The sequence below is a fragment of the Acinetobacter calcoaceticus DSM 30006 = CIP 81.8 genome (assembly GCF_000368965.1).
Taxonomy (GTDB): Bacteria; Pseudomonadota; Gammaproteobacteria; order Pseudomonadales; family Moraxellaceae; genus Acinetobacter; species Acinetobacter calcoaceticus.
In genome coordinates this window covers 288,358-346,028 of record NZ_KB849778.1, presented here as the reverse complement: position 1 = coordinate 346,028, position 57,671 = coordinate 288,358, and the positions used below count along the sequence as shown (strand labels likewise).

At 39.8% G+C, this 57,671-nt stretch carries 47 protein-coding genes and 1 riboswitch (2 of these 48 only partly in view); of the genes, 33 read left to right on the top strand and 14 right to left on the bottom strand.

From position 1 onward, the window contains the following. Together F936_RS01730 and F936_RS01725 are read left to right on the top strand one after the other, a co-directional pair. Positions 1–355, top strand: the end of a protein-coding gene (locus F936_RS01730) for an RHS repeat-associated core domain-containing protein (RefSeq protein WP_005044281.1). Its footprint begins 4,058 nt before the window's first position; the window shows 355 of its 4,413 coding nt (coding positions 4,059–4,413); the start codon falls outside the window, past its left edge; its stop codon occupies positions 353–355. Next, on the top strand, positions 352–801 hold the full coding sequence (locus F936_RS01725) for a hypothetical protein (protein ID WP_005044279.1): 450 nt from the start codon (positions 352–354) through the stop codon (positions 799–801). The genes F936_RS01730 and F936_RS01725 overlap by 4 nt, the downstream gene beginning before the upstream one ends. A gap of 346 nt (positions 802–1,147) precedes the next feature. Here the strand turns inward: F936_RS01725 and F936_RS01720 are convergent, their stop codons facing one another. Both F936_RS01720 and F936_RS01715 read right to left on the bottom strand, forming a co-directional pair. Continuing rightward, on the bottom strand, positions 1,148–3,340 hold the full coding sequence (locus tag F936_RS01720; RefSeq protein WP_005044278.1) for a TonB-dependent receptor: 2,193 nt from the start codon (positions 3,338–3,340) through the stop codon (positions 1,148–1,150). Between the two features lie 227 nt (positions 3,341–3,567). Beyond that, a complete protein-coding gene (locus F936_RS01715) occupies positions 3,568–3,780 on the bottom strand; it encodes a DUF1737 domain-containing protein (protein ID WP_004639994.1) in 213 nt (70 codons plus the stop codon). A gap of 160 nt (positions 3,781–3,940) precedes the next feature. Here F936_RS01715 and gshB point away from each other — a divergent pair, with 160 nt between their 5' ends. The 8 genes from gshB (at position 3,941) to lpxC (ending at position 13,176) form a co-directional block, all read left to right on the top strand. Continuing rightward, positions 3,941–4,885, top strand: a complete 945-nt coding sequence (gshB, locus tag F936_RS01710) for a glutathione synthase (RefSeq protein ID WP_005044276.1) — start codon at positions 3,941–3,943, stop codon at positions 4,883–4,885. 237 nt (positions 4,886–5,122) lie between these two features. Continuing rightward, a complete protein-coding gene (murG, locus tag F936_RS01705; protein ID WP_016801902.1) occupies positions 5,123–6,220 on the top strand; it encodes an undecaprenyldiphospho-muramoylpentapeptide beta-N-acetylglucosaminyltransferase in 1,098 nt (365 codons plus the stop codon). Between the two features lie 11 nt (positions 6,221–6,231). Next, positions 6,232–7,680 (top strand): UDP-N-acetylmuramate--L-alanine ligase, encoded by a 1,449-nt coding sequence (gene murC, locus F936_RS01700; RefSeq protein WP_005044271.1) that lies wholly within the window; start codon positions 6,232–6,234, stop codon positions 7,678–7,680. Positions 7,681–7,716: 36 nt separating this feature from the next. Continuing rightward, positions 7,717–8,643: a D-alanine--D-alanine ligase gene (locus tag F936_RS01695; protein WP_003654094.1), complete on the top strand. Its 927-nt coding sequence runs from the start codon at positions 7,717–7,719 to the stop codon at positions 8,641–8,643. 2 nt (positions 8,644–8,645) lie between these two features. After that, complete coding sequence (locus F936_RS01690; RefSeq protein WP_005044269.1) at positions 8,646–9,500, top strand: cell division protein FtsQ/DivIB; 855 nt, start codon at positions 8,646–8,648, stop codon at positions 9,498–9,500. Positions 9,501–9,560: 60 nt separating this feature from the next. Beyond that, positions 9,561–10,823 carry a cell division protein FtsA gene (gene ftsA, locus F936_RS01685; RefSeq protein WP_003654091.1) on the top strand — a complete coding sequence of 421 codons (1,263 nt, stop codon included), beginning with the start codon at positions 9,561–9,563 and terminating at the stop codon, positions 10,821–10,823. 164 nt (positions 10,824–10,987) lie between these two features. Continuing rightward, positions 10,988–12,163: a cell division protein FtsZ gene (gene ftsZ, locus F936_RS01680; RefSeq protein WP_005044266.1), complete on the top strand. Its 1,176-nt coding sequence runs from the start codon at positions 10,988–10,990 to the stop codon at positions 12,161–12,163. Positions 12,164–12,273: 110 nt separating this feature from the next. Further along, complete coding sequence (gene lpxC, locus F936_RS01675; protein WP_003654088.1) at positions 12,274–13,176, top strand: UDP-3-O-acyl-N-acetylglucosamine deacetylase; 903 nt, start codon at positions 12,274–12,276, stop codon at positions 13,174–13,176. A gap of 97 nt (positions 13,177–13,273) precedes the next feature. Here lpxC and F936_RS01670 read toward each other — a convergent pair whose 3' ends face one another. Further along, the gene (locus F936_RS01670; protein ID WP_003654086.1) at positions 13,274–13,714 is read right to left on the bottom strand and encodes a DciA family protein; all 441 of its coding nucleotides are present in this window, start codon (positions 13,712–13,714) and stop codon (positions 13,274–13,276) included. A 107-nt stretch (positions 13,715–13,821) separates the two neighbouring features. Here F936_RS01670 and F936_RS01665 point away from each other — a divergent pair, with 107 nt between their 5' ends. The 5 genes from F936_RS01665 (at position 13,822) to F936_RS01645 (ending at position 20,701) form a co-directional block, all read left to right on the top strand. Then, positions 13,822–14,514 (top strand): M23 family metallopeptidase, encoded by a 693-nt coding sequence (locus F936_RS01665; RefSeq protein WP_003654085.1) that lies wholly within the window; start codon positions 13,822–13,824, stop codon positions 14,512–14,514. A gap of 250 nt (positions 14,515–14,764) precedes the next feature. Then, a complete protein-coding gene (gene aceE, locus F936_RS01660; protein WP_003654082.1) occupies positions 14,765–17,482 on the top strand; it encodes a pyruvate dehydrogenase (acetyl-transferring), homodimeric type in 2,718 nt (905 codons plus the stop codon). Between the two features lie 2 nt (positions 17,483–17,484). Then, positions 17,485–19,470, top strand: a complete 1,986-nt coding sequence (locus tag F936_RS01655; protein ID WP_005044262.1) for a 2-oxo acid dehydrogenase subunit E2 — start codon at positions 17,485–17,487, stop codon at positions 19,468–19,470. Positions 19,471–19,617: 147 nt separating this feature from the next. Then, positions 19,618–19,896 (top strand): hypothetical protein, encoded by a 279-nt coding sequence (locus tag F936_RS01650; protein ID WP_003654079.1) that lies wholly within the window; start codon positions 19,618–19,620, stop codon positions 19,894–19,896. A 28-nt stretch (positions 19,897–19,924) separates the two neighbouring features. Then, positions 19,925–20,110, top strand: a riboswitch (yybP-ykoY riboswitch). 15 nt (positions 20,111–20,125) lie between these two features. Then, complete coding sequence (locus tag F936_RS01645; protein ID WP_003654075.1) at positions 20,126–20,701, top strand: TMEM165/GDT1 family protein; 576 nt, start codon at positions 20,126–20,128, stop codon at positions 20,699–20,701. Between the two features lie 60 nt (positions 20,702–20,761). Here the strand turns inward: F936_RS01645 and F936_RS01640 are convergent, their stop codons facing one another. Then, complete coding sequence (locus F936_RS01640; RefSeq protein ID WP_005044259.1) at positions 20,762–22,918, bottom strand: TonB-dependent siderophore receptor; 2,157 nt, start codon at positions 22,916–22,918, stop codon at positions 20,762–20,764. 228 nt (positions 22,919–23,146) lie between these two features. Between F936_RS01640 and F936_RS01635 the strand changes: the two genes are divergently transcribed. The 5 genes from F936_RS01635 (at position 23,147) to recJ (ending at position 29,469) form a co-directional block, all read left to right on the top strand. Then, on the top strand, positions 23,147–23,944 hold the full coding sequence (locus F936_RS01635; RefSeq protein ID WP_005044257.1) for an oxygen-binding di-iron domain-containing protein: 798 nt from the start codon (positions 23,147–23,149) through the stop codon (positions 23,942–23,944). 203 nt (positions 23,945–24,147) lie between these two features. Continuing rightward, entirely contained in the window at positions 24,148–25,614 is a 1,467-nt protein-coding gene (gene guaB / locus F936_RS01630) for an IMP dehydrogenase (RefSeq protein WP_003654069.1), read from the top strand. A 149-nt stretch (positions 25,615–25,763) separates the two neighbouring features. After that, positions 25,764–27,101, top strand: a complete 1,338-nt coding sequence (gene glmM, locus F936_RS01625; RefSeq protein ID WP_005044255.1) for a phosphoglucosamine mutase — start codon at positions 25,764–25,766, stop codon at positions 27,099–27,101. 10 nt (positions 27,102–27,111) lie between these two features. Beyond that, positions 27,112–27,768, top strand: a complete 657-nt coding sequence (gene pdxH / locus F936_RS01620; RefSeq protein ID WP_005044252.1) for a pyridoxamine 5'-phosphate oxidase — start codon at positions 27,112–27,114, stop codon at positions 27,766–27,768. Beyond that, complete coding sequence (recJ, locus tag F936_RS01615) at positions 27,769–29,469, top strand: single-stranded-DNA-specific exonuclease RecJ (RefSeq protein WP_005044250.1); 1,701 nt, start codon at positions 27,769–27,771, stop codon at positions 29,467–29,469. 49 nt (positions 29,470–29,518) lie between these two features. Here recJ and F936_RS01610 read toward each other — a convergent pair whose 3' ends face one another. Further along, the gene (locus F936_RS01610) at positions 29,519–30,286 is read right to left on the bottom strand and encodes a putative porin (protein WP_003654062.1); all 768 of its coding nucleotides are present in this window, start codon (positions 30,284–30,286) and stop codon (positions 29,519–29,521) included. A gap of 335 nt (positions 30,287–30,621) precedes the next feature. Continuing rightward, positions 30,622–31,479, bottom strand: a complete 858-nt coding sequence (locus F936_RS01605) for a putative porin (RefSeq protein ID WP_005044248.1) — start codon at positions 31,477–31,479, stop codon at positions 30,622–30,624. A 207-nt stretch (positions 31,480–31,686) separates the two neighbouring features. Between F936_RS01605 and prfB the strand changes: the two genes are divergently transcribed. The 5 genes from prfB (at position 31,687) to F936_RS01580 (ending at position 36,551) form a co-directional block, all read left to right on the top strand. Continuing rightward, a protein-coding gene (gene prfB / locus F936_RS01600) for a peptide chain release factor 2 (protein WP_100222881.1) occupies positions 31,687–32,782 on the top strand; the annotation gives its coding sequence in 2 pieces (ribosomal slippage) (positions 31,687–31,758 and positions 31,760–32,782; 1,095 coding nt in all). 221 nt (positions 32,783–33,003) lie between these two features. After that, complete coding sequence (locus F936_RS01595; RefSeq protein ID WP_002121891.1) at positions 33,004–33,306, top strand: ArsR/SmtB family transcription factor; 303 nt, start codon at positions 33,004–33,006, stop codon at positions 33,304–33,306. Between the two features lie 28 nt (positions 33,307–33,334). Then, positions 33,335–34,393 (top strand): alkene reductase, encoded by a 1,059-nt coding sequence (locus F936_RS01590; protein ID WP_005044247.1) that lies wholly within the window; start codon positions 33,335–33,337, stop codon positions 34,391–34,393. Between the two features lie 158 nt (positions 34,394–34,551). Then, complete coding sequence (locus tag F936_RS01585) at positions 34,552–35,844, top strand: 3-deoxy-D-manno-octulosonic acid transferase (RefSeq protein WP_005044245.1); 1,293 nt, start codon at positions 34,552–34,554, stop codon at positions 35,842–35,844. Then, complete coding sequence (locus F936_RS01580) at positions 35,841–36,551, top strand: 16S rRNA (uracil(1498)-N(3))-methyltransferase (RefSeq protein WP_005044243.1); 711 nt, start codon at positions 35,841–35,843, stop codon at positions 36,549–36,551. The genes F936_RS01585 and F936_RS01580 overlap by 4 nt, the downstream gene beginning before the upstream one ends. Here the strand turns inward: F936_RS01580 and F936_RS01575 are convergent. Beyond that, complete coding sequence (locus tag F936_RS01575; RefSeq protein WP_005044242.1) at positions 36,548–37,522, bottom strand: mechanosensitive ion channel family protein; 975 nt, start codon at positions 37,520–37,522, stop codon at positions 36,548–36,550. The genes F936_RS01580 and F936_RS01575 overlap by 4 nt on opposite strands. A 113-nt stretch (positions 37,523–37,635) precedes the next feature. Continuing rightward, complete coding sequence (locus F936_RS01570; protein WP_005044240.1) at positions 37,636–38,211, bottom strand: DUF805 domain-containing protein; 576 nt, start codon at positions 38,209–38,211, stop codon at positions 37,636–37,638. 294 nt (positions 38,212–38,505) lie between these two features. Here F936_RS01570 and acs point away from each other — a divergent pair, with 294 nt between their 5' ends. Beyond that, positions 38,506–40,455 carry an acetate--CoA ligase gene (gene acs, locus F936_RS01565; RefSeq protein ID WP_005044237.1) on the top strand — a complete coding sequence of 650 codons (1,950 nt, stop codon included), beginning with the start codon at positions 38,506–38,508 and terminating at the stop codon, positions 40,453–40,455. 43 nt (positions 40,456–40,498) lie between these two features. On the opposite strand, the gene F936_RS01560 is transcribed toward acs, so the two are convergent. Then, a complete protein-coding gene (locus F936_RS01560; RefSeq protein WP_005044235.1) occupies positions 40,499–41,041 on the bottom strand; it encodes a cysteine hydrolase family protein in 543 nt (180 codons plus the stop codon). 105 nt (positions 41,042–41,146) lie between these two features. On the opposite strand from F936_RS01560, the gene F936_RS01555 reads away from it, so the two are divergent. Further along, the gene (locus F936_RS01555) at positions 41,147–41,560 is read left to right on the top strand and encodes an Lrp/AsnC family transcriptional regulator (RefSeq protein ID WP_005044234.1); all 414 of its coding nucleotides are present in this window, start codon (positions 41,147–41,149) and stop codon (positions 41,558–41,560) included. 94 nt (positions 41,561–41,654) lie between these two features. Here F936_RS01555 and sfnG read toward each other — a convergent pair whose 3' ends face one another. Both sfnG and msuE read right to left on the bottom strand, forming a co-directional pair. Next, positions 41,655–42,767, bottom strand: a complete 1,113-nt coding sequence (sfnG, locus tag F936_RS01550; RefSeq protein ID WP_005044232.1) for a dimethylsulfone monooxygenase SfnG — start codon at positions 42,765–42,767, stop codon at positions 41,655–41,657. 45 nt (positions 42,768–42,812) lie between these two features. Then, on the bottom strand, positions 42,813–43,550 hold the full coding sequence (msuE, locus tag F936_RS01545; RefSeq protein ID WP_004639934.1) for an FMN reductase: 738 nt from the start codon (positions 43,548–43,550) through the stop codon (positions 42,813–42,815). A gap of 376 nt (positions 43,551–43,926) precedes the next feature. Here msuE and F936_RS01540 point away from each other — a divergent pair, with 376 nt between their 5' ends. After that, positions 43,927–44,577, top strand: a complete 651-nt coding sequence (locus tag F936_RS01540) for a response regulator (protein WP_005044231.1) — start codon at positions 43,927–43,929, stop codon at positions 44,575–44,577. 45 nt (positions 44,578–44,622) lie between these two features. On the opposite strand, the gene F936_RS01535 is transcribed toward F936_RS01540, so the two are convergent. Beyond that, positions 44,623–45,390 carry a hypothetical protein gene (locus F936_RS01535; RefSeq protein WP_003654036.1) on the bottom strand — a complete coding sequence of 256 codons (768 nt, stop codon included), beginning with the start codon at positions 45,388–45,390 and terminating at the stop codon, positions 44,623–44,625. A gap of 387 nt (positions 45,391–45,777) precedes the next feature. Continuing rightward, the gene (locus tag F936_RS01530; protein WP_016801800.1) at positions 45,778–49,275 is read right to left on the bottom strand and encodes a hybrid sensor histidine kinase/response regulator; all 3,498 of its coding nucleotides are present in this window, start codon (positions 49,273–49,275) and stop codon (positions 45,778–45,780) included. 182 nt (positions 49,276–49,457) lie between these two features. On the opposite strand from F936_RS01530, the gene F936_RS01525 reads away from it, so the two are divergent. The 4 genes from F936_RS01525 to F936_RS01510 all read left to right on the top strand — a co-directional run bounded on the left by F936_RS01525 (position 49,458) and on the right by F936_RS01510 (position 54,506). Then, positions 49,458–49,790, top strand: coding sequence for a DUF485 domain-containing protein (locus tag F936_RS01525; protein WP_003654032.1), 333 nt, complete (start codon positions 49,458–49,460; stop codon positions 49,788–49,790). Position 49,791: 1 nt separating this feature from the next. Continuing rightward, the gene (locus tag F936_RS01520) at positions 49,792–51,507 is read left to right on the top strand and encodes a cation acetate symporter (protein ID WP_005044226.1); all 1,716 of its coding nucleotides are present in this window, start codon (positions 49,792–49,794) and stop codon (positions 51,505–51,507) included. Between the two features lie 171 nt (positions 51,508–51,678). Next, the gene (locus tag F936_RS01515) at positions 51,679–52,371 is read left to right on the top strand and encodes an ion channel (RefSeq protein WP_003654029.1); all 693 of its coding nucleotides are present in this window, start codon (positions 51,679–51,681) and stop codon (positions 52,369–52,371) included. A gap of 167 nt (positions 52,372–52,538) precedes the next feature. After that, positions 52,539–54,506: a BCCT family transporter gene (locus F936_RS01510; RefSeq protein WP_004639924.1), complete on the top strand. Its 1,968-nt coding sequence runs from the start codon at positions 52,539–52,541 to the stop codon at positions 54,504–54,506. 60 nt (positions 54,507–54,566) lie between these two features. On the opposite strand, the gene omp33-36 is transcribed toward F936_RS01510, so the two are convergent. Continuing rightward, positions 54,567–55,466, bottom strand: coding sequence for a porin Omp33-36 (omp33-36, locus tag F936_RS01505; protein WP_005044224.1), 900 nt, complete (start codon positions 55,464–55,466; stop codon positions 54,567–54,569). 1,008 nt (positions 55,467–56,474) lie between these two features. On the opposite strand from omp33-36, the gene F936_RS01500 reads away from it, so the two are divergent. Further along, positions 56,475–57,671: the 5' portion of a GGDEF domain-containing protein gene (locus tag F936_RS01500; RefSeq protein ID WP_005044222.1), read on the top strand. It continues 513 nt past the right edge of the window; the window shows 1,197 of its 1,710 coding nt (coding positions 1–1,197); the start codon lies at positions 56,475–56,477; the stop codon falls past the right edge of the window.

The window sequence follows — 57,671 nt, the reverse complement described above, 5'->3', positions numbered from 1 at the left end:
ACATGCTAAATCAAGTGCAAGCTGGTTTAAGTTAAGTACTAAATGGAAGAATGTCAGCCCAAGAGTCAGAAATGCTCAAGGTACACCTAAAGGTTATGAACTACATCATTGGTTAATTGAAAGAAATAGTTGGATGGGAAAAAAAGTGCCAGACGCAATAAAAAATCATCCGTGGAATTTAAAAGCAGTAGAGAGAACTGTGCATCAACAGATTCATGGGAATAGTAAATCTCAAGAAGCATATAATGCATATGGTAGATGGCTGCATGGTACTCCTAGTTGGGCTAAAGGTACTGAGATTTCCATAATGACGGGTATAGGGGGTGATTTAGTAACATATGGAGAAAATGAATGAGTTTTAATTTTCCTGTCATTGTATATTGTTCAGAATATTTACTCGGAAATCTAGATTCTGAAAAATTTCATATTGTAAGTGAAAGAAAATATGAAGAAGGCTTATTTCAAAACTGTTTTATTATTGATTCAAGTGGTAATCTTTTTAAAATTAAATCCACAATAAAAAATAGTCTAACTTCAAAAGGAATATTCTATGCCTTGAAATATTCCCTGAAAAATTTAGATTCATTAGGAACAGGGAAGAAAGTATATATTACTTTTGATGTTTCATCTCCAAAGAAAAAAAACTTAGATGAGATTAAAAAAGAACTCAGGGATTTATTTTTAAAAAATCCAAAATGGTTTAAAAACAGTGATTTTAATCAAGCACAGGCGATTGAACTTTTTATCAATGAAGCTAGAACAGTAAAAGAGTTGATCGAAAATATATCGGTTTGGTCGTGAAAAGTTTATCTTGATTTAACTTAATGGGTGTTATGTAAAATATTCTAATTTTATTTAAATACTTTTCGCCATCCTAAAAACTAGCAAAAAGCCGACTTTGTAATATGTCGGCTTTTTTTAAAGCGGATTTATCACTTGTTGTCAATAAAGTGATCTATTCGAAATCTTTTACATCATCCTTCTTACACTTCAAGATACTACCCAACTTTTCATTACACCCTTATTCAGTCATCACCAAAGGCGAAAAAGAAGCGCTAGCAAACATGCAAGCTTATCGCGAAAAATACGGAATCTAAAAATAAACTGGCATACCTCTAAATAGGGGTATGCCAGTTTAATATTTTATTTAAAACTGATAATTCAAACGCAATAACACATTACGTGGTGTGCCTGGCATGCTGTCTGAACGCCAGTATTCTTTATTGGTTAGATTATTCACTGCAAGTGTGACATTCCAAGGGTCTGCACTATAGCCAATTGCTGCATCGACGCGATTAAAGCCTTCCATTTTTACTGCATTATTAATATTTGGATAATAAGACCCGACATAGGTTACGCCCACCTCGGTATACCACTGTTCAGTTGGTAAATAACGAACAAATAAATTACCCGTATTTTTAGATGTGTTGGCTAAAGAGTTGCCTTCTTGTTCAGGCTTTTGTTTATCTTCTTTTACTTTGGCATCGGTGTAACCATAACCACCGCGAACAAAGACATTATCAAGTACGCGACCAATAAAGCTAAACTCGAGACCACGAGATTGATGCTGACCAGCAGTTGCCCACACCTCTGGTTCACTGTCAGGATTCGGTTTATAGCGGATATTATTTTTACGAATATCAAAGACCGAAAATTGAGTATTTAAACGACTATCTAACCATTCGCTTTTTACCCCAACTTCGTATTGCTCGTTATATTGAGGCTCTTTATCCATTTTTGTGACATCAGTGCTTCCAGTAACTTGGTTAACACCCATTTGTCCACCAAATGGTGCAAAGCTCTTAGAGTAAGACGTATAAAAACTATGTTCAGGAAGCGGTTGCCATACCAAGCCAACATTCGGGCTAACAGTACTGTCTTTTACATTGCGACGTGCATTAGTGAGTTTGTTAGTGGTTGAAAAATCGAAGTAATCGTAGCGTAGGCCCATCATAAGTTTAAGCTGGTCATTCAGACCAATTAAATCCTGAATGAATACACCATAAGTTGTGCCTTCATTGTAGTTATGCTGACTAATTAAGAGAGGACCATTGCCACGACTTGATTCTCGTTCACCTGTGAATGGATTGACGTAACCATAAATGGCTGAACCATTTTGAGTCTTATTGGCTAGACGTGGTTCTCGTTGTTCATAGGTCCAGTCTGTACCGACCATAATTTGATGTTCAAGCGAGCCTGTTTTGAACTTGCCCTTAATATCAAATGTATTCGTCGTTGTTTTATTGTTGGTTTGCTGCCAGTAGTAAATTTGGTTGATGTAGCCTTTTTTAGTCGTACATGCTTCACCTTTCAAATTTTTTCCATCTAACCCACAATAAGTTCCAAAATAAAAGTGGTCAAAGTTCTGTTCTGCTTGTCGGTAACTCGCTGCCCAGTGAAAGTTCCAATCAGGCGCATATTCATAATTCACATCGGTACGAACCACCTGCAAAATATCATCAACATAATCGCCGTCTTGGGCAAATTCCATTTTAATTGAAGTTCCCGCAGGTAAGTTTTCATATGCTGGACCACGATCAGGCACACGACCTAATTTGTCATACGTATATTGTGTAGTCCAAGTAAGCGTTCCATCATCATTTTTATAAGTAAAACTTGGTGAAAACATCTCAATTTTATTTTCAATACCAGAGCGGAAGCTATCTGTCTCGCCATATTCTCCCGTAAGGCGTACTGCTAAATTGTCATTAATGACTTGGTTGATGTCAGCAGTGGTTCCATAGTTATCGTATGAACCTGCATAAGCGCCAACTGAACTTTTAGAGTCGAAATTGGCGAATTTACTCACCATATTCACAACCCCGCCACCAGCACTACGGCCATATAAAACAGAGGCGGGGCCTTTTAAAATTTCAATACGCTCAATATTGGCAGTACTACGGCGTACTTGACCACTTTCACGTATACCATCGCGGTAAATATCGCCTGTATCAGCGCCAAAACCACGAATCGTGATGCCGTCACCGCGCATGTCGTAATTGGTGGATACGCCAGGGGTACCTTGCAGCATAACGCTTAGATCATTTGATCCATAAATTTTATATTTCTGAACATCAATGGTATCAACGGTTTGAGGGATATCTTTTTTGTCTAAACCATTGCGTGTGACATTGGCTTTGTCATAGTCGATATAGCTTTTAATTGGGTCGAGTTCACTCATCGCCTCAATTTTTATGGTGGGCATGGTCGCTGCTACTTTCGAGGATGAGTTACTAGAGTCTTCAGCGTATACACCTTGAATATTCAAGATCATTAAACTGAGTAAGCTGAGCGGGAAAAGACGCTTAATTTGGGGAGATGATGTAGAAATTCTTAACATAAAATAAAATCAGTTAACAAAAATAAAATTATAAATGATAATTATAATCATTTAATTGTTTAGAATAAAAGAACTATTGTCTTTAAAATTTATGAGATTGCTTTTTTAAGTCTTTATTTTTGAAAGGATGTAGCGATTGCTCAAGCTAACAAGGGGGAGTATTGGTTAGCTTGAGTTATTAATTTAGATTAAGAAGATGTTTTTAGAGATGAAAGGAAATATTTGAGTTAAGCATTATTTTTGAGAACATCTAAAATATCCATTTCTGGATCATAATTTTCGTCAATCGTTTTGCAAATTGCTTGTCCAACAATCACATGCGTGCCATTAAAGGTCATGCTGGGTGCTTCATATAATTCCCAGCCGTGATTCAGTGCTTTAGTTACTCGTGCACAAAAAGCAGAGTCATCAGGGCCAGTTAAATAGCGATAAAGTTTCATCTTTAGCCTTTAAAAATAATATTTTATGATCATAGTTTAACTGAATTTACTTGAGTTCTAGTGAATGGAATAACAGATAGCGATTTACTGAAATTAAGAAAAACGAGTGAAAAATCTCAGCTATACTCATGCTAATTTAAATTTTATGAAGAGCTTGAGCATGCGTGTACTTGTCGTCATGGATCCGATTGAAACCGTAAATCTTAAAAAGGATTCAACCATGGCAATGTTGTGGGCGGCGAGCCGTCGTGGACATGAATTGGATTATGCATTACAACAAGATTTATATATCGATCAAGGTAAGGCTTACGGTCTAATCTCGCCATTAAAAGTATTTGAAGATTACAACCATTATTACGAGTTAGGTGAAAAGAAAAAAGAATCTATCGCGGCTTACGATGTGGTGTTGATGCGTAAAGATCCGCCGTTTGATATGAATTTTGTCTATACGACTTACGTACTTGAGCAAGCTGAACGCGAAGGTTCATGGATTATCAATAAACCTCAGTCATTGCGTGATTGCAATGAAAAGCTATTTGCAACGCAATTCCCCGAGCTGCAAGTACCTACACTTGTAACATCGCAACAAAGTTTAATTCGTGAATTTCTTAAAGAACATGGCGATGTTATTGTGAAACCACTTGATGGTATGGGCGGTACGGGGATTTTCCGCTTATATCAAGATGGTGTAAATATTGGTTCAACGTTGGAAATGCTGACAGAGTTAGGTACTCGTCCAATTATGGCTCAGCGTTATATTCCTGAAATCGTAGAAGGGGATAAGCGTATTTTGATGGTGAATGGCGAGCCTATTCCTTACTGTCTAGCTCGTATTCCCCAAAACGGTGAAGTGCGTGGTAATTTGGCGGCAGGTGGCTTAGGTCAAGCGCGTCCGCTGACTGAAAACGATAAACTGATTGCAGCTAAAATTGGTCCTTTCTTGCGCGAAAAAGGTTTGGTTTTTGTTGGTTTAGATGTGATTGGTAATTATGTCACTGAAATTAATGTCACAAGCCCAACATGTATTCGTGAAATTGATGCTCAATTTGGTACATCAATTGCCGATAATCTGTTTGATGTATTAGAAGCTGGTCGTACGGCTTAATTATTTATTTCAGGTGATTTTCAGCGGTATTTATGGGAAATCACCTGAAAATATATGAATTAATAAAATCACAATATGAAATACGCTAGTGCTTTGTAGGCATATTTTCAAAAAAGCACATCTTTCTGTTATAAACGAGTGAAATTAGCTTTTCGTTAATGAAGCTTTAGGATTAAAATAAACGGCTACAAAAATAGATGACAATTTCCATTGTTTTTTGAGTTGAAGAATTAGACCGTGACCGATTCACAGCAAAGCAAACCCAAACATGTCATGATGATGGCTGCCGGTACAGGTGGACATGTTTTTCCAGCCCTCGCCGTAGCCAAACAACTTCAACAACAAGGTTGTCAGGTTTCATGGTTAGCCACGCCAACAGGTATGGAAAATCGTTTATTAAAAGATCAAAATATTCCAATTTATCAAATTGATATTCAAGGTGTTCGTGGGAACGGTGTGATCCGTAAACTTGCTGCGCCTTTTAAAATTTTAAAAGCGACTTTAAGCGCAATGCGCTATATGAAACAGCTTAAAGTTGATGCTGTGGCTGGATTTGGTGGTTATGTTGCGGGGCCTGGTGGTTTAGCAGCACGATTGTTAGGTATTCCAGTACTTATTCACGAGCAAAATGCGGTTGCTGGTTTTACCAATGCACAGTTAGCGCGTGTTGCTAAAGTCGTGTGTGAAGCATTTCCAAATACTTTTCCTGTTAGCGAAAAAGTTGTTACAACCGGAAATCCGGTACGTCGTGAAATCACCGATATTTTAAGCTCTAAGTGGCGTTATGATGCGCGTGAGCAAGCGGAACAGCCTTTAAATATTTTAATTGTCGGCGGTTCTTTAGGTGCAAAAGCGCTTAATGAACATTTACCGCCAGCGCTCAAAAAAATACAAGTTCCACTCAATATTTTTCATCAAAGTGGTCAACAGCAAGTTGAAGCAACTCAAGCACTTTATGCAGATGCACCAGCCAACTTAAAGGTGCAGGTTTTGCCGTTTATTGAAGATATGGCAAAGGCTTATAGTGAAGCTGATTTAATTATTTGCCGAGCTGGAGCATTAACGGTGACGGAAGTTGCAACAGCAGGCGTTGCTGCGGTTTTTGTACCACTTCCGATAGCAGTTGATGATCACCAAACTGCAAATGCCAAATTTCTGGCTGATATCGGTGCTGCAAAAATTTGCCAGCAATCGACTATGACACCAGATGTTTTAAATGAATTGTTCACTTCGCTGATGAACCGCCAATTACTTACAGAAATGGCAGTGAAAGCGCGTCAACATGCCCAACCAAATGCGACTCAGCATGTGGTTGATCTTATCCAAAAAATGTAATCGGATTTACTATGTCTCCATCAACAGCTGCGAACCAAGCAAAAAAACTGATTAAAGTGCCTGAAATGCGCCGTATCAAACACATTCATTTTGTGGGGATCGGCGGTGCTGGGATGTGTGGCATTGCAGAGGTATTGGGAAACCAAGGTTATAAAATTTCTGGTTCAGACATTAAAGCATCTAAAACTACAGAACAATTAGAGAAAAATGGCATCAAGGTTTACATCGGCCATCAAGCGGAAAATATTAAAAATGCCAATGTGCTTGTAGTTTCTACAGCGATTGATCCAGAAAATCCAGAAATTAAAGCAGCGATTGAACAGCGTACCCCAATTGTACGCCGCGCAGAGATGCTAGGTGAGCTTATGCGTTACCGTCATGGTATTGCTGTGGCAGGAACACATGGTAAAACTACAACGACTAGTCTTTTAACCACCATGTTGGCTGAAGAAAACCTTGATCCAACCTATGTCATTGGTGGTTTACTTAACAGTACAGGTGTAAATGCTGCACTAGGCGAAAGTCGTTTTATCGTAGCTGAAGCCGATGAGTCGGATGCATCTTTCCTTTATTTGCAACCAATGGCAGCGATTGTAACGAACATTGATGCTGACCATATGGATACCTATGAAGGTAGCTTTGATAAATTAAAAGATACGTTCGTACAATTTCTTCATAACTTACCATTTTATGGTTTGGCTGTAGTTTGTGGTGATGACGCCAACATTCGTGAAATCATGCCGCGTGTAGGCCGTCCAGTTATTACTTATGGTTTTAATGAAGATAACGACATTCGCGCAATTGATGTTGAACAAGATGGCATGCGTTCACACTTCACGGTGTTACGTAAAGGTCGTGAGCCGCTACGTTTAACCATCAACCAACCGGGTATGCATAATATTTTGAATGCTTTGGCTGCTATTGGCGTTGCGACTGACGAAGGCGTTTCTGATGGAGCGATTAGTCGTGCTTTAGACGGATTTAGTGGTGTTGGTCGTCGCTTCCAAGTACAAGGTGAATTCGAACTTGCCGATGGTAACGTTAAGCTAGTTGATGACTATGGACACCATCCGAAAGAAGTAGAAGCGACTATTAAAGCTGCTCGCCAGAGCCATCCGGATCGTCGTTTGGTTATGTTATTCCAGCCACACCGTTACTCTCGTACCCGCGATTGTTTTGATGACTTTATTGAAGTGCTTTCTCAAGTCGATCAATTATTATTACTGGAAGTTTATCCTGCCGGTGAGAAGCCTATTGTAGGTGCAGACAGCCGTACTTTGGCGCGTAGTATTCGTTTACGTGGACAGGTGGAACCGATTTTGGTCGATCCGGTTGAAGGTAATTTGCAAAACATCATGCAAAATGTGTTACAACCAAATGACTTGTTATTAACGCAGGGTGCGGGTAACGTTGGAGCAATTTCTGTAGAACTTGCACAACACCATTTGTATGTGAAATAAACAAAAATATTGAATTATCGGGTTAAGGATTTAAACGTGTCAAATGCTACAAAATTCGGCAAAGTTGCCGTGCTATTTGGTGGGAAATCGGCTGAGCGTGCTGTGTCTTTAGATAGTGGTCAGGCAGTTCTGGATGCTTTGTTACGTTCGGGTGTTCAGGCTGAAGCATTTGATCCGCAAGATCGCAGTGTGACTGAACTTGTAAATTATGATCGTGCATTTATTGTATTGCATGGTCGTGGCGGTGAAGATGGCCAGATTCAAGGTGTACTTGAATGGTTAAATCTGCCTTACACAGGAACAGGTGTACAAGGTTCTGCTATTGGCATGGATAAAGTCAAAACCAAGCAAATCTGGCAAGGTAGCGATTTACCTACAGCGCCATATCGCATTATTACTAAAGAGACAGATTTAGATGCGGTTATTGCTGAGCTAGGCTTGCCTGTCATTATCAAACCTGTACATGAAGGCTCAAGTGTGGGCATGAGTAAGGTTGAGAAAGCAGAAGACTTTGCTGCTGCAATTGAAAAAGCGACTCAGCACGATGCTGTTGTGATGGCAGAAAAATGGATCACAGGTCGTGAATTCACAATCTCGTTCTTAAATGGACAGCCTTTGCCGGTTATTCGTTTACAACCACCAGCAGACGTTGCTTTTTATGACTATGAAGCAAAATATGAACGTAATGATGTTGAGTACGGTATTCCTTGTGGTCTAAGTGAGACAGAAGAGAAAAACCTACAAGCATTGTGCTTGCGTGCTTTTCAAGCAGTTGGTGCCGAAGGCTGGGGCCGTATTGATGCGATGCAGGATGAGCAGGGTAATTTCTGGCTTTTAGAAGTAAACACTGTGCCAGGTATGACCAGCCATTCTTTAGTTCCAAAAGCTGCTCAAGCTGTTGGCTATAGTTTTGATGAATTGTGTGTTGCCATTCTTGAGCAAACATTGGAAGGTACGGCTTAAATATGGCACAACTTCCGGCTTCCATGCGCCGTAAACGTGCGGCTATCACCTCTATTCATGATAAACCGCCTACACGTAAGCAGAAGCTTGCGAATGCTGGTGGATGGGTGCTGTTGGTTATTGCTTTTGTAGTGCTGGCAGTCGGAATTTATGGGCTATATAAAGTTATTACAGATGCAAAAGTTGCAAAGCTAGAGGTTGTAGGGTCGACGTCTTCAGTTGAAACACAACAAGTGATGCAGAATGTTGCTCCAATTATAAAAGCGAATTATTTCACATCTGATTTAGAACAGATTCGTGATAAAACATTAGAAATTTCATGGGTAGACCGAGTTGTTGTATCTCGTGCCTGGCCCAATGGTATTCGTGTTCGTGTCATGCCTCGACATGCCATCGCCCGTTGGGGAACAGGTCGCTTGTTAAGCGATGGAGGCGATGTATTTAGTGAGGCAGAGCCGACAATTCACCCTGAGCTTCCGTTACTACATGGTCCGGTAAGCCAGTCGAAAATGATGATGCGACGCTATAATGAAATCAATCAATTATTCCATCCCGCCAATTTGCGCCTAAAAGAGTTATATCTGACGGAGCGAATGACTTGGTTTATGCAGTTTGACACAGGTTTACGAATTATCGTTGACCAAGATCAAACAATGAATAAGTTGCAACGTTTAAGTCATCTGGCACAATCTGACTTAAAACCGGTGTGGTCGAAAATCTCAGCCATTGATTTGCGATATCGTAATGGATTATCTATTCAATGGAAGAACGCAACACCACCTAAAATTGTGAATGGTCAGTTTGTTGTAACGATTGATGACACAAGCATTGCAGGTGGAACAAAAGCAAAGCCATAATACGTGGCTTTAAAATAGGCAATTTGCCTGGTATTAAACAACAAAGAAATGGTATGAGTGATGAATGAAGCTGTTCCCTCAGTTGTTGCGATTGACATTGGGACGCATAAAGTTTCAGTTTTGATTGGAAAAATTCATGCGCCGGATAACATTCAAGTTATCGGTATGGCAACTGCTCGCAATCGAGGCATGAATAAAGGAAAAATCGTCAGCCTCGATAAAGTCATCGCTGCGATTAAAAATGCTGTTGCTGAAGCGGAAAATATGGCCGAATGTCGCATTCATAGCGCATGGGTATCGATTCCGAGTACCGAGTTGCAAAGTTTTTATGCCTCTGGCCGCACACCAGTTGCTAATCCAGCACATGTTATTACAACAAATGAAGTCGTGCGCGCGTTAGAATTGGCAAAAGCAAGTCATGTGACTTCTGATTACTATTTAGCAAGTGCAGTGCCGTTAGGCTTTGAATTGGGTGATTCTGCTGAATGGGTGCAGAATCCAATTAACATGACTGCCCATAGTATGACAGGACATTATCAGTTAATGATGATGCCTATAGCGACTATGCAAAACCTTGATCGCGCCATGAAAGGTGCAAATATCGGGGTTGAAAAAATGGTGGTATCTTGCTTGGCAACCGCTGAGGCAAGTTTGCTTAAAGATGAAAAAGAATATGGTGTTTGTCTGGTCGATGTTGGCGCAGGCATTACCAATCTTGCAGTTTATCTAGATGGACGTTTGGCTCTGGCACGTACATTGCAGCGCGGTGGTGAACACGTTACACGTGATATTGCTGCTGTATTGCAAACCACGACAGAAGAAGCTGAACGCATTAAAATTCTGTATGGTTGTGTTGATTTAAGTGCTGTTAAGCCAGATCACATGATTCAGGTAGAAGGAATTGATGGCCCTCAAACCATTAGTCGAATTGAGTTGTCAGAAATTATTATTGCCCGTTATGAAGAGATCTTTAGCCAGATTCGCGATGAACTCGAAAACAGCGGCGCAATTCATGGTTTATATCATGGTGTAGTGCTGACAGGTGATGCTTGTCAAATCGAAGGTATGGTGAGTTTAGCTCGCCGTATGTTGGGGGTATCTGCACATTTGGGCAATCCACCGTTACAGGTTTATGCTGATGATCAGCATCAAGCCGCGTTACGTCGTTCGATGTATGCAACAGCAGCTGGTTTGCTCATGTTTAGCCAAAGTGAGTTGCAAGAAGCTGTTGAAGAGCCTGAAGAGGCAAATGACCGTTCGGTATGGGAACGAATGGTAAATGGCTGGAATGCGTTTAATAGCAAGCTAAAAGCCATTTTTTAGGATGTATGGATTTATTGGTAGAATTGTTAGGAAGTTGTAAGAGAAAACCACTGTACTTGACAAGGTTTGTATTGCACAGCATTCTTAAAATTAGTTATTTTTGAAAATCAAGGCAGTATACGGGCTGAAGTGACTGCCATAATGTATTAGGAACCCTAAAGGTCATGGCCTCATTTGAATTTATAGAAGATGAACTAAACGATGGCAACGGTCAAGCCCGTTTCACTGTATTTGGTGTAGGTGGTGGTGGCGGTAATGCCGTTCAACATATGGTGCAGTCTGATATTCAAGGTGTTAAATTCGTTTGTGCCAATACAGACAAACAAGCACTGGACTGTATGAATGCACCTTTCAAAATTCAGTTAGGCGAGCAAAGTACACGTGGTCTAGGTGCTGGTGCTAACCCTGAAGTAGGGCAAGTTGCAGCAGAAGAAAGCCGTGAAATTATTCGTCACCATCTTGAAGGTACGGATATGGTATTCGTTACCGCTGGTATGGGTGGTGGTACGGGTACAGGCGCGGCACCTGTCGTGGCTGAAGTTGCCAAAGAAATGGGTATTTTGACTGTTGGTGTTGTGACAACCCCATTTAACTTTGAAGGCCGTCGCCGTTTAAAGTCTGCTGAACGTGGTATTGAAGCGCTTGAAGCACATGTTGATTCATTGATTATTATCCCTAACCAGCGCTTACTCAGCGTATATGGCGATATTTCAATGAAAGATGCTTATAAAAAAGCTGATGATGTATTGTTAAACGCTGTACGTAGTATCTTTGACCTTGTTGTAAACCGTGGTCACATTAACCTTGACTTCGCCGATTTGAAAACTGCCATGAGTACACGTGGTTATGCCATGATGGGTGCTGGTTTAGGTCGTGGTGAAGATCGTGCACGTCAAGCGGCTGAACAGGCTATTCGTAGTCCATTGCTTGATAACGTCAATATTATTAATGCTAAAGGTGTGTTGATTAACATTACTGGCGGTGATGATATTACTTTACGCGAAACTGAAATCATTACTGATGTCGTGAACCAGATTGTTGACCTTGATGAAGGTGAAATCTTCTACGGTACTGTATTTGATCCAGATGCGCGTGATGAATTACGTGTAACAGTGATTGCAACTGGTTTAACTCGTAATGCAGCAGATGCGGAACCGAGAAAACGCAATACGGTAAGTCATACATCGACTCAATCAGCTCAATCTGTTGATGAAGATGATGTTCCTGCTATTAATAAGCGTCAAAATGCAGACAATGAAGTGAGTAGTACTGCAAGTTCTTCTCCGCGTTCTTCTCCGATGAGCATTCAAGATTACTTGAAAAATCAGCAACGTAAGTAAAATATTATTAAATTAAAAAAAAGGCAGTGTTTAATCACTGCCTTTTTTTGTTTTTGATCAATGACTAAATATGCTAACGTATAGCGGTTTTAAAAAAGAAGTTACAAAGCATGGTGAAACAACGTACTCTCAATCGTGTGGTAAAAGCGAGTGGAATAGGTCTTCATAGCGGTCAAAAAGTGATGATCAATTTCATTCCACATACCGTGGATGGGGGTATTGTATTTCGTCGTATCGATTTAGATCCACCTGTGGAAATCCATGCGAATGCTTTGCTGATTCAAGAAGCTTTTATGTGCTCCAATTTAGTAATTGGAGATATAAAAGTTGGAACGATTGAGCATGTGATGAGCGCAATTGCAGGTTTGGGAATTGATAACCTTATTGTTGAGGTATCTGCGTCCGAAGTTCCGATTATGGATGGAAGTGCCGGCCCATTTATTTACCTGTTAATGCAAGGTGGATTACGTGAGCTGGATGCGCCGAAAAAATTTATAAGAATATTAAAACCAGTTGAAGCATTAATAGATGATAAAAAAGCAATTTTTAGACCGCATAATGGTTTTCAATTAAATTTTACGATTGATTTTGACCATCCGGCATTTGCTAAAGAATATCAATCTGCGACTATCGACTTTTCTACTGAAACTTTTGTATATGAAGTCAGTGAAGCTCGTACTTTTGGTTTTATGAAAGATCTGGATTATCTCAAAGCAAATAACTTAGCTTTAGGTGCAAGTTTAGATAATGCGATTGGTGTAGATGACACGGGCGTTGTTAACGAAGAAGGCTTACGTTTCGCCGATGAATTTGTGAGACATAAGATTTTAGATGCAGTAGGTGATTTGTATTTGCTTGGTCATCAAATTATTGCCAAGTTCGATGGCTATAAATCGGGACATGCTTTAAATAATCAGTTGTTACGCAATGTTCAAAGTGATCCGAGTAATTATGAAATTGTAACATTTGATGACGAGAATGAATGTCCAATTCCATATGTGAGTGTGACATAAGTCATTGTCTTTATTTGGTCATGTTATAATGTAACATTTTAAAGTGTGAATTTTGTCACACAAATATGGCTGAACTTTTCATTAAATATAGAGCTCGTCATTTTTTATTGCTTGCCAAACGTAGTAAAGCTTGGCTAAGCTTAGGGTCGCTCACGAAGTCGGCTGCACTACGTAACATTTCTTGTGTTTCCGGGGGAATGGGTTTAGATGGCTCAGATGAGGGTGGATTTGGAATGTTTTTATTTCTCAAGCGAACCTGAATTCTTTGTAGGTCTTTTAACCCTTCAAGTTGAGATAATTTAGATACATATTGGTTCTGTAAATAACTGAGTTGACTAATCATCGCCTGATTTTCACCAGTAATGATCAAAGAACCATTTTGATAACACACGACCTGCCATTGTTCCGGTTGGGGCAATAAGGGTTGGATAATTTTCGTAAGTCTTTGCCATTGCGCGACTTGCGTTGTTAGAAACGTAAGGTTTCCTGTTTTTATGTGTTTTCCGGATTGTTGAAAAACGTTATCGGGTTTAGACATGGGTCATTCTCGGATAGATTCTTGTCTTCATCTTAAGCGTTCATTTCAATCGATATCAAGGAAGAGATCATAAGGAACTTAAGTAAGAACAGTTTCAAGAGGTTTTTATGCACACGCGTCGTATTTTATTAGCGTTTTCACTTGCCGCTTCGGCAGCATCAGTTGCTTTTGCAGATTATCAAACAATTAACCAATCTACTGATTCAGATCGATTGGAACAACTATCAAAAACATTATCTCAAGGTTCATACACTCATCCTGATGATTTAGATCTTCCAGCGAGTGCGAAAGTTTCAGTGACCTTACGCCAAAAAACGGTTGAACTCAACAATGAGTCACTCGCTAAAAAATATGGCAATACGAGCGCAAAGAACTCTTTTAATGCCTCTTCTTCAAATGCTTACTCTTGGTTAATTTCTCATCCTCTTCCTGATACAGTACGTGTTTCTTCCAACTTTGGTGGCCGTACGATGGGTGGCCGTGCCGAACATCATGGTGGATTGGATATGGCTGCTCCAAGTGGTACGCCAATCTATGCTACAGGCCCGGGTATTGTAACCAAATCTGGTTGGGGTACTGGCTATGGTCAATATGTTGAAATTAACCATGGTAATGGCTATTTAACACGCTATGCGCATGCTTCGCGTTTGATGGTACGTGTAGGTGAACAAGTCTCGGCAGGTGAACATATTGCCAATGTAGGTTGTACTGGTCGCTGTACTGGTCCACATTTGCACTACGAAGTAGTAAAAGATGGTCAACGTAAGAATCCAACAACTTACTTGGCGATGCTTCCTTAAAAGCATAGTTAAAAAGATTAAGGTTATTGAATTTATGAATCTGAAATTAACTTAAACCTTTTTTAACGTAAAGATTGTATAAAAAAACGCCATTATTGGCGTTTTTTTGTTATTTTGTTTAATGCTCGGTCAATGACTATTCATTCAGAAAATAATAGGCCCCCCTCACATTCACCCATGGCAATAACTAGAGAGGGGTAAAACGTGGTAAAAATACAAAGTAGATTAAAGGACAAGGAACAGGTGAATTATGGCGTTTTACGGTGACTCCGATGCACAAGAAACCCAAGAGTGGCAAGATGCATTCGATTCAGTTTTACAACATATGGGAACTGAGCGCGCGGCATTCTTATTGGAAAAACTTTACCAACAAGCAATTGCCAAGCATGTTCCCATTCAACGTCTCAATACACCTTACTTAAATACAATTTCTGTTGAAGAACAACCTGCAATGCCAGGCGACCAAGATATGGAACGCCGTATTCGTGCATTGATTCGTTGGAATGCCTTAGCAATGGTACTTCGCGCGAATAAAACAGGCGATGATTTAGGTGGACACTTGGCGAGCTTCGCATCAAGTGCAACATTATATGACGTAGGTTTTAACCATTTCTTCCGCGCAAACAGCGATAACTTTGGCGGAGATATGATTTATTACCAAGGACATTGTGCTCCTGGTATTTATGCTCGTTCATTCCTTGAAGGGCGTTTGACTGAAGAACAGTTAAGTAATTTCCGCCGTGAAGTTGGCGGTAACGGTTTACCAAGCTATCCACATCCATATTTAATGCCGGACTATTGGCAATTCCCAACTGTATCAATGGGTCTTGGTCCAATCATGTCGATTTATCAAGCACACATTCAAAAATATTTGATGAATCGTGGCTTGATCAAAGAAGAAAATCGTAAAGTCTGGGCATATCTTGGCGATGGCGAGATGGATGAGCCAGAAAGTACTGGTGCAATTTCACTTGCTGGTCGTGAAAAACTTGATAACCTAATTTGGGTGGTTAACTGTAACTTACAGCGTCTAGATGGCCCTGTACGTGGTAACGGTAAAATCATTCAAGAATTAGAATCTTTATTCCGTGGTGCGGGCTGGCGTGTCATTAAAGTAGTATGGGGTCGTCATTGGGATCCGCTACTTGCAAAAGACAGCACAGGCGCTTTAAAAGCGGTAATGGGCGAAACAGTTGATGGTGAGTATCAGCGCTATCAAGTGAAAGGTGGTGCATATACACGTGAGAAATTCTTTGGCAAGTACCCAGAAGCTGCGGAACTTGTAAAAGATTTAAGCGATGAAGACATCGATAATCTCAACCGTGGTGGTCATGACCCGTACAAAGTTTTTGCTGCCTATGCAGAAGCAATGACAGCCAAAGGTCAACCAACAGTTATTCTTGCGAAAACTGTTAAAGGTTACGGTTTGTCTGAAGAAATTGAAGCGGTGAATAAGACTCACCAAATCAAAAAAATGCAGATCGATTCTTTAAAATATGTACGTGACCGTTTCAACCTGCCATTTACAGATGATAAATTAGAAGAGCTTCCATTCTATCGCCCAAGTGAAAACTCTCCTGAAATGAAATATATGAAGGCACGTCGTGAAGCTTTAGGTGGCTATTTACCTGCACGTCGTAAAGAGAGTGAAATTTTAGCGATTCCTGAATTATCTGTATTTGATGCAGTATTAAAAGGTTCAGCAGGCAAAGAACAATCAACTACCATGGTGATGGTGCGTTTAATTGCTTCTTTACTTAAAGAAAAAGCAATTAAAGACCGCGTAGTACCAATCGTTCCAGATGAAGCGCGTACTTTTGGTCTAGAAGGTATGTTCCGTCAGCTTGGTATTTATGCTGCTCACGGTCAAAAATATACCCCAGAAGACCAAGAACAGTTAATGCATTACCGTGAAGCAAGTGACGGTCACATGCTTCAAGAAGGGATTAACGAAGCTGGTGCGATGAGCGCATGGGCTGCGTTGGCAACAAGTTATTCAACGAATAACTTGCCAATGATTCCAATGTACATGTACTACTCAATGTTTGGTTTCCAACGTATTGGCGACATCGCATGGGCTGCTGGTGATGCACAGGCACAAGGTTTCTTGTTAGGGGCTACTGCTGGTCGTACCACATTGAACGGTGAAGGTTTACAGCACCAAGATGGTCATTCACATATCTTGGCGAACACGATTCCAAACTGTGTATCTTATGATCCATGTTTTGGTTATGAGTTAGCTGTAATCGTACATGATGGTTTACAACGTATGTATGTGAACCAAGAACGTGTGTTCTATTACCTAACTGTAATGAACGAAAACTACGAGCATCCTGCAATGCCTGAAGGCGCTGAGGAAGGCATTAAACGTGGTATGTACTTGTTCGAAAAAGATGAAAAAGCAACTGTCCAATTGATGGGTTCAGGTGTAATTCTTCGTGAAGTGATCAAAGCTGCGAAAATCTTACGTGATGAATACCAAATCCATTCAAACGTTTGGAGTGTAACAAGCTTCAATGAGTTGTCGCGTGATGGTATGGCATGTGAAGAATACAACCGTTTACACCCACTTACTGAAGAAGTGAAAGAGTCTTGGGTGTCTAAACAATTACGTGGTACAGAAGGTATCGTTGTTTCAGCAACAGACCATATGCGTGCGTATAGCGAACAAATCCGTGCCTATCTTCCAGATGGCCGCCCATTTGTTGCGTTGGGTACAGATGGTTATGGTCGCTCAGATACACGTGCTAACTTGCGTAGTTTCTTTGGTGTTGATGCTGCACATATCGTTGTTGCTACTTTGAAAAAATTAGCTGACGAAGGTGAAGTAGATGCACGTTTAGTTAAAGATGCAATTTCTAACTTTGAGTTAGATACTGATCGTCCAGTGGCATGGGCTCCACAAGCACATCCAGAAGTTCAACCAGTTGCTGAATACCATGAAGCGCAAACAGGTGAGGGGAACTAAGCATGCAAATTAAGACCCCTGATATTGGCGTAGATAAAGCAGTTGTTGCTGAAATTTTGGTAAAAGTTGGCGATAGCATTGCTGAAAATGACAGCCTTGTTTTGCTTGAGTCAGATAAAGCCTCTGTTGAAGTGCCTAGCACTTCAGCAGGTGTCGTAAAAAGCATCCTAATCAAAGAAGGCGATAGCGTAACTGAAGGTACGGTATTGTTTGAACTTGAAGCTGAGGGTGCTGCACCTGTAGCTCAAGCAGAAGAAGTTGTAAAACCTGCACCAGCAGCTGAACAATCAGCAGCACCGGCAGCGGTACAACAGGCTTCAACTGCTGCACAACCAGCAGCGGCAACCACTAGCCAAGTGGTTGAAGTTCAAGTTCCCGATATTGGTGTTGAAAAAGCACTAGTTGGTGAAATTTTAGTAAAAGTTGGTGAGCAAATCGATGTTGAACAAAGCATCGTTGTGGTTGAATCTGACAAAGCAACTGTAGAAGTACCAAGCAGTGTTGCTGGTACTGTAGAAAGCATTCAAGTTAAAGAAGGCGATACAGTTAAAGAAGGTGTTGTGCTCATTAAAGTGAAAACAACGTCTGCATCAAGTGCGCCAGTTGAAGCTCCTGCTTCTACAGCAGCTCCAGCGGCAGCGCCTGCACCAGTTCAACAAGAAACTGTAGCTGCGGCTGCTACTCAATCTGGACCAGTTGATATTAACGTTCCTGATTTGGGCGTAGACAAAGCAGTTGTTGCTGAAATCTTGGTACAAGTTGGCGATAAAGTTGATGTAGACCAAAGCCTTGTTGTTGTTGAGTCAGATAAAGCAACTGTAGAAGTTCCAAGTACTGTTGCTGGCGTTGTGAAAGCGATTCACTTGCAAGCAGGTCAACAAGTTTCACAAGGTATTTTGCTTGCAACAATTGAAGCGGAAGGCCAAGCACCTGCGGCAGCTCCAGCGCCACAAGCAGAAGTAGCGGCTCCGGCAGCACAAGCTTCAGCACCTAAAGCGGCAGCTCCTGCTCCGACTCAGTCAGCACCTGTGGCTGCTTCTGGTACTGATAAGTTAACGAAAGAGCAAGAAGCCGAAAACGCTAAAGTTTATGCTGGCCCTGCTGTTCGTAAGCTTGCTCGTGAACTTGGTGTGGTTTTATCACAAGTTAAAACTTCTGGTGAACATGGTCGTGTGATTAAAGAAGATATCTTTGCTTATGTGAAGACTCGTTTAACTGCACCACAAGCGGCTCCAGTGGCTGCGGCTGCACCAGCAGTTTCGGGTTTGCCAAAGCTTCCTGACTTCACTGCGTTTGGTGGCGTGGAAGAAAAAGTACTGACGCGTTTGCAGCAAGTATCAATTCCGCAATTGTCATTGAACAACTTTATTCCGCAAGTCACCCAGTTTGATTTGGCTGACATTACTGAGTTAGAAGATTGGCGTAATGAACTGAAAGGCAACTTCAAAAAAGAAGGTGTCAGCCTGACGATTATGGCATTCATTATCAAAGCGGTTGCGCATTTGTTGAAAGAAGAGCGTGAGTTCGCAGGTCATCTATCTGATGACGGTAAATCAGTGCTCTTGCGCAATGAAATCCATATGGGAATTGCGGTAGCAACACCTGATGGTTTAACTGTGCCAGTACTTCGTAATCCTGACCAAAAATCAATTAAGCAAATTGCAGTTGAATTGGGTGTGTTAGGTCAAAAAGCACGTGATAAGAAATTAACACCGAAAGACTTACAAGGTGCGAACTTCACGATTACAAGCTTAGGCTCAATTGGTGGTACATCATTTACACCACTCGTAAACTGGCCGCAAGTTGCAATTTTAGGTATATCACCAGCAACTATGCAGCCTGTGTGGAATGGTAAAGACTTTGACCCACGCTTAATGTTGCCGCTGTCATTGTCTTATGACCATCGTGTAATTAATGGTGCAGATGCTGCTCGCTTTACCAATAAACTTACGAAACTTCTTAAAGATATTCGTACTTTATTAATCTAATATTTTGAAATGAATCATTAAAACCTCGCTTCGGCGGGGTTTTTATTTTGATATTTAATTTAATTGGTTTTAGGTTAATCTAAAGACGAAGAAGGAAGTGTCGAGAGAGGAGAAATTTCTCGTTATTAGGTAAAGGAGAAATAATAAATGGCGGGTTTTTTAAAAATCATGGTACCAATCCTATTGATTGTATTTTTATTAATGGGGGTATGGGTCAGTGTTTTACACTTTCCTTGGGAATGGATGACTTACGTTGCAATGGGGTTGGAAGTATTTGTAGCAATGCTTATTTTGCCGTTTGAATTTCAGTCACAGCACATAGCAGGCATTAACAATTTGGGGTTTATTAACTTAAGTATTTGTTTAGCCTTACTATTAGGCTTAGGTCGGTTGTTGGTGTGGGCATGGATAAAATTTTTTGTTTGAAAAATAGAACTGCTCGAATATAATAAGCACATACTTCATTGGGGAGTAGCCGCTATTCATTTCTAAATGAATAGGTGATGATCAACATAATTGTTCAACAGAACATGGTCATCATAGCTTAAACGTCTCATCGTTTCCGAGTTGGCAAGACCTTTGATTTACCACTCTGCAGATATTTGGCTAGCAGGAGGGGTAGGTCATGGGCATTTATGCTAGCCAGAGAAACGACATGCAAGAATTTCTGATTTCTACCTCAATTGTTGCCCTAGCTGAAATGGGCGATAAAACTCAATTACTCGCCCTTTTATTGTCTGCACGTTTCCGTAAGCCAATCCCTATTCTCATTGCGATTCTGTTAGCAACTTTAATTAACCATGGTATCTCTGCTGTGCTTGGACAGTGGATTACGACCGTCTTGAGCCCCGAAATCTTAGTTTGGGTACTGGCCGGTGGTTTTATTGGTATGGCGTTCTGGATGCTTATTCCAGATAAGTTAGATGATGAAACAGATAGCATTAATAGATGGCAAAAATTTGGTGTTTTTGGTGCAACCTTTATCTTGTTTTTCTTGGCTGAAATTGGTGATAAAACGCAGATTGCAACAGTGGCCTTAGCTGCTCGTTACGACAGTATTTTCTGGGTTATGCTGGGTACAACTTTAGGTATGATGATTGCCAATGCACCAGCTGTGTTTATTGGTAATAAATTGGCTGAACGTTTATCTATCTCACTCATTCATAAAATTGGTGCGGCTATTTTCTTAATTGTAGGTGTCTCTACTTTAGTGCAGCATTATTTCTTCTAAAACATTTAAAGCTGCCATAAAAAACGCACTCAATTCGAGTGCGTTTTTTTGTAGGTCGTTTTAGTAGTTAAATTTCACTGTAAAGTTAATTTGGCGTGGGTTGCCGAGTGTCACTAAATTCTCATTCAGCGCACCTGCATAGTAATCTTTATCAAATAGATTGCGGATAGTAAGTTGAGCGCCCCAATGCCCAGTGTCATAGCCAGCTTCAGTGTCAAAGACTGTATAGCCTGGAACATGAACATCTAAGCCATCGACAGTTTTATACGTTTCACCGCGGAACCCGCCGCCTACATACCAACCAAGTTTTGATGCAGGGTCAAATTTATAGCGTGCTGACAAGCTATATGCATGCTCAGGAATATTGTCGAGAGCTTTTCCTACATTACTCGTGTTTGCATCTTTACTAATTTCTGCATCAATTGTGTAGGTATATGCAGCCGTTAATTTTAAGCCTTCTAAAATTTCTGCGCTGAGTTCAGTTTCAATACCACGTGTTAACTGTTCGCCACGTTGTACTTTCTCACTCGTATTGATTGAATCATTGACTACAACATTTTGACGTTTTAAATCATACCAAGCGATAGCGCCTTGAATTCTTTGATCAGGACTTTGTAATTTCATCCCCACTTCAACCTGTTTCCCCTCTTCAGGTTTGAACGGATTGTTATTTACATCTGTACCACTGTTAGGAGTAAATGAAGTGGCATAGCTAACATAAGGAGCCACAATGTCATTAAGGGTATACATAAGAGAAGCACTACCTGTGAATGCTTCATCTGATTGTTTACTCGTATTGCTATTAACCAAACTTCTAGTTTGAGTTTGTGCCCAGTCTTGGCGTCCAGACAAGCTTAAAAGCCATTGATCATTGAGTTGAATACGGTCACGAATATATAAGCCTGCGTATTTTAAGCGGTTAATATCGTGGTTACTGACAGGATTGGAACAAGTAACAGTTTGCCCATATACAGGAGCATATATGTTTAAATCACCTACATTACAACGGTTATTGGTGTAATCACTTTTTTCTTGGAAGGCATCTACACCTATATTGAAATCATGTTGCATACCATATAAATCAAACTGTTTATTTAAACGGTTATCGATGGCAAAACTTAAGTTATCAATAATTTGGTGGCGGCTGTTATTTTTACGGCTTATGGTGGTGTAGTTTTTATCTGCCCAAAAGTTACTACCTGTTCGAGCAAAAACAGCTGTACCATCCATTTCAGTTTTTTGTACGGCAAAATTCTGATTGAAGTTCCAGCCATTATCAAAAGCATGTTTAAACGTATAACCAGTACGGTAAACATCGGCTTCATATTTACCGAAATTAGGGTCGCCAATATATAAACTTCGGTCTATAGCACCGTTAGGGTTATCTTTTAGAGTACCAATGACGGGTAAACCTTGCTGACGAATATATTCGCGATGTTGATAGCTTGCGATGACAGAAAGGTCGGTGTTATCCCCTAAGTCAAAGTTGTAAGAAGGGGAAATATAGTAATTTTTAAAATACACATAATCTGTCGGGTCATCTTGGTCCGAGATACGACCATTTAAACGGAAAGCACCTTTTTCACTATTATTAGGACTATAGTTTAAATCGAATGTGCCTTCTTTAAGGCTGTAACTGCCATAAGTCATACTAGCACGTGCAAAACTTTCTGCTTGAGGGCGTTTAGTGACTAAATTCACCATGCCGCCTGGAGCAACCAAACCAAAATTAATAGATGCAGGGCCTTTTAAAACTTGTACCTGATCCATACCTGATATTTCAGCTGCTACAGATGGAGTTGGTGAGCTTTGACCAACTCTTAAGCCATCTACATAAACTGAATCAGAAGATGTCTGCCCTCGAATAACGAAATCATCCCAACCACGACGACCTAGTTTTCCAGCTTCTACTCCTGCAACACCTTCAAGTGCATCTGCTAAGGTTCTTGCTTGTTTCTGATCGAGCTGTTCACGTGTTACTACCGAAACCGATTGAGCAGTCTTAAACAAGGGTGCATCTGATTTTAAGGCAGAGGTTGCTTTCGTTGCGACATACGGGGAGGTGGTTTCTTTTTGCGCCTGAATAGAAATTGTGGGTAGCACACTAGTCGAATTTTTTTGTTCTGCTGTTTCATCAGCATGACTTGCTGTCATCGAACTAAAAATAGCAACTGCTAACAATGTTTTGGAGCTTGAAAAATAAGGTGCTTGGTTCATGGGAGGCCTAGACAGCGCAAAAGACAAAAACTGATAATGAGAATTATTTTAATTTATTGTGAGTTAATTTTAAATAACATTATGATTCATTTATAAAATAAGAAAAGCAAAAGCTATTTTAAAATATTATGAGAAAAATAAAGCAATTCATTGCAAGAATTATCGAATCCCTTTATTTTAGTATGGATATAAAAATATCTAATATTTAAAGTTTTTTTGGGGAATTGTATGGGGTTTGAAAAAACAACATCGCAGATATTATTTGATAATGGCGTACATAAATGTATTAGTTTTACCAGTTTGGTCAAAGGGGAAGGCATACAAGCCAATCAATTTTTAATTATTGATCATGAACGAGCTGCGGTGATCGACCCAGGTGGCGATTTGACCTATGTTCCGTTGACCATGGAACTTAATAAATATACGCGATTGAAAAATCTGGATTATGTGATGGCCTCTCATCAGGATCCAGACATTATTACTTCAATGCCACGCTGGTTGGTCTATACCGATGCCAAAGTGGTCGCTTCTAAATTATGGGCACGATTTTTACCGCACCTAAATTCTGCATTCATGAGTGAACGTATGAAAGGGAATTGGGAAGATCGCCTTATTGAACTACCAGATCGTGGCCAAGTGATTCAATTGGGGGAATCAAAACTTGTGGTGGTTCCAGCCCATTTTCTACATTCGGTGGGTAATTTTCAGTTCTATGATCCAGTCGCTAAAATTTTATTTTCTGGTGATATGGGTGCGTCGATTGTTGAGGATGCTAATCAACCTTTAACAGATTTCGATACGCATGTTATGAAAATGAAAGCTTTTCACCAACGCTATATGTGTTCAAATAAGGTCATCCGTTTATGGGTCAACATGGTCCGTCAGATGGATATTGAAATGATTGTTCCACAGCATGGCAGCCCATTTATTGGTAAAGAAATGATTAATCAGTTTTTAGATTGGATTGAAACTTTACCTTGTGGTGTCGATTTAATGTCAGAGCAAATTTTTAGTTGCCCTGCATAAATCTAAATATTATTTCTAATAATTAACCCAGATGAAGTTCTGGGTTATAAAAAGATAAGAGCTAGAAAATAGAGCTAAAAGTATAATTAAGTGGAAATTATTTAGAGCAGGCCGATATCTATTGCTGAAAAAGGCAAAGATAATATGAAAATTGCATTGAAATTTGTTTATAATAGCTCACGGAATTTACCAGTGAGATTGTTATGCTGACCATCGTTCAAGAAGCGCTAACCTTCGATGATGTCTTATTACTTCCTGCCTACTCTACTGTTCTCCCAAAAGATGTCTCTCTAAAGACACGTTTAACTCGCGGCATTCATTTAAATATCCCATTAGTTTCTGCTGCAATGGATACAGTGACTGAGTCACGTATGGCGATTGCGATGTCACAAAATGGCGGTATCGGGATTTTGCACAAAAACATGGATATTGCTGCTCAAGCTGCAGAAGTACGCCGTGTAAAGAAATTCGAAGCGGGTATGGTGAAAGACCCTATCACTGTAACGCCTGAAACTACAGTACGTGAACTGATTGCAATTACCACCGCTAATAACATTAGCGGTGTACCTGTTGTTAAAGACGGCAAGGTTGTTGGTATTGTGACAGGCCGTGATACGCGTTTTGAAACCAATTTAGAACAACCAGTTAGCAACATCATGACAGGCCAAGATCGTTTGGTGACTGTACGTGAAGGTGAGTCTAAAGAAAATATTCAAGCATTATTGCAAAAACACCGTATTGAAAAAGTCTTGGTCGTTGGCGAGAGCAACGAACTTAAAGGCTTAATTACAGTGACTGACTTCCGTAAAGCTGAGAGTTATCCAAACAGTTGTAAAGATGACCTTGGTCGTTTACGTGTTGGTGCTGCGGTAGGTACAGGTGCTGATACACCAAGTCGTGTAGAAGCATTGGTTGAAGCTGGTGTTGACGTAATTGTTGTTGATACAGCACATGGTCATTCAGCTGGTGTAATTGAACGTGTACGTTGGGTGAAACAAAACTTCCCTCAAGTACAAGTAATTGGCGGAAACATCGCAACTGGTGATGCTGCATTAGCATTATTAGATGCAGGTGCAGATGCAGTCAAAGTCGGCATTGGTCCTGGTTCTATCTGTACGACACGTATTGTGGCAGGTATTGGTATGCCACAAATTTCTGCGATTGACAGCGTTGCTAATGCACTAAAAGATCAAATTCCTTTAATTGCAGATGGCGGTATCCGTTTCTCTGGCGATATGGCAAAAGCGATCGGTGCAGGTGCAAGTACAATCATGGTTGGTTCACTTTTAGCTGGTACTGAAGAAGCGCCTGGCGAAGTTGAGTTTTTCCAAGGTCGTTACTACAAAGCATATCGTGGTATGGGTTCATTAGGTGCAATGGCGGGAGCAACAGGTTCTGCTGACCGTTATTTCCAAGACTCAAAAGCGGGTGCTGAGAAGTTAGTACCAGAAGGCATTGAAGGCCGTGTTCCATATAAAGGTCCAATGGGTAACATCGTTCATCAAATGATGGGTGGTTTACGTTCATCGATGGGTTATACAGGTTCATCAGTGATTGAAGATCTTCGCCAAAATGCGAAATTTGTGAAAATTACTTCAGCAGGTATGTCTGAGTCACATGTTCATGATGTAACGATTACTAAAGAAGCTCCAAACTATCGTGTTGGTTAGATTTTGGTAACCAAAACAATGAAGAAAGCCGTCATTACACTGACGGCTTTTTGTTTTTGGTGTAAAGTAAATCTAACGAAAAGAAATATGGCGGAATTGCCATATATGAAGTGAGCCACCGCTGAAGTGGCGTAAGAATGAGATAAGCTATGAGTTATTTTGGAACGGATGGTATTCGTGGAAAATTTGGGCAAATGCCTATTACTCCAGAGTTTGCTTTAAAACTCGGTTTTGCTGCAGGGAAGGTATTAAAACGAACGAGTCCAAAAAATAAACCGCTCGTTGTATTAGGAAAAGACACACGTTTATCTGGTTATATTTTAGAATCTGCTTTACAGGCAGGCTTAAACGCTGCTGGCGTATATGTTCATCTACTTGGTCCATTACCAACACCAGCAATTGCACACCTTACTCGTGCTTTGCATGCACATGCAGGTATTGTTATTTCTGCATCACATAATCCATATTATGATAATGGGATTAAATTCTTCTCAAGTGAAGGCAAAAAATTACCTGATTCATTACAAGAAGAAATTAACCTTGAATTAGAAAAAGACTTATTCATTGAGGACACTGCAAACTTAGGTAAAAGTGTTCGTGTAAATGATGCAAACGGTCGTTATATCGAATTTTGTAAATCTACTTTCCCTTACCACTTTGATTTAAATAATTTAAAGATTGTGTTGGACTGTGCTCATGGTGCTGCATATAGCGTTGGCCCTTCAGTTTTCCGTGAGCTAGGTGCAAAAGTCATTGCTTTATATAATGAACCAGATGGCTTAAATATTAATGAAAGCTGTGGTTCAACACATCCTGAACACTTGCAAAAAGCAGTGGTTGAGCACCAAGCAGATTTAGGAATTGCCTTTGATGGCGATGCTGACCGTGTTGTGATGGTTGATAAGTTTGGTAACTTAATTGATGGTGACCATATCCTATATATCTTGGCGACTCAGGCGCAAAATAAGCCAGCTGGTATTGTTGGTACTGTCATGAGTAATATGGCACTTGAAGTTGCACTTGAAAAAGCAAATGTTAATTTTGTTCGTGCAAAAGTCGGTGACCGCTATGTATTACAGGCTTTAGAAGAAAAGGGTTGGGTAACAGGTGGCGAACCTTCTGGTCACATTCTCACTTTAGACAAGAGTACGACTGGTGATGCTATTATCGCCGCGCTTCAAGTTTTAACTGTGATGGTCGAGCAAAATAAGGCTCTTCATGAATTGGTTCAAGACTTTAAACTATTCCCACAAGTTCTTTTAAATGTACGTTTAGAACAAATGCTTGATCCATATTCTATTCCAGTATTGGTTACTGAATTTGATAAAGCAGAAGCACAGCTTAAAGGCCGTGGACGTATCTTGATCCGTAAGTCTGGAACAGAACCAGTGATTCGTGTCATGGTTGAAGGTGACGATGAGCACGAAGTAAATACTTTAGCTCAGCATTTAGCAGATGCGGTTCGTTCACAAGCACAAGTCGCATAAGGTGCATGACATGAGTGATGTCATTAAAGATTTAAGTGAATTACGCTTGAGCTATGAACAAGGCGAGTTGTATGAGGGGCAGGTTGAATCAAACCCTCATCAGCAGTTTCTTGGTTGGTTTAACCATGCTCTAGCAGCCAATTTGCATGAACCCTATGCCATGTCGTTAGCAACAGCGGGTGCCAATGGCAGACCACATGTTCGAACAGTTTTGTTGCGTGGTGCTACAGAAGCTGGCTATGATTTTTATACTAACTATGACAGTCAGAAAGGTATAGATTTGGCAGAGAACCCATATGCTGAATTATTATTTTACTGGCCGAGTCTAGAGCGTCAGGTGAGAGTTGGTGGTCATGTAGTGAAAATTTCTGAACAGGAATCTACAGACTACTATCGTAAACGACCACGTGATAGCCAGATTGCAGCGCATATTAGTACTCCACAAAGTGGAAAAATTGAAACCCGAGAGCTGTTACAGCAGCGCTTTCAAGACTTGCAACAGCAAGTCGAAAGCCGTGAAGTGCTTGATAAACCAGAGTTCTGGGGAGGCTATCGTCTGCAACCAGATTATTATGAATTCTGGCAAGGGCGACCAAATCGTTTACATGACCGCTTGAGTTATGAAAAAATCGACGGTCAATGGATGCTGCACCGGCTGATGCCTTAAATGACAAAAATACAAATCAAACAAAGACCTTTATTGACACGCCCTGAACAGTTTCAGGGCGTGCCGCCGTTTATTGCCGAGATTTTGGCAAGACGTGGAGTCCAATCTGAACAGGAATTAGAGCTCAAGCTTAAGAATTTGCTTGCTCCAGAGCTCAAAGGTCTAGAAACCGCTGTAGCATTAATGGATCAAGCCATTGATGAGCAGAAAAAGATTGTTATTGTCGGCGACTATGATGCCGATGGAGCAACCAGCACCGCGTTAATGGTATTGGTGCTTCGCGATATGGGGGCACAAGTCGATTATTTGGTTCCCGATCGGTTTAAGTACGGTTATGGGCTTACACCTGCAATTGCAGAGCTTGCTCATCAAACTTATCAACCAGATCTATTAATTACTGTTGATAATGGTATTTCCAGCCATGCAGGTGTGGAAACTGCTCAGGCCTTGGATATGCAGGTCATTATTACCGACCACCATTTAACAACTAAAGAAACACCTCCAGCACAAGCAGTTGTTAACCCAAATCAGTTAGGTTGTGATTTCCCAAGTAAAGCGCTTGCAGGTGTTGGCGTTGCATTTTATGTGCTGGCGAATTTGGCAAGTTTACGTAACAAGCAAGGCAAAAGTACAAGTAAAGTCACTCAATATCTAGATTTAGTGGCTTTGGGAACTTATGCCGATGTTGCTGTATTAGATTATAACAACCGTATATTGGTGGATGCAGGTGTAAAGCGAATCCAACAACACCAATGCCGAGTTGGAATTTTAGCGCTATTGGATATTGCTCGTAGAGAGGCGAGTTCATTACGTGCACAAGATCTAGGGTTTGTTATAGGACCACGTATTAATGCTGCTGGACGTATGGAAAGCATGCGTATTGGGATTGAATGTTTACTTGCAGAGAATATGGAAACTGCCTATCCAATTGCTCAGCAATTAAATCAACTCAATATAGAGCGACGCCAGATAGAAGGGGAGATGAAGCAACAAGCTTTATCTGCTTTAGATAGCTTGCAACTCTCAAAAGAAGATATTCCACAAGCCCTTGTACTCTTTGAAGAGAGTTGGCATCAAGGTGTGATTGGAATTGTAGCAGGGCGTTTAAAAGAACAGTTCCATCGCCCAACTATTGTTTTTGCACCAGATGAAGATGGTATCCATATTAAAGGCTCTGCGCGTTCAATTGATGGCGTGCATATTCGAGATACGATTGAACAAGTTGCTGAACAACATCCAGAATTGGTGAGTCATTTTGGTGGACATGCAGCAGCGGCTGGCTTAACGATTCGAAAAGAAAACTTTGATGCTTTTAAAACGGTTTTTACTGGCTGTGTTGCAGCCATGGAAGAGTCTCTGTTTCAAGCAACACTATGGACGGATGGAGAGTTACCAGCTTCTGCTTTGCAGCTAGACACATTGGACTGGATAGAGCAGCTTGGACCATGGGGGCAAAAATTCCCTTTTCCTCAGTTTGAAGGGAACTTTAAGGTCGTCGATTATCGCTGGCTTAAAGAAACACATCTAAAGCTTAGATTAGCCCTAGATCAATATACTTTTGATGCGATTGCATTTAATGCAGCTGGTCGTTTTGAATTTAATCCTATGCGAGATGAAGTTCATTTAGTATATGAAATGGATCGTAATGCATTTAATGGCAATGTAAATTTACAATTGCGTATTGTGCATTTAAACCAATAAAAAAAATCCGCTCATTAGAGCGGATTTTTTTATGTGCTTTTAAGCGATATTAGAAGCGGTATCCTGCACGAACACCATAAGTGTTGTCGTTGTCACCGAAACCAATACGACCTTCAAGACTTACTTGTTGATTTAAGAATTTTTTAGCATTAATACCAAATTCATCTTTATCAGTTAAGTCGTTATTGTAGTAATCCACACCAAGACTTAAAGTTTTATCGATGTAGTAGTCACCACGAACTTTATATTCGTCAAGGTCACCAAACGCACCAAACGCTTCAAGGTTTACGTCATGTTGACCTACTTGAGTTACGTATTTAGCACGAACTGTTGGATCAGCGCCGTCTTTACCGTCTTTTTCGTCGTAACCTTTAACACCTAGAGCAAGTAATAAACCAGGAGCTGGTAAATAACCTACTTCAGCTGCATAAGTAGTTACTTTACTATCAATATTGGTGTTGTCGATTTCACGTTCACTTCGACCTACATCACCGCTAAGGTAGAAATCTGAGTTAGGAACGTAGTATTCAACACCTACGCCATACTGAGTGTCTTTTGTGCCACTGTTATCGCCATAGTTGATAAGAGCGTTAACATTACTTGCACGGCTTAAGAAAGCTGCTTCAGCAAGTGGAGCGTTACGAGTTTGAACAGGATTAAAGTAATAAGTCCCGTCAACACCGAATTTGCTTACACTGCTGCCGTCATCTGGATCAAGATAATTGTAAGAACCACCAACTTCAGCTTGGTAAGCGTTTGCTGCGCCACTTACTGCCAGTGCAGATAAAAGAGCTGATGCAATTGCTAGTTTTTTCATGGAATCTCTCCCCTCTAAAAAGCGATTTTATAAATGTTTTGTTACAACTTTTAGTCTAGACCAAAATGCTTATGCGTCAATCTTGCTCAAGTAACCGTATTGTAACCATGTTCATTTTGTGTAAATGAGTTTTAATTAATATATTGATTATTAAATAAAAATTAAGAATGTTTTATTTTATTAAAATTGAGGATATTTTGTGTAGATCATAAAAAATGCTGTAAAAGTACCCAATTTTGTATGTGGATATTACAGATTAAACTTAAAATGGAGTGAAGAACGCTTAGATAAATCTATCCAAGCGTTTATATCTTTAATTAATAAATTCTTATGAATTAGAAGCGGAATGTTCCATTAATACCAAAAGAATCAGCATCCTCAACAGTCGTATAAGTTAAGCCTACTGCTACTTGTGGTGTAAAGAATTTTTGTGCGCGAAGACTAAAAATTGTATCTGAATCTTCTGCTGTTGAGTCTGCAAAAGATGCTCCAATACTTAAAGTTGGATCAAGATAAAGATCTGCACCTAAACGATAAGTAGTTTCATCTCCAATATAAGTTTGGCCTTCAAAATTAGTATAAAAACCAGAAATTTGAGTTACATACTTCGCACGTAGAGTTACGGCTGTATCATCATCTTCACCAGTTACGGCTGCGGAATTTGAGATCGAAGTAATAAAGCCATATTTAGCTGCTTGCATTGGATCAAAACTTTCAGACAAATCTGTTACACCAGCAGCCAATAATAAGCCATCGGTTGGTAAGAAACCGACCTCTACAGCATAGCCGTTACCACTATCATCAACCGAACCAAAATCATTTGCAGTGACTTCGGTTTTTGTACGGTTAAATGCTCCTGATAAATAGAGTGGGGTATTTGGAATAAAGTATTCACCTGTAATGCCTACAGAACTAAATTCGAGTTTTCCAGAATCTTCATCATCTTCTAGTTTGCTATATGCATATCCTAGTCCAATATTTGAAGATTTATTTAAAAAAGCAGCTTCAGCTAAAGGGAAAGTTTTTGCTTCTACTGGATTAAAATAATATTTGCCGTTAATACCGAAGCTATTATTTTCTCCCCCATCCATATCTGTAAATTCGTACATTGTACCAACTTCAGTTTGGTAGGCATTTGCATTGAAAGCACATGCGGCGGTGAGGATTGCTAATAAAATATTTGATTTTTTCATGAGAAAAACTCTAGTAATGAATGTTATAAAGTTATTAAGATTTTAAGTTATTAATTTTAATATGTTTTTATAACATTAATCAATATTATTATATTTATTTATCACGATTAAAATAATAAAAAACAATAAGTTTTAGTCCTTTTGTTTGAGAATGACAAGCTATGCTAAAATAATCGACTGTTTATCTGCTTTTATGGGAACACTCGCGTGGAAATTAATCCTTATCTAAACCAATTGAAAGACTTAACTGATCGTAGCCAAACACTACGGGGGTATCTTTGACTACGATCTGAAAAAGGAACGTTTAGAAGAAGTTTTACGTGAGTTAGAAGACCCTGCAATTTGGAATGATCAAAACCGTGCTCAGGCAATGGCGAAAGAAAAGGGCGAACTAGAAAACGTTATTAATGTATTGGATGGCTTGTCAACACAGCTTGAAGATGCAAAAGCAATGCTAGATTTGGCCGTAGAAGCCGATGATGAAAGCCTACTTGAAGATGTTCAGTCTGAGCTTGGCGCTGCCGAAGATGAACTGGCTAAACTTGAATTCCGTCGTATGTTTAGCAACCCGATGGACCCGAATCCTTGCTATGTCGAGATTCAATCAGGTTCGGGTGGTACTGAAGCACAAGACTGGGCATCTATGCTATTACGTATGTATATGCGCTGGATCGAACGTCATGGCTTCAAAGCTGAACTCATGGAAGTATCTGATGGCGATGTGGCGGGCATTAAGTCTGCAACGATTCGTGTTGAAGGTGAATATGCCTATGGCTGGTTACGTACCGAATCAGGTGTACACCGTTTAGTTCGTAAATCACCATTTGACAGTGGTAACCGCCGTCATACGTCATTCTCTGCGGTATTTATTTCCCCAGAAGTTGATGACAATATTGAAATTGATATTAACCCTTCTGATGTTCGTACAGATACTTACCGTGCATCGGGTGCTGGTGGTCAGCATATTAACAAAACCGATTCGGCAGTTCGTTTGACTCACACTCCAACAGGTATTGTGGTGGCGTGTCAGAACCAACGTTCACAACATGCTAACCGTGACCATGCATGGAAACAGTTACGTGCGAAACTGTATGAGTTGGAAATGCAAAAGCGTAATGAAGCGGCTCAAGCCTTGGAAGACTCGAAGTCTGATATTGGTTGGGGAAGCCAGATTCGTTCGTATGTATTAGATGATTCGCGTATTAAAGACTTACGTACGGGCGTTGAAAACTCTAATACGGGTGCTGTTCTTGATGGTGACCTTGATCGCTTTATTGAGGCGAGCTTAAAACAAGGTTTATAAGAGTCTGCTGAACTTTTAGTTCAAATACAGTTCATCTATGAATATGTAGAACTCTTGGATTTTTAGCGATTAAAACGGCAAAGCAGTTCAGCCTTCGAATGTTAATCGAAAAAATGCGATATGAATATCGGAAAAAATAGATATGAATATCGCAAAAATGCGATATGATGGTTTCGAAATGCTGAATAAAGCTTTGTTCGTTTAAAAGACGTGTTGAGCCTATGGATATTGATGCAATTAGCAAAGCCCTTTCCAATCCGCTACGTCGGCAAATTTTACAATGGTTGAAAGAACCTGCGCATTATTTACCGGTGGAAGAATGTGGTGGTAGTTTTGAGAAGGGTGTTTGTGCAGGTCATATTGAACGATTGGGTAAAGTAGCACAGTCTACAATGTCTAATCATTTGTCTGTTTTACAACAGGCGGGCCTAATTCAGGTCCAAAAATATGGTCAATGGTCTTATTTTTCACGTAACGAAGCTTTGATTCAGCAATATATCGAACATTTAAAACAAACACTTTAACGATATTAAAGTGTAAGTCGAGGCGACTATGGCTGAACTCAATACTCCTTTAACGGTTGGTGATTTTGAAATTAAAAATCGATTGGTAATGGCTCCATTAACGCGTGCGCGTAGTGGTGAAAGCCGAGTACCGAATGATTTGATGGTTGAATATTATCAACAGCGTGCAAATGCTGGTCTTATTTTGACTGAAGCAACAGTGATTGGTTCAAAAACTGTGGGTTATGCAGAAACTCCAGGATTATGGTCACAAGAGCAGGCACAGGCTTGGAATAAAATTATTGAGGCAGTTCATGCTCAAGGTTCAAAAATTGTAGCCCAATTATGGCATGTAGGGCGTATTTCGCATCCTGAGCTTTTAGATGGTGATACTCCTGTTGCACCGAGTGCGATTCAACCTGCGGGTGAAGTGAGTTTATTACGTCCTAAACGTCCATATGTAACGCCACGCGCGCTTTCAATTGAGGAAATTAAAGAGGTTGTAGCTCAATATAAACATTCAGCAGAATTGGCTAAAGCAGCTGGTTTTGATGGTGTTGAGTTACATGCGGCAAATGGTTATTTAATTGACCAATTCCTTCAAAGTAACACCAACCAACGTAATGATGAGTATGGTGGTCCAGTTGAAAACCGCGCACGTTTATTATTAGAAGTGATTGATGCGTTTATTGAAGTGTGGGGCGCTGGCCGAGTTGGTGTTCATATTGCACCGCGTGGTGATTCGCACGATATGGGTGATGAAAATCCGTTAGCGACATTTGGTTATGTCGTTGAGCAATTGAATCAACGTAATGTTTCTTTCATTTTCTCTCGTGAATATGAAGCTGCCGACAGCATTAGTCCAAAACTTCGTGAAAAATTTAATGGTGTATGGATTGCTAATGAAAATCTAACACCAGAGTCTGCAAAACGTATTTTGCGTGATGGTGAAGCTGACGCAGTATCTTTTGGTAAAGCATATATTGCCAACCCAGATCTTTTACAGCGTTTAGAGCAGGACTTGCCTTTAAATGAACTTCAACCAACGACTTTATATGCTAAAGGTGCTGAAGGTTATACAGACTATCCAGCGCTAGAAGCTTCGTAAATTTTTTGAAATGACTGTTTACTGACGTAGTTTATTTATGAACTCAGTAAATCGCTTTTCTTGTAATGGTAGAGTTTAGGTATCGAAACTCTGCCATTTTTTCTATCTATGTTATATTTTCCCCAGTTTTTAAATTTTGACTATTTGAGGCAAACCGCTTGGCGACCCCTTTTTGGTACAACACCGCACTTCATTTATTAAAACCCTTTTACCGCTGGCGGATAAAAAAACGTGCAGAAAGCCAGGAGTTATATAATCAGGAATGTCTTGAAAGATTTGGGCCGTTTGAATCTCCGAAGAATGTGAGAGCAATCTGGTTCCATGCTGTCTCGGTTGGAGAAACTAACGCCGCGCAGCCTTTAATCGAGCATTATCTTAAACTCGGACAACCTGTTTTAGTGACCAATACGACTAAGACGGGGCAGGCACGTGCCAAATCGTTATTTTTAAAAGCCCCTTATTTAGACTTGTTTCAAGCAGTTTATTTGCCTGTTGACCAGAAGCATCTTTTAAAACAATTTTTTGAGTTGTATCAGCCAAAACTTTTAGCATTGGTTGAGACTGAGCTTTGGCCAAATTTAATTGATCAGGCCAAACAGCAGCATGTTCCATGTTTATTATTAAATGCGCGGTTATCAGAAAAATCAGCGAAGGGTTATGGGCGAGTTACAGGTCTAACAGCAGGAATGCTGAAAAAAATTGACTGGGTGTTGGCACAAGATAATGCGACTCGACAACGTTATGTAGAACTTGGCTTAGATCAACAAAAAAGTCAGGTGGTTGGAAATATTAAATTTGATATTCACGCCCCTGAAGCATTTGTAAATCAGGCTGCAAAGCTACACCAGCTATGGTATTTGGGGCAACGGAAAGTCCTGACAATTGCCAGTACACATGCACCAGAAGAACAACAAATTTTGCAGGCACTTCAGCCTTATTTAAAGTCAGATCCAGATTTAGTTTGTATTGTTGTACCTCGACATCCTGAACGTTTTGATGAAGTATTTGAAATTTGCCAAAACTTAGATTTAATTACTCATCGTAGAAGTTTGAACCAAAGTATTCATACCAGTACACAGGTTTATCTAGCTGATAGTATGGGTGAACTTTGGTTATGGTACACCTTAAGTCAGGTGTGTTTTGTGGGCGGCTCTTTAAATGAGCCTGGTGGTGGGCACAATATTTTAGAGCCTATGGTTTTAAATGTTCCAACAGTAATTGGACCTCGTTATTTTAACTTCCAAACTATTGTTGATGAGTTCATTGATGAAAATGGTGTATTGATTGCTCAAAATGCAGAGCAGGTTGTGGCAATCTGGATGGCTTGTTTAGCTGAACCTGATCAGACTCAACAAGTGGTAGAGCAAGCGCATAAAGTCTTACAACGTAATCAAGGCTCATTGCAAAAACATATTGGAGTAATTAACCGGTATTTGGCCGATAAACCATGAATATCGTTTTATTAGAACCAAAAGATGCTCAGTCAGAAATATGGTCGATTCATTCAAAGCGCCAATTACAGCATTTACGTGAACATCTTGATATTACAGTTGGCCAAAATCTAAAAATTGGTATTCGTAACGGCGCACGATATATCACGGAAATTGTTTCGATTAACGAGCAAGAAGTCTGTCTCCGACCTATCAGTGAAGAAACTGTACCTGCAAAAATTCCGGTTCATTTAATTGTGGCATTACCCAGACCTAAAGTTTTACGCCGTTTAATTATGGATAGTGTGACTTTAGGTGTTGAAAAAATTAGTCTGATTCATAGTTATCGGGTCGATAAAAGTTACTGGCAGACTCCCTTTTTACAGCAAATCGACAACTACGTTACTTTGGGACTTGAGCAAGCAGGGGACACAATTGTTCCTGAAATTCAAATATATAAACGCTTTAAGCCTTTTGTTGAAGATATCTTGCCTACATTTATTTCAGAAGAGTGCCCTGCCTATGTGGCCCATCCATATGCAGAGCAAACTATGCCAATTAATATTGATCACGCCTGTAGTGTTGTGGTCGGACCCGAAGGTGGTTTTATCCCTTATGAGGTTGATTTGCTCACAAAAAACGGCTGCCAAGCAGTGAGCTTAGGCAACCGTATTTTAAGAACTGAAACGTCTATTTCTTATATTTTAGGACGCTTATTCGCAGCTTAAGCATTTGGCTTAACAGTTTCTTCAGTTGGTTGATCACCACGATACACTTTTACTTCTTGTACTGGATATGGAATTGAGATGTTATTTTCATCAAACGCATCTACAACTCTTTCCTGAATTTCACTAATCGAAGCAGAGGTGGTTGTTTCCGTTGTGTCTACCCACCAACGAACTGTTAGATTGACAGAGAAATCTGCAAGGGCCGTTACGTTGACCGAAAATGCAGGTTGGCTCAGCACATTACGGCTGTTGTCGAGTAATTTAAGAATGACAGCTTTTGCCTTTTGGACATCATCCTCATAGCCAATTCCGACTACAAATTCACAGCGGCGACGTTGATATGCAGTATTTACAGTTACTGCACTGGTGTAAACAGTCGCGTTAGGAATAACAATACGACGGCCATCGGGTGAACGTAAAAAGGTCGCACGGATTTGAATATCTTCTACGGTTCCTTCCATGTTGTTGACAATAATGTCATCGCCAATACGGAAAGGTTCGCTGAGTAAAATTAAAATACCTGAGAGTAAGTTCTGAAAGATATCTTTAAATGCAAAACCAATTGCGACGGAACCAATCCCTAGAGCACTCATTAATTGGCCTGGTGTAAACCCAGGAATCGAGATAACCAAAGCAATTAAGAAACCAAAGAATAGAATCGCTGTACTACCTACACGGTTTAAGACCAAAACGAGGTTTTGACGCGTGTAAGAGCGGTTTTCTAATGTTTTACGAACAAAGAACTTAAATAATTTGGTGAGAAGCCAAAAAATAATAAAGACGATAATCGCAATACAAATATAAGGCACACGTTCCCAGAAGCTATCCACAATTTTATCGATTGTGGTATAGGCATCATGATACTTTTCAGTATGTGCTAAAACCGTTTGAGTGGTTTTAGTACCCGCCTCTTGCAAAAGTTCGCCTGTATTTTTTGCGACATCCGTTAAGGATTTTTGTTCATCAGCCACGACAAGTCTCAATTAAAAAAAATTATGAAAGCAATTTTCGGCTTTCATCATAGTAGGAGATAAAATGTGCGCCTACTATAATGAGTTCATCTGAATAATAAAGTGTTTTTTAATTAAAAGTATTCCGTTCCTTTTTGTAAGATTTGTGTCGGTGTCTCTAGGGTATCGGTTCCTGAGAAATAATAAAAAATTCCTGCTGTTGAAATGAGGCTAATTAAAATAGCCACTAAAATAAGCCAAGCCATGAGCTTTTCTATAAACGTTGAAGGTCGAACAGGACCATATTGATTGGTACCTGCTGTACCTGAGGCAAGCAGTAAATAAATCATAAAAAAGAACTGAACAACAGGAATTAATAACAGTAACCCCATCCAGCCACTCTTATTTAAATCATGCAGACGTCGAACAACGAGAACAATATTGAGATAGATCAGAAATAGCCAAAAAGCCCAGATGACTAAAGCGCTAATGCCTGAAAGAGAGCTATAAAATTCAAAATTAAATAGATCGCTGGATAGCTGAAAACTTCCAAGAAACGAGGCCAAAATAAAGTAGCCTACTATGGTAAGCAAATAGATGAGTCCATATCCACCTAAATAGCTCATACGATTAAAGCGCCCATGAACTGAAAAAGGGCTATCTTTAAACGGGAGCTGTGGTGGGCGTGAGGAGGTTGTTTGGGCAAACATATTATTTTATTCCTGTGTTGCGTATGAGAGACAAAATAATCTTTGTTGATGATCAAAACCATCAAATCTTGAAAAAATTATAAAAGTAAAAGCTATAGACAAATGTTTTAAATCAACTTAATTTTATAAAAATGTTCACAATTTCGTATGCTTGAGTGAGTGGTTGATATATGACCAAAGTCGCATTGTTTGGACTTTGAAAGAGTCATCATACTGCAAAGGCATGCAAATAAGATCCAGTAAAATAATAGCCACAGTCTCGAGATGGGATGCACAAGATCAAGGAAGTTGCGTATGAATGAGATCTATCCAGTACCAGAGGAATTTAAAAAAACAGCTCGTACTGTTGAAGCAGACTACTTTAAACGTTATCAACACTCTATCGAGAACCCAGATGAATTCTGGGCTGAACAAGCTAAAATTGTCGATTGGATAAAGCCATTTACCCAAGTTAAAAATACGAGTTTTGACAAAGACAATTTCAAAATTGAATGGTTTGCTGATGGTGAGTTGAATGTGTCGGCAAACTGCCTAGACAGGCATCTTAAAGAACATCCTCATAAACCTGCAATTATTTGGGAAGGTGATCATCCTTCTCGCCATAAAATTGTTTCTTATAAAGAATTACATGATGAAGTCTGCCGCTTTGCCAACGTTTTAAAGAAATATGGCATTGGTAAAGGTGACCGCGTTGTGCTCTATATGCCAATGGTCACTGAAGCTGCAATTGCCATGTTAGCGTGTGCTCGTATTGGTGCGGTTCACTGTGTGGTATTTGGCGGTTTCTCACCAGACTCTTTAGCAAGTCGTATTGAAGATAGCCAAGCTAAACTTGTCATTACGGCAGACTCAAGTCTACGTGCGGGCAAGTTATTACCACTCAAAGAAAATGTCGATTTGGCTCTAGAGTTGCCGGGTACAGAGTGTGTTGAAAATGTAGTTGTGGTTTACCGTAATGCGAACCCGATTGAAATGAAGCCGGGTCGTGATTTGTGGTATCACCTTATTATTATGGAGGTTGATGCAAACTGTCCTCCAGAGCCTATGAAGGCAGAAGACCCATTATTTATTCTTTATACTTCAGGTTCGACAGGTAAACCTAAAGGCGTTTTGCATACTACAGGTGGTTATTTAGTCTATGTTACAAGTACCTTTAAAGAAGTTTTTGATTTAAAACAAGATGATGTGTACTGGTGTACGGCTGATGTGGGCTGGATTACAGGACATAGTTATTTGATCTATGGACCACTCGCAAATGGCACCACAACCTTAATGTTTGAAGGTGTGCCTCAATATCCAACATGGGCACGTCTTGGTCATGTGGTCGATAAGCACAAAGTCTCTATTTTATATACAGCTCCAACCGCAATTCGCGCCATGATGCGTGAGGGCGATACTTATGTGCGCGAAAGTAACCGTAGTAGCTTGCGTTTACTCGGTTCGGTTGGTGAACCCATTAACCCTGAGGCTTGGAACTGGTACTACAATGTAGTTGGTGAAGGCCGTTGCCCAATTGTTGATACATGGTGGCAAACTGAAACTGGCGGTATTTTAATTGCGCCATTGCCAGGAGCAACAGCTTTAAAACCGGGTTCCGCAACACGTCCGTTATTTGGTATTCAACCTGCCATTGTAGATGGTGAAGGTAATGAGCTAGAAGGTATAGCAGAAGGCAATCTAGTCATTAAAGATTCATGGCCGGGCCAGATGCGTACCATTTGGGGTGACCCTGACCGCTTTATTGAGGCTTATTTCTCGACCTTTAAAAATAACTACTTTACAGGTGATGGTGCTCGCCGTGATGAAGATGGCTATTACTGGATTACAGGCCGAGTAGATGATGTTTTAAACGTTTCAGGTCACCGTCTGGGTACGGCTGAAATTGAAAGTGCTTTGGTGTCGCATGAATCAGTAGCAGAAGCTGCGGTGGTGGGAATGCCACATGATATTAAAGGGCAGGGTATTTGTACTTTTGTGACCTTACAAGCGGGTGTTCCAGAGTCGGAAGAGCTGCGTAAAGAGTTAATTAACTGGGTACGTAAAGTACTTGGACCAGTAGCATCTCCTGATGCACTACACTGGGCACCAGCATTACCTAAAACGCGTTCTGGTAAAATCATGCGCCGTATTTTAAGAAAAATCGCGGCAAATGAGTTAGATAGTTTAGGTGATACCTCAACCTTGGCTGAACCTGCTGTGGTAGATCAGTTAATCGTAACGGTCTATCCTGATAAGCAAAACTAATTTTTAAAAAAGCCCCAAATGGGGCTTTTTTATTGAACCTTATTTAAGATTTTGCTAGAAAATCGGCAGTATTCTGTACATTCGCAAACGTACTAAGCGCAGTTAAAAAAGCAGTTTGCACGTCTTCAGCTTTTACAGTTTTTCCGTCATGGCTTAAATCACGTGTTGCGGTGGCATCTGCAATTAAGATTGGTTGATAGCCTAACTCCTTAGCGGTACGTGTCCCTGAGTCAATACACATATGCGTCATCATGCCTGTAATCACGAGTTGCTCAATTTGATGTGCTTTTAAAAGTTCATCTAAATTGGTTTCTAAAAAACTATTTGGATAATGCTTTATCACAATTAATGCGTCGTTTTGAGCGTTGAGTTCAGGGTGAAGTAAAACACCGTCGGTATTTTCTTGAAAGAAGCTCGCCTGTGGTGGGTTAATATGTTGTACATAAATAATTGGAAGGTTTTTCTCACTGAAATATTGTTCAAGCTGTTTTATTTTTTCTAGTGCTTGATCTGGCCCAACCAATTCCATTTTGCCATTTTTAAAATAATCATTTTGTACATCGATAATTAATAGTGCTTGTTTCATGAGATCACTCTTGTTGATATGAGATAAAACAAGATTATTCTCAGCCAGTAAAATCGGCTATAGTCAGATGAAAGCATTACCGCCAGTTTTCTTTCGCCATGAAAAATGAATATTGAATTAGACCCGATTGATCTAAAAATTATTGCATTACTGAAGCAAGATTCCCGTTTAACAAATAAAGAAATTGGGCAACGTGTGCATCGAACAGGGCAGGCGGTGGGCGCTCGAATTGCTCAGTTAATGGATGCTGGTATCATTAAAAATTACACAATTGCCGTGCAGTATTCACATAAACAATTTATTCATTTGCATTTAAATGAACAACGCGCATTTGAAGAAATTGAAAATTTAGTCAAGCAATATGAACAAATAGATGAATGCTTTAAAGTCATGGGAAACGCGTGTTATATGATCGTCAGCCATTTCGAACCCTCAGCATTAAATGAATTTATTGAGAAACTTTCAAAGTGGTGTCGCTATTCGGTTGAAACAGTGATTCGAGAAGTTGAGAAATCTTAAAAAAATAAAGGCTCCAAGCCGAGTCTTGGAGCCAATAAGTCTTTATTTTTAATTTATTGTTTTTATTGTCTTGCGCTGCTTTAACTGAAGTTTTTTAGGCTGATTTGGCTTGAATTTCTATCTCCTTTTCTTGTTGAAGTTCTAATTGACGTACGAGCGGTAGAACTTTTTCCCCAAAATATTCTACCTCTTCAATGAAATGTAAGAAGCCAGAAAGAATCAAATCAACACCTACATCTTTAAGTGCCACAATACGCTCTGCAATTTGTTGGGGTGTACCAATTAAATTGGTTTTAAAACCATCGTTATATTGCACTAGATCTTCAAAACTTGATTTCGCCCAGTTACCTTGTTGCTCTGGTGAGGCTGCACCTGCTTCACGTGTTGCATCGCCAAATGCATTTACCGCTTCAGTGTTGGCTTTATCAATAATTTCTTGAAGTACCGCTTTTGCTTCTTCTTCGGTATCTCTGGCAATAATGAAGGCGTTCACACCAATTTTGACATGATGGTTATTGGCTTTTGCTTTAGTACGAATGTCTTCGACTTGTTTTTGAATCTCTTCTACCGTATTACCATTGGTGAAATACCAGTCAGATACACGAGAAGCCATGTCACGTGCAGCGCGGGAGCTACCACCCTGAAACACTTCAATATAAGGCTTTTGTAAAGGCTTCGGTTTAAGTGTGTAGTTTTGGAACTGATAGTATTTACCATCGAAACTATAGTTATCAGTAGTCCAGATTCCTTTTAGAGTGCGAATGAATTCTTCAGAGCGGACGTAGCGCTGGTCATGCTCTGGCCATTCTTCACCAATCGCATCAAACTCTCCTCTAAACCAGCCGCTGACCACATTAATGGCAATACGGCCTTCGGTTAGATAGTCGATTGTTGCAAGTTGCTTAGCTGCGAGTGCCGGTTTCCAAGGGCCGGGCAGAATAGCAGCAATGACCTTAAGTTTTTCAGTTTTTGCTAATAATGCATGACTGAAACTGACTGATTCATGCTGATTTTCTGCCCCATAGCCCGCCGTAAAACGAATTTGAGTGAGCGCATATTCAAAACCATTTTTTTCGGCAGCCTGTGCAAGTCGAACATTGTAGTCGTAACTCCAGTCTGTGCGCTGCTCGACGTTACTTACTACAAGGCCACCGCTTACATTTGGTACCCAATAAGCAAATTTAATCGGTTGTTGTAATTGCGTCATGGTGCGCTCTCCCAAATTCGTTATTTTTATTTAGACATATTGCGGTTAGGCAACATGCGTTAATGATTTGCCAGACTTATGATGTAAGCGAGATTCCGCTGCATCAAGATCTGGAACGGCTGCTGAAGGTAAGACTTCTTCTTGCTCAATCTGTTTATTAATCCCAAGCTCTTGGTTCGCTTGCTGAGATTTAGATTTGATGACTTCAGCACGCTTACCTTTGGCTGGTGCCCATTCTAAAATTGGTAATGCGCGAGCTACTGCTAGCGTAATACGATCTGCTAATTGCTCACTTTTAACCGTGTATTCAGGAGTAAAGTCGCGATCTGTCGCATATACGCCAATTGGTAAAGTTTGTGCTTGGAAGAAGCTAAACAATGGACGAAGCTGATGCTCTAGTACAAGCGCATGTCGATCGCTACCGCCTGATGCTGCTAAAAGTACAGGCACATCGACCAAGGCTGTTTGCTCAACAAAATCGAAGAAATGTTTAAACAAACCTGTGAAAGAAGCACGGTAAACAGGTGTACCTACAATTAAAGCATCTGCTGCTTCAACCGCTGCAAGATCATCTTGTACGCGTTGTGGAAGTTGGTTGCGATAAAATGCACCGCCTAATAAAGGCCCAATTTCGCTTAATTTAATAAAGTGAACTTTAATATCGATTGCTTCAGATAATTCATCAAGAATGGCTTGAACCAGACTTTCCGTTTTAGATGGGGTATTTAAGCCACCAGAAACAGCAACAATATTCAAAGGTTTTGGTGATGTGATACCAGTCATAATTTGGTTCCTAAGCCTAAAAAAGGTGATTGGACCTATTAATCAACAACGACGGTAAACTGTAAAATAACGAAATTGGTCAACCTTATCTGTTTTAAATATAAAAGATAAATAGTGGATTTTTATACTTTGTATTTTTACTAAGTTGTTGTTTTTATTTTATATAATTATTGGTGATATATTTTTTATAATAAAAAGGAAGCTTATATAAAAAACAGATTAATTTTGATTAAAAGTTAAAAAACATCTGAAAATTTTTGCTAAGTTCTGCATTTATCAACATTTTGCATAAAAATGGATAAGATGAACGTATCTTTCATCTAAATAGTAGGGTTACAATAGGCCATAATTATGCTCAAGATTACTTTAATCGCTTATGAATATTTTAATCGTTGATGATCATCCTTTGTTTCGTCATGCTTTAATTCAAGCAGTACGTTATAGCCTGCCACAGGCACAAATTCATGAAACAGCTTCGGTTGATGAGTTTTATGAGCGTTTGGAAAATGGGGCAGAACCTGATCTGGTATTGCTCGATTTAAATTTACCGGGTGCTTCAGGCTTTTCTGCTTTGGTTTATGTGCGAGCACAGTATCCAGCTATTCCAATTATTGTGGTTTCTGCACATGAAGAAACTTCAATAATTCAGCGTGCGATTGCACATGGTGCGATGGGTTATATCCCTAAATCTGCGCATCCAAGTCATATTGGTGAAGCGATTCGTCAAGTCTTAGAAGGTGATATCTGGTTACCACCTAACTTGCCATCTAATCTTAATCTTGACCCTCGAGCGGCAGATGAAACTGCATTGGCAGAACGTATTCAGTCATTAACACCTCAGCAGTTCCGTGTTTTGATGATGGTTGCAGAAGGCTTATTAAATAAACAGATTGCCAACGAGCTCGATGTTTCAGAAGCAACGATTAAAGCCCATGTAACAGCTATTTTTAGAAAATTGGGTGTGCAAAACCGGACACAGGCGGTACTGGCAATTAGTGCATTAAATATTGAAGATAGAAAAATCTAAAAATTAAAAAAAGACCTCAATTGAGGTCTTTTTTATATGTGTGAATTAAGCAAGGCAATCTTGTTTTGGGGTTAGGCTGTCGCAGTACAATGGGTTGAGTGCGCATTGCAAATCATCAATTTGTTCTTGCGTCACATAACGTTTCATTTTTAAATATTCAGCTACGCGGTCATCACGCAAGCTTAAGAACGCCGCATCATAAACACCCAAATCAACAAACAGGGCAGCTGTTTCTAGGCTGTTGAATCGATCAAGGAAAATATCGTTGCCATACATTAAGAAGATATGGTCGAGTTTTGCTTTTGCATCAACATGTAGACGTTCAGCAAGTTGATCTGGATGAGTCTTAATAAAGAGTAAGTCAGAGAGTTCATCAAACTGAGTCATGTCTAACTGATTTTCTCCGAGTTTGACATGGCCAAGCCAAGCTTTGAAAACGAGTACAGCCCCTCCTCGAAGTAGCATGCTCCAGATTTGATGACGCGTATCATGATCTAGATTTTCACTTTCCGCAGTGAGGACTTGTAAGAAGTTTTCTTCTTGTTGACCTAATTTATCAAATAGACCCAAACCTTGTGGATGGTAAGCTGCTGGGGCAAATACATCAAAATTCAAATCATGAAAAATATTGAGCGCGAGCGGAACAGCACACTGATAAATGGTATTTAATGCTTTGATATGTGCTTCATTGAGTTTGCTATTGGGAAAAATGCTTTGCCAATCTAATTCAGGAAGTAAAGCATTGGCACTGTATTGACGATAAAACTGTTGAGATGAGAGTTGCCCTTGTGGGGATGTATCAAAAGTATTCATGGCAATAGTCCTTTGCATTAATAAGTTGGTATGGATGTTTTATAAATTGGGAATGGGTTTAGAAATTTTGAAGCATATAAAATTCACATCGATTATTTATGGAACATGAAGAATGCAAGTGGAATACGACTAAAGTTATATATGGGAGTTTTTGGTTTATTTTCTTTTAAAAAATATAAGCTTATTAAATTGTAACTAGGTGTACACGTGTTCACTTACAAAAAAGGTGGGCTTTGCCATAGGAAAAGAGGCATTGGAAAGTTTGGTCAATTATTTCTTGGGTAAAAGTAGACTTTTTGAGCAGTTCTGCCTATTGGCTTAAATTAAGCCAATAATTTTTGCCAAGGATCTCTCCCAAACCTATAAAAAGTCTGGAAGAGAAAATATTTAATCTGCTGCACTGGCAATTTTAAGCCCAGATAACCAAGCTCTTAATGAAGCAGGTTTAAGTGGTTTCTTGAGTAAAACAATATTCAGCTCTTTAAGCTGCTGAGGTAACTCGGGGTGAGAGTCAGCGGTAATTAAAGCAACTGGAATATCCTGCTGTCGATTTTGCATAATAAAATCAACGCCGAGTTGGTTGTTATTCAGGTGCTGGTCGATGAGCCAGACCTGAATATTTTCCTTTTGAATAATCTCAAGCGCTTGTTCGGGTTCAGTGGCTTTAAAGACCTGATAGCCCCATTTACCTAATAAACTACTCATACCTTCTAAAATAGTTTCATCGTTGTCCAGACATAAAATACGATAGGCTTTGGTTTTTAAAGGTATGGTCTGGACAGTCGGGGTAATGACTTTTGGCGCTTCTACGACTGGAACTTCAATCATAAAGCATGAGCCTTTATCAAGTTGCGAGTAAACATGAACAGGATAATTCAGCAAACCTGTCATACGCTGCACAATAGCAAGCCCTAAGCCTAGACCTTGCTCACCCCAAGGTGACAGATGTCCACAGCGCTCGAATTCTTGAAACAGTTTAATTCGCTGTTCTTCCGCAATTCCTGGTCCTGTATCCCAAACACCAATTCGGATATGCCCTGACTCTTGTGCCGAGCGTAGAACACCCACAACCACTCGACCTTTTGCTGTATAGCGTAAAGCATTACTGACAAAGTTCTGAATAATACGTCGAATCCACTGTGGATCTGTGTCAATCCAAAAAGATACATCATGAACTTTCAGTGAAATATTTCGCTGAGCAGCAATCGATTTAAACTGTAGTTCAAGATCGCTGAGTAAATCATGCAAAGGATAGGGTTGTCTTTTTGGCTGTATGCTACCGCCTTCTAAGCGGGCAATATCGAGTAGGGCAGAGAGCATGCTTTCTGCACCATATAGAGCACGATCAAGTTGCTGCAAAGTCTGACGGTCTTCTTCTGTTGCAATGCTCTGTTCAAGAACGGTGCTAAACAGGCGAGCGGCATGCATGGGCTGTAATAAGTCATGGCTTGCCGCAGCGATAAAGCGGCTTTTCGACATATTTGCCATATCGGCTTGTTCACGTGCAAGTTGTTGTTCGGTTAAGGCATCGGCAAGCTGCTGGGTTCGGTTTTTTACTCGGGCTTCGAGTATTGCTTTATTCGCACGGAAGGCGGTAATTTCGGCAAACGTAGTAACAAAGCCCCCGCCTGAAATAGGGTTACCCCGCATTTGAATAACCCGACCATCTTTACGGATACGCTCAAATTCATGAGCACTTCCAACTTTCATCCAGTGCAACCGTTTGCGTACATGCTCTTCGACTGAACCAGGGCCACATTCACCGCGTTCAGCGTTATAACGAATTAAGTCTGCAATTGGACAGCCGACGTACACCAAGTCTTTAGGGTAACCAAACAGTTTTAAATATTGGTTATTCCATGCCACCAGACACATGTTTTTATCAACTACGCTAACACCTTGGGTCATGTGGTCAATCATGGTCATGAGTAGGTTTTGGTTAAAACGTTGCCATTGCGAGGCTTGGTCCAGAATATTAGCAACTTGACCTAAAGCCAGACCATTATTAATCATTGCTGTAGTGAGCAAAGTACGTGCAGAGGCTGCCCCAATAATGCCGGCTAGATATTGCTCGGTAAACCGCCACCACATACCATTCGCAATGCTATTTTCATTAAGTATTAAATGATTTTGTTCACAGAAATTTTCAAAGGCTTGAGTTGTTGGTTGCTCACCAGTAATTCTTTTGGCAAGTGCAAAGAGATCACCTACTTTTAAACGTGCTGCATCATGCGGTAAATAGGTTAAATCGGTAGAGGTGTGCGGTGATGGCAATGGTTTTGTTTCATAATAGAAGAAACTTTCAGCCTGAATTTGCTCTGCTACACTTGGGCGGTAGAGTTTAGAAATCCAGATATATAAAAGAATATTTAAACCAAGCGACCAAATGACACCATGTGTGAGTGGTGCAAATGATTCAAAGCCAAATAATGATTCAGGGCGTAGCGCATTGATTCCAAAAGGGCCAAAAAGCAAAATACTCTGAGCCGCTTCCTGATAGGCTTCGGGCAAACTACGTAAGATCGTTGGAAATAATAGCGTATAACTCCACATTAGAAATCCAATGATGAGTCCTGCATATACACCCTGACGACTTCCACCACGCCAGTACAAACCACCAATAAGGGCAGGGGCAAATTGAGCGACAGCACTAAAAGCCAATAAACCAAATACTGAAAGCTGGTTAATATCATTAAAGAAATGAAAGAATAAAAAGCCAAGTAGCATCACTGCAACAATACTAATGCGGCGACTAAACTTAAGAACTTTAGGAAGATGCTTATCATGGCGCGAGAGCACTTTAAAACGCCAGAGCGCAGGCATAATTAAGTCATTACTTAGCATGATAGACAGGGCAACTGACGAAACCAGTAACATGCCTGTCGATGCAGAGAACCCACCTAAAAAAGCCAGTAAAGCCAGCCCTTCTTGGTTATAGCTAAGCGGCAATGACAACACGGCAACATCGGGTACCGTTAAGAACTCCGGTGCTGCATGCAACGCCCAGCTTGCGATCGGAATAATGGCTAAAATCGTTAAAATGAGGTAAACCGCAAACCATTTACGTGCACCGCGAATATGCTTTTCATCACGTAATTCGACAACCGCCACATGAAACTGACGTGGTAGGCAGATAATTGCTAAACCTGCCAATAAGGTCTGAATCCAGAATGTTTCAGGTACTCCAAATAACTGAACTTCCTGAAAGGTTTGGTTTACATCGGCTGTAACTTGGACTAGGTTCGCTGGTGTTTCAAAAATAAAAAATAAAGCGACGCAAATGAGTGCGAATAATTTTACAAAAGATTCAAATGCGACGGCGAGCATGAGGCCGCCATGTTGTTCGGTATTTGCGATTTGTCTTGTACCAAAAATCATGGCCAAAATAGCAAGTACACTGGTTAAAAGCAAAACACTATTGGTGGTTGTATGGATATGAGCATTCTGTTCCATAATGACAGACGTACTTAAAGCAATCGCACGTAGCTGTAGGGCCAGATAGGGGATAATTGCGATTACGGCCAAAATGGTAACCAGTGATGCCAATACCCCACTTTTCTCGTAACGTGCAGCAATAAAGTCAGCAATTGATGAAATAGCATGGTGTTGGCGTACTCGACCTAAACGTCGCCAAATGTCATAGCCGAACCAGACAAATAAAAGTGGACCTAAGTAAATCGGTAAGAAAATCACGCCTTCGCGAACAGCGGCTCCAGTTGCGCCGTAAAATGTCCATGATGAGCAGTAAACACCTAAGGTTAAGCTGAACAAGAACATGCGGCCACGTGTACTCAGACGGCTGGCATGCTTTTCACCAAAAAAAGCACAAATAAATAAGAGTGCTATATAAAGGGTGAGTACCCCAATAATCAGCCAGCTGTTCATATGACTCACATGATTAAAACCTTGTGCCTATCATACCCCAAGCAGAAACAAAGCTATAAATTGATTAAATTTTAACGACCAAAGTCTAAGTTACGAATTACACGGAATTTTGCTAACTTAAATCCTGAGAAACTACTATTAAAAAAGTGGCCAAGGCTGGGCACTGGGCAAGGAGTTTGGTTATGGATCAGAACCAAGTAGAACAGATTCTACGCAATCCAAAGTTTCAAAAGATGGTTAAGAAAAAAAGTGCATTAAGTTGGACGCTCACAGTCATTATGTTAGTGCTTTATGTGGGCTTTATGCTGCTTGTGGGCTACAACAAAGAGTTTTTGATGAGTTCATTTAGTGGTGGTGTAACGACATGGGGAATCCCGCTAGGTTTAGGAATTATTGTTTTATCTTTCCTACTGTGTGGTGTGTATTCCTTCATTGCAAATCACACCCTTGATCAGTTGAGTGAAGAAGCGTTGAAGGAAGTTGAAGCCATCACGCACGATAAAGGACTACACTAATATGAAATGGAATTCATTAAAGGCGAAAGTCTTGCTGACAGCAGCATCGCTATATTCAACGGTAGCTATGGCGGGTCCTGACTTAGGTGAAGCTGAGCAACAGGCGACTAACTGGCATGCCATCATCATGTTCTTAATTTTTGTTGGCTTCACTTTGTTTATTACTAAGTGGGCTGCAAAACAAACCCAATCAACACAAGATTTCTATACCGCAGGTGGTGGCATCAGCGGTTTCCAGAATGGTCTGGCAATTGCTGGCGACTATATGTCTGCCGCATCCTTCCTTGGTATTTCTGCGTTGGTGTTTAGTTCGGGCTTTGATGGCTTACTTTACTCGCTTGGGTTTATGGTAGGTTGGCCAATCGTTTTATTCTTAATTGCAGAACGTTTGCGTAACCTTGGTAAATATAACCTTTCAGATGTGGTTTCATTTCGTCTTGAAGAAAAACCAGTACGTACTTTAGCTGCAATCAGTTCACTTGTTGTTGTGGCATTCTATTTGATTGCTCAAATGGTAGGTGCGGGTCAGCTCATCAAATTACTATTTGGTTTGAACTACAATATTGCTGTAGTCATCGTTGGTCTATTAATGATGGCCTATGTAATCTTTGGTGGTATGTTGGCAACGACATGGGTACAAATTATCAAAGCGGTAATGTTACTTAGTGTCGCAACCTTCATGGCATTCATGGTCATGAAAGGAGTTGGCTTTAGTTTCAGCAACATGTTTACCCAATCAATTGAAGTATTCAGTAAAGTGCATGATGTAAGCTTGACCGATGCTGCAAAAATTATGGGGCCAGGTAAACTTGCTGCAAACCCGATTGATGCCTTGTCTCTTGGTTTGGCATTAATGTTTGGTACAGCTGGTTTACCGCATATTCTTATGCGTTTCTTTACAGTAAAAGATGCAAAAGAAGCGCGTAAATCAGTTGTGGTTGCGACAGGTTTTATTGGTTACTTCTACCTTCTAACTTTCATTATTGGTTTCGGTGCGATTCTTTTCGTATCAAACAATCCGCAATTCCTTGACGTTGCAAAAATGGCAGTAACAGGCAAACTTGAGCTTGTTGGTGGTAACAATATGGCAGCTGTGCATTTAAGTGACGCTTTAGGCGGTGACTTATTCATGGGCTTCATTTCAGCAGTAGCGTTCGCAACCATTCTTGCTGTTGTTGCTGGTTTAACACTTTCAGGCGCATCTGCAATCTCTCACGATTTATACGCTAACGTATTCAAAAAAGGTCAAACGACGCCTGCTTCAGAGCTTCGCATGTCAAAAATTGCGACACTTGGTTTAGCTATTTTTGCCATGATCTTGGGTATTTTGTTTGAAAAACAAAACGTGGCGTTTATGGTAGGCTTGGCATTCTCTGTAGCTTGCTGTGCAAACTTCCCAGTTCTTGTTCTTTCAATGTTCTGGAAAGGTTTAACGACTCGTGGCGCAGTTATTGGTGGTGTGGTTGGTCTTGTAACAGCAGTAGTATTGATTGTGCTATCTAAAGCAGTTTGGGTAGATACTTTAAAAATCTCTGATACACCAATCAATCCATTCAATGGCCCTGCATTATTCGCAATGCCGTTGTCTTTCCTTTGCTGTTGGTTGTTCTCGGTTACCGATAACTCAGCACGTGCTAAAAAAGAGCGTGCTGCTTTCGATGCTCAATATGTTCGTTCAATGACAGGTATTGGGGCATCTGGTGCATCGGATCACTAAGTGCAATATTGCTATCTAATTCTTAAAAAAAGCCCTACGGGGCTTTTTTTATACTTATTTAATTTTCAATTTAGGGTTTAGATATTAATAAAGAACAACTTGTTTGCCTTGTTTTGTGTACAGTATGATTTGCTAGACCTCAAAAAGCATAATTAAATAAGGAAAATAATAATGCGATCTATCATCGAGTTCTGGGCGAGCTTTCGATTGCTACCGTCTGCATGGTTGCTGCTTGTGCAATTTATCTTACTCATTTTGGCTATGCTGACTTTTCATGATGTATTTTACCGCACCCTAACATGGGCTTTAGGAGTGCTGGCCTTACTCATTATTGCCAAGGTTATTCGTCAAACCCCAATGTTTACTTTTCTCGGGTTAACATTTGTGAGTGGGGCGATTATATCTTCGGTATTTATTTTATTGGGTTATGGCAATTTATATGTTCAGGTTTTTGCACATGGCTGTGAAGCGCTAGCCTACTTTTCAGCAGCTTATGGCTTATTTCGTTATATGTTTGCCGATCAGTATTTAACAAGAGATGAGTTGTTTGCGGCAGCAGCAGTTTTTACGCTTATTGCTTGGGGTTTTGCATTTTTATATAACATTTGTCAGCTTATTCTTCCGTCTAGCTTTCAAAATCCAAATAACGTTCACCATTTACAGACGTGGTTAGACCTATTATTTCTCAGCTTTAGCTTGCAATCGGCTACAGGTTTATCTGACTTAATGCCTCTGAGCCCACCAGCGCGCGTTTTAGCCATGCTCCAAATGTTCTGTGGAGTTATGTATTTGGCTTTAATCGTAACGCGATTAATTGCTTTACAATATATTACCCACCTCCCTAAAAAAAATTCAGATAAATAATGGAGGAGGTGTTTTAATTTATTTACACCTTTGTAACTGCAATATTCTTTAAGTTTATTTAGAGTGTTATCGGCTTTCTCTATTGAAAGCCCTAGCTTTGTTCATTCTATGAATATCTTATTGGCATTTAAGCCTGTCACTCGTCATTAAAATAACATGGAGGATTTATGCCTTCCAAACAGTCCGGTTGGTTCGCAAACGTTAATCCTAACGTATTTTTTGGTACGGTCATTATTATTGCTTTGTTTTTAGCAGTAGTGGTGATTGCTCCGAGTTCTTTTGAGCTTCTAACGCAACAATTAAAACAATGGATCACTGATTCATTTAGCTGGTTTTATGTTTTATCTGTTGCTTTCTTTCTCATCTTATTGATTTATATCGCCTGTTCATCGATTGGACGCATTAAATTAGGGCCTGATCATAGCCAGCCTGATTATAATAATGGGTCCTGGTTCGCCATGCTGTTTACAGCAGGGATGGGGATTGGTTTGATGTTCTTCGGTGTTGCTGAACCCGTCATGCATTACGTTACCCCGCCAAGCGGTGAGGCACAAACCATTGATGCAGCACAGCAAGCACTAAGAGTAACCTTTTTCCACTGGGGGTTACATGCGTGGGCGATTTACGCTGTAGTCGGACTGGCTTTAGCTTATTTTGCCTATAGACATAATTTACCTTTGAAGACCCGTTCCGCACTTTATCCTCTGATTGGGAAAAAGATTTATGGTCCATTGGGCGATAGCATTGATATTTTTGCAACGATTGGAACGGTATTTGGTGTCGCGACATCTCTTGGTTTCGGCGTAACGCAGATCAATTCTGGTTTGCATTATTTATTTGGTGTAGAGCAAAGTACCCATATTCAAGTTCTACTCATTATTTTTGTGAGTATTTTGGCCTCTTTATCCGTATTTCTAGGTTTAGATAAAGGGGTAAAACGTTTATCAGAAATAAACTTAGTTCTCGCTGTAATTCTCTTAGTATTTATTTTTATTGCCGGCCCTAGCATTTATTTACTCCAAACCACTATTCAAAATACTGGGCAATACCTCTCTAACCTTTTTACCATGACGTTCAATTTATATGCCTATCAGCCAAATGGATGGATTGGGGGTTGGACGATCTTGTATTGGGCTTGGTGGATTTCTTGGTCGCCATTTGTTGGAATGTTCATTGCCCGCGTATCACGTGGTCGTACCATTCGAGAATTTATTGTTGGGGTTTTGCTTATCCCAACTGGCTTTACCATTATCTGGATGGGCTTTTTAGGAAATGCTGCGTTATTTAGCATTATCCATGAGCATCAAACCACCTTAATTCAGGCGGTTCAACAAGATTCATCAGTCGCATTATTTGAATTTCTAAATCATTTACCTTTCTCTGGGGTAATGAATGTCTTAGCAACTGTTTTAGTGGTTTTATTTTTTGTGACCTCGGCCGATTCAGGGGCATTAGTTACTGATTATTTAACTTCAAAAACAGAAAATTCACCGACTTGGCAGCGTCTGTTCTGGACAGTACTTATGGCTTTACTTGCCATTATTCTGTTGTTGGTCGGTGGGTTGGCTGCGCTTCAGTCCTCAATCATTATGAGTGCATTACCATTTACTGTCGTCATGCTGTTAATGAGCTGGGGATTAATCAAAGCATTGCATCTTGATGTCACTAAAATGACTGCTATTCAGGAAGCACGAATCACACCGCGTGCTATTCATAATCCACGAAGCTGGCAACAGCGTCTAGGATTAATCATGCACTATCCTCATAGTGAAGACGAAGTAAAGCAATATATTGAAAATCAGGTAAGCCGTGCTTTTGAAAATATTAAGCATGAGTTGAAACGCCGTCATTTAGAAGTTTCAATTAGTCAGCTTGAAGATGGTATGCAGCTTAGGGTAGACCATCACAATGAAATTAATTTTATTTATAAAGTTGTTTCACGTGAAACATTGCCACCAAGTTTTCTTATGGGGCGTATAGAAGCAGAAGATGGGCAATATTTTCAGGCTGAAGTGTTTTTACGAGAAGGTGGCCAGAACTATGATGTAATGGATTGGACGCAAGAAGATTTAATTCAAGACATTATTGATCAATACGAACGTCATCTGTATTTCTTAAATATTGTACGAAGCTAATATTTAGGTATAAAAAAAGGACTCAATAGAGTCCTTTTTTAATTCGATTTCTAAATTAAATTAGAAACGGAATTTAGCATTTAAGCCGATAGTTTGTGTATCGTAGCTAGACTTTTTAACGTCAGCTTTCATGTACGATGCACCAACTGCTAAAGCTGGAGTAATGAAGTAGTTTACGTTACCACCCCAAGCTTGACGGAATTCACCAAGGTCATTACCTTTGATGTCAGCTGCACCATCGTTACCAACGAAAGATGCGCCAACACTTAACTTAGGAGTTAAGTAAAGGTCAGTTTTTAAACCGTATTGGTTTTCTTCACCGAAAGCACCAGCAGCTTCAAAACCAATTGCCATGTTAGTTCCATCGATTGGACCTACATATTTAGCACGTGCTGTAACAGCATCTTGGTCATCTTGAATCGCAGCAGTTTGGTTTGCAGCAGAGTAGATACCGTTGCTGATGATGCCAAAGTTATCTAAAGCGAATTGGTTAGCAACACTTGTATAACCAACAGTCATCAAGAAGTTAGGTAACAACATAGCACCAACTTCTAATGCATAACGGTCACCGTTGTCATCTTTAGAGAAGTTGTTTTTACCATCAACATCAGTGTGGTTGTAAGTTGCGCTAGCATATACAGGAAGGTAAGGAGTAGGAACGTAAGCCTCGCCTTTAACACCGTAAGTACCAATGTGGTAGTTTACGTTGTTTTGGTCATACTGTTGGTAGCTATAACCTAAAGATACGCTAGAAGCTTGATTCAAGAAAGCTGCTTCAGCTAATGGACCTTTAGCGGTATCAACATTTTTTAAATAGAATGTACCAGCAACGTCACCAGTGAAGTTTTTATCGTTTGCAGTTGTGTCAACATATTCTGATTGACCTTGAACTTCAAATTGATAAGCATGAGCACCGGTCATGGCTAATAATACAGCAGTGGCTAAACCAAGTTTTTTCATAATCATTTCCAGCAATAACAAGAGATAAAGCTGGGGTCATTGTATTGTAACAATTTATGAAGTCAATAATGAAAAAAAGGAATGTTAAAGATATTTGACACTTATGTTAAAATTGGTGAAAAACTAATCAAATGAAAAGTAAATTGTCAACCTGATAAAAAAATGAACATTTACAAGAGGCTAATAATTATATTTCATAGGGAGTTTAGAAGTAAATGTTTAAAAGTTATTACAATTGTGATTGGAAAAATAGATTATATTAATCGGTTTTAACATTAATGAAAGTATAATATTGTTTACAATGCGAATAAAAAAACATCGTTTTCTTGTCGAATTTGTAATATTTTGAGCAATAGTTAACAATATTTAGATTAGTTTAACTAAAAAATTTAACTATTTTTAATTATTATATAAGTGAATAAGATAAAAGAAATCTCTATTTTAAGTTGAAAAATCGATTAAATTTTGAATTCTGATTAATTTAATCGACTTTACAAAAGTAGAGATAAGTCACATAATTCAATTGCAAAGTTCACTACCTAACGTTTTTAGGGTTTAAAGTGCTTTCCCAGATACGATGTGTGTAGCACATCAGATTTTATGAGCTCAGCTTTCCCCAAGGTTGAGCTTTTTTTTATCTATAAGAAAATCTTAAAATTATAAGAAAAATTATATGAAATTTATTGGAAAATAATAGATCAAAAAGAACCCAGCTAAAAGCTGGGCAGTGGATGCTGGGAGAAGTGCATCCAAGAGGATAACTAAATATGTTTTACTATCATTGCTAAAAATTTTTAATCTGTAAAATAGAGTTTTTTTATAAATATCATTTAATTTTTCGATCCCGTTTATTATTTAAGCTTACTAAAATGTAGGAAACGTATAATTATTAAAAGAGAAATGAAGGGTTTATTGATGAAATTCTAGTTATTAAAATGCTAGGATGGATTTAAGCCTAATTTATATCGTAGTAAAAATGGCAGGACATTTACGGAGTACCAGCTAGAAATGTCAGGGTTACGTTCAGAGCATATTAGTAATCGACTGTTCTTTTTTATGCTGGTTATTATTTTGTCCTTATTATTCATGGCGATCCCCCTCATTGTGGGAAGCTATCAGGATTATATAAAAACTAGACAAGCCTTAGCCGAAATAAAAAGCTTAAGAGCTGTAGCCGATATTGCCTATAAAGTTTCTAAGGAGCGTGCTCCAGCCAACAAAATGATGTCGAGCAGTCCTCATGATTTATTAAAGAATCAGCAAGAATTAAAAAAATTTCGTTTAATTGTCGATGCGCAAATTGATACAAGTATCCTTATCTTACAACAAGCAGGTTATGTTTCATTAGCAAATGAGCTTCAAACCAACTTCAAAGAAAATCTTAGACAAGCGCGGCATGTGGTCGACTATTATGGTGAAATTCCATATGGAGCGCGAACTTCCGTCCAAATGGATAATGCCATTTTAGGGATGTTTGGAGCATGGGATAATTGTAGGGAAATACTGCAAAAACTGATGTTGCAGCTAAAAAGTAAAGATAGCCGTATTTCTAATTACTTTACGTTGATTATAGTTCTGACCGATATGCGAGATCAGGCTGGACGTATGGCATCTAATATTATTGCTCCTGTGAGCTTTAATGAAGAAATTCCAAGTAATAATCGTGCGCGTTCTCTACAAACTCAGCATCAGTCTAGATATTTATGGATTTTGGTCGATACCTTGCAGCCTGAACAGGCAAAGACCCCAGAATACCGTCGGTTATATTCCCGAGTGAAATCAGAATTTATCGACAAAGGTATTCCGATTGTAGAAAAGTTATTAGAAGAAAGCCAAAAGGGGGAGCCATATTATTTAAATGGCACTCAATTGACAGAAGCAATCGTGGGTAAATTTACCACTGTGGTTGATTTACAAAGTTATATTCTTGATGAAAGTGTTGTAATTGCCACTCAAGAAAATGTAATTGCTCGAAATGATTTTCTCTTAACGTTATTAATTTCTTTAATTTCTTTAGCCACAGCGTTACTTACACTTAATTATGCGCAAAGAAGAGTGTTTTCCCCTTTAATTAAAGCGAGGACTTTAATTTTAGATTTATCGCATAGTTCTGATCATTGGACAGATGAGATGAATGTAACAACAAAAGGTGAATTTTTTTCCCTATTTGAGGCGATTGATCGATTACAACGTATGTTGCAACAA

What these genes read in the sequence shown, in the direction of transcription:
- omp33-36 (WP_005044224.1), bottom strand. Translation starts at nt 55,466, where the DNA reads ATGAAAAAACTTGGTTTAGCCACTGCTGTATTATTAGCCATGACCGGT.
- F936_RS01635 (WP_005044257.1), top strand. Translation starts at nt 23,147, where the DNA reads ATGGGGTTTGAAAAAACAACATCGCAGATATTATTTGATAATGGCGTA.
- ftsA (WP_003654091.1), top strand. Translation starts at nt 9,561, where the DNA reads ATGAATGAAGCTGTTCCCTCAGTTGTTGCGATTGACATTGGGACGCAT.
- F936_RS01690 (WP_005044269.1), top strand. Translation starts at nt 8,646, where the DNA reads ATGGCACAACTTCCGGCTTCCATGCGCCGTAAACGTGCGGCTATCACC.
- msuE (WP_004639934.1), bottom strand. Translation starts at nt 43,550, where the DNA reads ATGACTGGTATCACATCACCAAAACCTTTGAATATTGTTGCTGTTTCT.
- F936_RS01640 (WP_005044259.1), bottom strand. Translation starts at nt 22,918, where the DNA reads ATGAACCAAGCACCTTATTTTTCAAGCTCCAAAACATTGTTAGCAGTT.
- F936_RS01590 (WP_005044247.1), top strand. Translation starts at nt 33,335, where the DNA reads ATGGCTGAACTCAATACTCCTTTAACGGTTGGTGATTTTGAAATTAAA.
- pdxH (WP_005044252.1), top strand. Translation starts at nt 27,112, where the DNA reads ATGAGTGATGTCATTAAAGATTTAAGTGAATTACGCTTGAGCTATGAA.
- F936_RS01580 (WP_005044243.1), top strand. Translation starts at nt 35,841, where the DNA reads ATGAATATCGTTTTATTAGAACCAAAAGATGCTCAGTCAGAAATATGG.
- F936_RS01665 (WP_003654085.1), top strand. Translation starts at nt 13,822, where the DNA reads ATGCACACGCGTCGTATTTTATTAGCGTTTTCACTTGCCGCTTCGGCA.
- F936_RS01715 (WP_004639994.1), bottom strand. Translation starts at nt 3,780, where the DNA reads ATGAAACTTTATCGCTATTTAACTGGCCCTGATGACTCTGCTTTTTGT.
- F936_RS01645 (WP_003654075.1), top strand. Translation starts at nt 20,126, where the DNA reads ATGCAAGAATTTCTGATTTCTACCTCAATTGTTGCCCTAGCTGAAATG.
- F936_RS01595 (WP_002121891.1), top strand. Translation starts at nt 33,004, where the DNA reads ATGGATATTGATGCAATTAGCAAAGCCCTTTCCAATCCGCTACGTCGG.
- F936_RS01605 (WP_005044248.1), bottom strand. Translation starts at nt 31,479, where the DNA reads ATGAAAAAATCAAATATTTTATTAGCAATCCTCACCGCCGCATGTGCT.
- F936_RS01670 (WP_003654086.1), bottom strand. Translation starts at nt 13,714, where the DNA reads ATGTCTAAACCCGATAACGTTTTTCAACAATCCGGAAAACACATAAAA.
- F936_RS01610 (WP_003654062.1), bottom strand. Translation starts at nt 30,286, where the DNA reads ATGAAAAAACTAGCAATTGCATCAGCTCTTTTATCTGCACTGGCAGTA.
- F936_RS01570 (WP_005044240.1), bottom strand. Translation starts at nt 38,211, where the DNA reads ATGTTTGCCCAAACAACCTCCTCACGCCCACCACAGCTCCCGTTTAAA.
- F936_RS01650 (WP_003654079.1), top strand. Translation starts at nt 19,618, where the DNA reads ATGGCGGGTTTTTTAAAAATCATGGTACCAATCCTATTGATTGTATTT.
- F936_RS01720 (WP_005044278.1), bottom strand. Translation starts at nt 3,340, where the DNA reads ATGTTAAGAATTTCTACATCATCTCCCCAAATTAAGCGTCTTTTCCCG.
- F936_RS01655 (WP_005044262.1), top strand. Translation starts at nt 17,485, where the DNA reads ATGCAAATTAAGACCCCTGATATTGGCGTAGATAAAGCAGTTGTTGCT.
- murC (WP_005044271.1), top strand. Translation starts at nt 6,232, where the DNA reads ATGTCTCCATCAACAGCTGCGAACCAAGCAAAAAAACTGATTAAAGTG.
- F936_RS01510 (WP_004639924.1), top strand. Translation starts at nt 52,539, where the DNA reads ATGCCTTCCAAACAGTCCGGTTGGTTCGCAAACGTTAATCCTAACGTA.
- F936_RS01555 (WP_005044234.1), top strand. Translation starts at nt 41,147, where the DNA reads ATGAATATTGAATTAGACCCGATTGATCTAAAAATTATTGCATTACTG.
- F936_RS01535 (WP_003654036.1), bottom strand. Translation starts at nt 45,390, where the DNA reads ATGAATACTTTTGATACATCCCCACAAGGGCAACTCTCATCTCAACAG.
- ftsZ (WP_005044266.1), top strand. Translation starts at nt 10,988, where the DNA reads ATGGCCTCATTTGAATTTATAGAAGATGAACTAAACGATGGCAACGGT.
- F936_RS01530 (WP_016801800.1), bottom strand. Translation starts at nt 49,275, where the DNA reads ATGAACAGCTGGCTGATTATTGGGGTACTCACCCTTTATATAGCACTC.
- F936_RS01725 (WP_005044279.1), top strand. Translation starts at nt 352, where the DNA reads ATGAGTTTTAATTTTCCTGTCATTGTATATTGTTCAGAATATTTACTC.
- F936_RS01525 (WP_003654032.1), top strand. Translation starts at nt 49,458, where the DNA reads ATGGATCAGAACCAAGTAGAACAGATTCTACGCAATCCAAAGTTTCAA.
- lpxC (WP_003654088.1), top strand. Translation starts at nt 12,274, where the DNA reads ATGGTGAAACAACGTACTCTCAATCGTGTGGTAAAAGCGAGTGGAATA.
- aceE (WP_003654082.1), top strand. Translation starts at nt 14,765, where the DNA reads ATGGCGTTTTACGGTGACTCCGATGCACAAGAAACCCAAGAGTGGCAA.
- F936_RS01540 (WP_005044231.1), top strand. Translation starts at nt 43,927, where the DNA reads ATGAATATTTTAATCGTTGATGATCATCCTTTGTTTCGTCATGCTTTA.
- gshB (WP_005044276.1), top strand. Translation starts at nt 3,941, where the DNA reads ATGCGTGTACTTGTCGTCATGGATCCGATTGAAACCGTAAATCTTAAA.
- F936_RS01520 (WP_005044226.1), top strand. Translation starts at nt 49,792, where the DNA reads ATGAAATGGAATTCATTAAAGGCGAAAGTCTTGCTGACAGCAGCATCG.
- glmM (WP_005044255.1), top strand. Translation starts at nt 25,764, where the DNA reads ATGAGTTATTTTGGAACGGATGGTATTCGTGGAAAATTTGGGCAAATG.
- acs (WP_005044237.1), top strand. Translation starts at nt 38,506, where the DNA reads ATGAATGAGATCTATCCAGTACCAGAGGAATTTAAAAAAACAGCTCGT.
- sfnG (WP_005044232.1), bottom strand. Translation starts at nt 42,767, where the DNA reads ATGACGCAATTACAACAACCGATTAAATTTGCTTATTGGGTACCAAAT.
- F936_RS01515 (WP_003654029.1), top strand. Translation starts at nt 51,679, where the DNA reads ATGCGATCTATCATCGAGTTCTGGGCGAGCTTTCGATTGCTACCGTCT.
- recJ (WP_005044250.1), top strand. Translation starts at nt 27,769, where the DNA reads ATGACAAAAATACAAATCAAACAAAGACCTTTATTGACACGCCCTGAA.
- F936_RS01560 (WP_005044235.1), bottom strand. Translation starts at nt 41,041, where the DNA reads ATGAAACAAGCACTATTAATTATCGATGTACAAAATGATTATTTTAAA.
- guaB (WP_003654069.1), top strand. Translation starts at nt 24,148, where the DNA reads ATGCTGACCATCGTTCAAGAAGCGCTAACCTTCGATGATGTCTTATTA.